36 protein-coding genes and 1 pseudogene are annotated in these 44,838 nt (G+C 51.3%); 28 read left to right on the plus strand and 9 right to left on the minus strand.

Annotated elements, in window-relative coordinates:
• The 9 genes from TJ79_RS27600 to TJ79_RS19060 all read left to right on the plus strand — a co-directional run.
• Window positions 1-505: sensor histidine kinase (locus TJ79_RS27600; RefSeq protein ID WP_040951933.1), on the plus strand; the 505-nt coding region annotated here is incomplete at its 5' end.
• Window positions 502-1,110 carry a response regulator transcription factor gene (locus TJ79_RS19025; RefSeq protein WP_040951934.1) on the plus strand — a complete coding sequence of 203 codons (609 nt, stop codon included), beginning with the start codon at window positions 502-504 and terminating at the stop codon, window positions 1,108-1,110. The genes TJ79_RS27600 and TJ79_RS19025, both read left to right, overlap by 4 nt.
• A gap of 122 nt (window positions 1,111-1,232) precedes the next feature.
• The gene (locus TJ79_RS19030) at window positions 1,233-1,760 is read left to right on the plus strand and encodes a hypothetical protein (protein ID WP_040951935.1); all 528 of its coding nucleotides are present in this window, start codon (window positions 1,233-1,235) and stop codon (window positions 1,758-1,760) included.
• 207 nt (window positions 1,761-1,967) lie between these two features.
• Entirely contained in the window at window positions 1,968-2,168 is a 201-nt protein-coding gene (locus TJ79_RS19035; RefSeq protein WP_040951936.1) for a cold-shock protein, read from the plus strand.
• 496 nt (window positions 2,169-2,664) lie between these two features.
• Window positions 2,665-6,894, plus strand: a complete 4,230-nt coding sequence (locus tag TJ79_RS26150; RefSeq protein ID WP_052339758.1) for a glycosyl hydrolase — start codon at window positions 2,665-2,667, stop codon at window positions 6,892-6,894.
• A 169-nt stretch (window positions 6,895-7,063) separates the two neighbouring features.
• The gene (locus TJ79_RS19045; protein ID WP_040951937.1) at window positions 7,064-7,579 is read left to right on the plus strand and encodes a hypothetical protein; all 516 of its coding nucleotides are present in this window, start codon (window positions 7,064-7,066) and stop codon (window positions 7,577-7,579) included.
• 162 nt (window positions 7,580-7,741) lie between these two features.
• Window positions 7,742-8,965 (plus strand): MFS transporter, encoded by a 1,224-nt coding sequence (locus TJ79_RS19050; protein WP_040951938.1) that lies wholly within the window; start codon window positions 7,742-7,744, stop codon window positions 8,963-8,965.
• A 64-nt stretch (window positions 8,966-9,029) separates the two neighbouring features.
• Entirely contained in the window at window positions 9,030-10,394 is a 1,365-nt protein-coding gene (locus TJ79_RS19055) for a dipeptidase (RefSeq protein WP_040951939.1), read from the plus strand.
• A 213-nt stretch (window positions 10,395-10,607) separates the two neighbouring features.
• Window positions 10,608-11,411: an ABC transporter ATP-binding protein gene (locus tag TJ79_RS19060; RefSeq protein ID WP_040951940.1), complete on the plus strand. Its 804-nt coding sequence runs from the start codon at window positions 10,608-10,610 to the stop codon at window positions 11,409-11,411.
• 89 nt (window positions 11,412-11,500) lie between these two features.
• Here the strand turns inward: TJ79_RS19060 and TJ79_RS19065 are convergent, their stop codons facing one another.
• Window positions 11,501-11,953: a cupin domain-containing protein gene (locus TJ79_RS19065; RefSeq protein WP_040951941.1), complete on the minus strand. Its 453-nt coding sequence runs from the start codon at window positions 11,951-11,953 to the stop codon at window positions 11,501-11,503.
• A gap of 134 nt (window positions 11,954-12,087) precedes the next feature.
• Here TJ79_RS19065 and TJ79_RS19070 point away from each other — a divergent pair, with 134 nt between their 5' ends.
• The 7 genes from TJ79_RS19070 to TJ79_RS28585 all read left to right on the plus strand — a co-directional run bounded on the left by TJ79_RS19070 (window position 12,088) and on the right by TJ79_RS28585 (window position 19,204).
• The gene (locus tag TJ79_RS19070; protein WP_238323072.1) at window positions 12,088-12,780 is read left to right on the plus strand and encodes a TetR/AcrR family transcriptional regulator; all 693 of its coding nucleotides are present in this window, start codon (window positions 12,088-12,090) and stop codon (window positions 12,778-12,780) included.
• Window positions 12,781-12,790: 10 nt separating this feature from the next.
• A complete protein-coding gene (locus TJ79_RS19075; RefSeq protein WP_202903343.1) occupies window positions 12,791-13,681 on the plus strand; it encodes an EFR1 family ferrodoxin in 891 nt (296 codons plus the stop codon).
• Between the two features lie 176 nt (window positions 13,682-13,857).
• Entirely contained in the window at window positions 13,858-14,667 is an 810-nt protein-coding gene (locus tag TJ79_RS19080; protein WP_040951943.1) for a basic amino acid ABC transporter substrate-binding protein, read from the plus strand.
• Window positions 14,668-14,782: 115 nt separating this feature from the next.
• Window positions 14,783-15,430: an amino acid ABC transporter permease gene (locus TJ79_RS19085; protein ID WP_040951963.1), complete on the plus strand. Its 648-nt coding sequence runs from the start codon at window positions 14,783-14,785 to the stop codon at window positions 15,428-15,430.
• 13 nt (window positions 15,431-15,443) lie between these two features.
• Window positions 15,444-16,166, plus strand: coding sequence for an amino acid ABC transporter ATP-binding protein (locus tag TJ79_RS19090; RefSeq protein WP_040951964.1), 723 nt, complete (start codon window positions 15,444-15,446; stop codon window positions 16,164-16,166).
• A gap of 209 nt (window positions 16,167-16,375) precedes the next feature.
• Window positions 16,376-17,140, plus strand: a complete 765-nt coding sequence (locus tag TJ79_RS19095; protein WP_040951965.1) for a sugar phosphate isomerase/epimerase family protein — start codon at window positions 16,376-16,378, stop codon at window positions 17,138-17,140.
• Between the two features lie 357 nt (window positions 17,141-17,497).
• A complete protein-coding gene (locus TJ79_RS28585) occupies window positions 17,498-19,204 on the plus strand; it encodes an endo-1,4-beta-xylanase (RefSeq protein WP_081757011.1) in 1,707 nt (568 codons plus the stop codon).
• Window positions 19,205-19,336: 132 nt separating this feature from the next.
• On the opposite strand, the gene TJ79_RS19105 is transcribed toward TJ79_RS28585, so the two are convergent.
• A complete protein-coding gene (locus tag TJ79_RS19105) occupies window positions 19,337-19,771 on the minus strand; it encodes a hypothetical protein (RefSeq protein WP_040951944.1) in 435 nt (144 codons plus the stop codon).
• Window positions 19,772-20,242: 471 nt separating this feature from the next.
• Between TJ79_RS19105 and TJ79_RS19110 the strand changes: the two are divergent.
• From TJ79_RS19110 to cydC, 4 genes and pseudogenes are all read left to right on the plus strand, one after another.
• A pseudogene (locus TJ79_RS19110) lies at window positions 20,243-21,657 on the plus strand (cytochrome ubiquinol oxidase subunit I).
• Window positions 21,650-22,666: a cytochrome d ubiquinol oxidase subunit II gene (cydB, locus tag TJ79_RS19115; RefSeq protein ID WP_040951945.1), complete on the plus strand. Its 1,017-nt coding sequence runs from the start codon at window positions 21,650-21,652 to the stop codon at window positions 22,664-22,666. Before TJ79_RS19110 ends, cydB begins: the two are co-directional and overlap by 8 nt.
• Window position 22,667: 1 nt before the next feature.
• Window positions 22,668-24,614, plus strand: coding sequence for a thiol reductant ABC exporter subunit CydD (cydD, locus tag TJ79_RS19120; protein WP_052339760.1), 1,947 nt, complete (start codon window positions 22,668-22,670; stop codon window positions 24,612-24,614).
• Window positions 24,614-26,401, plus strand: a complete 1,788-nt coding sequence (gene cydC, locus TJ79_RS19125; RefSeq protein WP_040951946.1) for a thiol reductant ABC exporter subunit CydC — start codon at window positions 24,614-24,616, stop codon at window positions 26,399-26,401. Before cydD ends, cydC begins: the two co-directional genes overlap by 1 nt.
• A gap of 53 nt (window positions 26,402-26,454) precedes the next feature.
• On the opposite strand, the gene TJ79_RS19130 is transcribed toward cydC, so the two are convergent.
• Window positions 26,455-26,793: a hypothetical protein gene (locus tag TJ79_RS19130; RefSeq protein WP_040951947.1), complete on the minus strand. Its 339-nt coding sequence runs from the start codon at window positions 26,791-26,793 to the stop codon at window positions 26,455-26,457.
• Window positions 26,794-27,034: 241 nt separating this feature from the next.
• Here TJ79_RS19130 and TJ79_RS19135 point away from each other — a divergent pair, with 241 nt between their 5' ends.
• The 3 genes from TJ79_RS19135 to TJ79_RS19145 all read left to right on the plus strand — a co-directional run bounded on the left by TJ79_RS19135 (window position 27,035) and on the right by TJ79_RS19145 (window position 29,012).
• Complete coding sequence (locus TJ79_RS19135) at window positions 27,035-28,027, plus strand: aldose 1-epimerase (protein WP_040951948.1); 993 nt, start codon at window positions 27,035-27,037, stop codon at window positions 28,025-28,027.
• 19 nt (window positions 28,028-28,046) lie between these two features.
• The gene (gene yfcE, locus TJ79_RS19140) at window positions 28,047-28,589 is read left to right on the plus strand and encodes a phosphodiesterase (protein WP_040951949.1); all 543 of its coding nucleotides are present in this window, start codon (window positions 28,047-28,049) and stop codon (window positions 28,587-28,589) included.
• Window positions 28,590-28,670: 81 nt separating this feature from the next.
• The gene (locus TJ79_RS19145) at window positions 28,671-29,012 is read left to right on the plus strand and encodes a hypothetical protein (protein WP_155987958.1); all 342 of its coding nucleotides are present in this window, start codon (window positions 28,671-28,673) and stop codon (window positions 29,010-29,012) included.
• A gap of 4 nt (window positions 29,013-29,016) precedes the next feature.
• On the opposite strand, the gene TJ79_RS19150 is transcribed toward TJ79_RS19145, so the two are convergent.
• The 4 genes from TJ79_RS19150 to TJ79_RS19165 form a co-directional block, all read right to left on the minus strand.
• Window positions 29,017-31,338, minus strand: a complete 2,322-nt coding sequence (locus TJ79_RS19150) for a glycoside hydrolase family 65 protein (RefSeq protein ID WP_040951951.1) — start codon at window positions 31,336-31,338, stop codon at window positions 29,017-29,019.
• 68 nt (window positions 31,339-31,406) lie between these two features.
• Window positions 31,407-32,060, minus strand: coding sequence for a beta-phosphoglucomutase (gene pgmB, locus TJ79_RS19155; protein ID WP_040951952.1), 654 nt, complete (start codon window positions 32,058-32,060; stop codon window positions 31,407-31,409).
• 99 nt (window positions 32,061-32,159) lie between these two features.
• Window positions 32,160-33,191: a LacI family DNA-binding transcriptional regulator gene (locus TJ79_RS19160; RefSeq protein ID WP_040951953.1), complete on the minus strand. Its 1,032-nt coding sequence runs from the start codon at window positions 33,189-33,191 to the stop codon at window positions 32,160-32,162.
• Between the two features lie 110 nt (window positions 33,192-33,301).
• Complete coding sequence (locus TJ79_RS19165) at window positions 33,302-35,056, minus strand: alpha-glycosidase (protein WP_040951954.1); 1,755 nt, start codon at window positions 35,054-35,056, stop codon at window positions 33,302-33,304.
• A 538-nt stretch (window positions 35,057-35,594) separates the two neighbouring features.
• Here TJ79_RS19165 and TJ79_RS19170 point away from each other — a divergent pair.
• From TJ79_RS19170 to TJ79_RS19180, 3 genes are all read left to right on the plus strand, one after another.
• Window positions 35,595-36,929 carry a sugar ABC transporter substrate-binding protein gene (locus TJ79_RS19170; RefSeq protein ID WP_040951955.1) on the plus strand — a complete coding sequence of 445 codons (1,335 nt, stop codon included), beginning with the start codon at window positions 35,595-35,597 and terminating at the stop codon, window positions 36,927-36,929.
• Between the two features lie 87 nt (window positions 36,930-37,016).
• On the plus strand, window positions 37,017-38,330 hold the full coding sequence (locus tag TJ79_RS19175) for a carbohydrate ABC transporter permease (RefSeq protein ID WP_040951956.1): 1,314 nt from the start codon (window positions 37,017-37,019) through the stop codon (window positions 38,328-38,330).
• Window positions 38,327-39,172 carry a sugar ABC transporter permease gene (locus TJ79_RS19180; protein WP_040951957.1) on the plus strand — a complete coding sequence of 282 codons (846 nt, stop codon included), beginning with the start codon at window positions 38,327-38,329 and terminating at the stop codon, window positions 39,170-39,172. The genes TJ79_RS19175 and TJ79_RS19180 overlap by 4 nt, the downstream gene beginning before the upstream one ends.
• A gap of 656 nt (window positions 39,173-39,828) precedes the next feature.
• Here TJ79_RS19180 and TJ79_RS19185 read toward each other — a convergent pair.
• Both TJ79_RS19185 and TJ79_RS19190 read right to left on the minus strand, forming a co-directional pair.
• Complete coding sequence (locus tag TJ79_RS19185; protein WP_040951968.1) at window positions 39,829-40,497, minus strand: DUF559 domain-containing protein; 669 nt, start codon at window positions 40,495-40,497, stop codon at window positions 39,829-39,831.
• A 117-nt stretch (window positions 40,498-40,614) separates the two neighbouring features.
• On the minus strand, window positions 40,615-42,996 hold the full coding sequence (locus TJ79_RS19190) for a glycoside hydrolase family 94 protein (RefSeq protein WP_040951958.1): 2,382 nt from the start codon (window positions 42,994-42,996) through the stop codon (window positions 40,615-40,617).
• Window positions 42,997-43,281: 285 nt separating this feature from the next.
• Between TJ79_RS19190 and TJ79_RS19195 the strand changes: the two genes are divergently transcribed.
• Together TJ79_RS19195 and TJ79_RS19200 are read left to right on the plus strand one after the other, a co-directional pair.
• Window positions 43,282-44,340, plus strand: coding sequence for an ABC transporter substrate-binding protein (locus TJ79_RS19195; RefSeq protein WP_040951959.1), 1,059 nt, complete (start codon window positions 43,282-43,284; stop codon window positions 44,338-44,340).
• A gap of 215 nt (window positions 44,341-44,555) precedes the next feature.
• On the plus strand, window positions 44,556-44,838 hold a 283-nt coding region (locus TJ79_RS19200), incomplete at its 3' end, for an ABC transporter permease subunit (RefSeq protein WP_040951960.1).

The raw sequence follows: 44,838 nt of genomic DNA on the forward strand, positions 1-44,838 counted from the left end.
CGATAAAAACCCGGAACGGGTGCGGCAGGAAGTGCAGGAGATTGGCTGTGCGTCCCGTGCAGCTTTAGCTCAGGTGCGGAATTTGGTCACCCAGATGCGGGCGGTAAAAATAGCCGAGGAGCTTCTGGAGGCTGATGCGATTCTGAAAAGCGCAGGAATTCGGCTGACGGTTGAAGGCGACCCGGCTTTGCCTGAGCTTTCCGATTTGAAGCATAACATCGTCAGCATGTGCTTGCGGGAAGCGGTCACCAACATTGTGCGCCACAGTGGGGCAACGGCATGCTGTGTCACCATCGACAACACTGAAACGGGGGTTGAGCTGCGGGTTTGTGACAACGGAGACGGCTTTGACGGCGAATGCTGTCAGGGGAACGGGCTGAAGGGAATGGCGGAGCGGCTCGCTTTTATCGAAGGCTCCATGAGCATCGGGGTGGCGGAGGGAGAAACGGTACTGCAGCTCTTCGTTCCTATAGTGGCAGCAGATAAGGGGGACCGGGAAGCATGAGCATACGGATCGTGATCGCGGAGGACCAGCGGCTCTTGCGGGGAGCGTTGGCTTCCCTTTTGGATCTGGAGGACGATCTGGAGATAGCCGGCCAGGCGAAGGACGGAGATGAGGCATTGAAACTGGCAAAAACGCTTCAGCCGGACGTGTGCCTCCTGGATATTGAAATGCCGCAAAAAAGCGGCTTAGAGGTGGCGGAGCTGATGCATCAGGCGGCTCTGTCCTGCAGGGTGATCATGCTTACGACCTTTGCCCGGCCGGGATATTTTGAGCGGGCCGTGAAAGCCGGGGTACATGGCTATTTGCTGAAGGATGAGCCCATCGACCGTTTGGCCGATGCCATCCGCCGGGTCATGCAGGGCTACCGGGAAGTGTCCCCGGAGCTGATTTTCGGGCGGGGCCGGTGGGATGAGAACCCGCTATCTCCAAGGGAGCGTGAGATGCTGCGTCTCGCCGCTACCGGCATGAACGCTCCGGAAATCGCCGCCGAGCTTTATTTATCCCCTGGCACCGTGCGCAACGTCATCTCGGCCATACTCGACAAGCTGGGAGCAAAGAACCGAATGGAAGCCGTTCGAATGGCCGAAGAGAAGGGATGGCTGTAAACTATCATTCTCAAAGACAGGCGTCCGCTTAGCGACGTATTCAAGGTTATGGAATATATTGAATTGTGGACGAATCAATAAAAACGATAGAATCTTCTATCTATTTAGAAGGGGGGTTACAGGTGGGCAATAGCAAAAATGATGACCCTAAATATTGGATTCTGAACAAATTGCGCAAGCTGAAAAAAGAATTTGTGGAAAAAGCCGTCATCAGCCAGATCAACCCCTTTGGCCTTATTCCGATCACTCCGGCGCAAATAGACGAGTATCAGCTTCTGTTGATGCGGCTGTCAAACGCAACCCATTCTGCGACCTTGAAAAAAGATTCAGCATCGGTGACCCATCTATGGAATGTTTTACTGGATATGTCGAAGTTCATTCAAGCATCGGGATTTGGTGCTTCCGTTGTTGCCCATATGCAGGATGTCCTGGAACGGACGATCAGAATGACGGAAATGGAACCTTTTCCGCTTGTTGGCGCGGTCGCGGCTCTGCTGGATTTACTTGATTATCTGTATGCGCTCAGTTTGATGCTGGAGGTTTTGCCTCAGACGAAGGATTCCATGATTATATGCATTCGCAACCTTGCGGATTTCCTCTCCGAATTGGAATACATATCGGAAAGGCCTGGGTCAAATGCGGGCACCTGAGAGTCACAATGATAGGTGCCTTTTCTGTTTTCTTAAGTTTGCTATTTCCGATTGGATATGTTATGATCAAACTAATCGAAATCTTGACCTGATTCACATATTGCAGAGGGTTATTATTTTGTGTGAATAACCTTGTGTAATATGTGAATTTTTTATTTTCCAAGCAAAATGAAAAGGTCATGTAAATAACATATTGGAGGTATTCTCATGCAAACAGGAACAGTGAAATGGTTTAACGCAGAAAAAGGCTTCGGTTTCATCGAAGTTGAAGGCGGCAACGACGTATTCGTGCACTTCAGTGCAATCGTTGGCGACGGCTTCAAATCGTTGGACGAAGGTCAACGCGTTGAATTCAACGTGGTTCAAGGCAACCGCGGACCGCAAGCTGAAAACGTAGTAAAACTGTAATAAACCAAAAACGGCCCTCACTTGGTTGGGGGCCGTTTTTTTTATAGGCAAAAACACCGATCCGAGGGGTCGGTGTTTTTTTTTTTGTTCGGGAGCCCTGTCTTGTCGTCCTGATTGCTGCGGCTTTCCCGTGAAATTTCCATATAGGCAGCATGGCTTTATGCAAAATGCTAACTTTTCAATAACTTAATATGTCCATTGTTGGCATTAAACGAAGATGAAAACCGGCTTTCTGTCGTATTTTCTCGATTTTTCAGGGAATCAACGCTAGAATTTCATAACATTTTTTCATTTTATCAATGTTATTGCTAATTTTTAGTTTTATATTATTGAAAGTTATTATGAAGTTATGCTACTATTTGGTTGCTTCAACCAATTCCGGTTATTTCGTTCCTGTCGAATCGTCTATCTGAAGGGAGGCCTGAAGAGAGGCATATCATCCTTGATTCCTGGACTATTTGCGTTGACATTTGAATCGTGAGGAGGAAACGATCCTATGGGGAAAGTAAGCAGATGGCTAAGCGCAATCCTTTCTGCCGCCTTAATCATCCCTACGTTAGTTCCCGGTATGGTGCAGGCAGCACCTGCTGCAGGTACAGTTGCGGTTGCAGATTCAGCTGCGGCTGCAGACGTAGCCGGACACTGGGCGAAGAGCAGCATTTTGAGATGGCAAAGGTACAACCTGATTCATGGCTACCCGGATCATACATTCAAGCCCGATCATCCCGTTACAAGAGCTGAATTTGCTTCAATCCTCAATAATCTATTCGGTTTTCAAACCAAATCTGAAACCGCTTTCGCGGATGTCCCGAGTACATCGTGGTATGCGGACATTTTATCGATCGCAAGGCAAGCTGGTTATTTTTCGGGGCTTCCCGGAAATCTGGCGCAGCCGGACAAAACCGTTAGCCGCGAGGATGCGGCGGTTATGTTGGCAAAGGCTTTTGAAATGAGCAAAGAAGAAAGCGGTTCCAGTTCTTTGCCCTTTACCGATGTAAGCCGAATTCATGACTCCGCTCTTTCATCCGTTCGGGCGCTCTCTGCCATCATCAGCGGTTATCCCGATGGCACATTTCGCCCTGACAAGGAAATCTCCCGCGGGGAGCTTCTGACCTTGATCGACAAACTCGTTAAGGCGTACTATCCCGAAGAAGGAACTTTCAAAGGCGGGGACATCCAAGGTAATGCCATAATTAATCATGGGGGCGTCGTTCTAAGCGATGCCGTTATTTCAGGCAATCTCTACCTGGGGCCGGGAATCGGAGACCATGACGTAACGCTCCGAAACGTGACTGTAAAAGGCATGACCTTCATCTCCGGAGGCGGAGAGCATTCCGTTACCCTCGATGCTTCAAACCTGAACGAAGTTCGCGTGAACCGCGTAGGCGGGCGCAGCCAGGTGGCGACCCAAGGGGCAACCCGGATAGAACATCTGCTCGTAAACAGTCCATCTACACTGGAATTCGGCGATGGGACTTCCATTACCGATGCAGAGTTGAACCAGCCTGCCGCTCTTCGTTTATCCGATCATGCGGTGATTGCTTCCCTGGTCATAAACGAAGGAGCCGCGGGAACATCCATTTCAGGAAAAGGAACCGTTACCAAAGCGGTGATCCGGGGGACCGGAGTGACGGTGAACGGGGCGGCAGTTGGCGCCGGAACAGTGAACATAACAGGCGGCGTAGCCAGCAGCTCCGGTTCTTCAAGCGGCGGCACTGGCGGTACCGGCGGCGGTTCAGTCGATACGATCCCAGTTATCGATCTCGTCGATAAAGACGCTACTGACCGGACCAAATCGTTATTCGTCTATTTGAATCAAATTCGCGGCAACCATATTCTGTTCGGGCAGCAGCATGCGACGGACGAAGGGCTGTCGATTACCAAACATGATGGTACGGAATCCGACACGTTTAACGATGTCGGCGCTTACCCGGCCATGTTCGGATGGGATACGTTGAGTCTGGAAGGGTATGAAAAACCGGGGGTCATGGGAGATTTTGCGAAGAGTCGCGATAATCTCATCGATGTCATGAAGAAGGCGTACAAGTACGGGGGTGTCCTTACCCTCAGTTCCCATATGCCGAACTTCGTAACGGGAGATGACTTCAGAATTACCAAGGGCAATGTCGTATCCCATATCCTGCCGGGAGGAGACAAAAACGCGGAATTTAACACTTATCTCGATCACATCGCGGACTTTGCGAACAACTTGAAGGATGATGGCGGCAATTCCATCCCGGTTATCTACCGTCCGTTCCATGAACAAAACGGAAGCTGGTTCTGGTGGGGGGCAGCATTCACCACCTCAGACGAGTACAAAGAGATCTATCGGTATACGGTAGAATATTTGCGAGATAAGAAGGGAGTCCGCAACTTCCTGTATGCTTATTCTCCGGGAGGCGGATTCGGCGAGTCGGAGTCGGAGTATCTGAAGACATATCCAGGGGACGACTACGTCGATATCCTCGGCTTTGACAGCTATTATAATGGGGAAGGTGCTAGCTGGTTCAGCGGAGTCACAACAGAGGCGAAAACGATATCCAAGCTGGCGGATAAAAAAGGAAAAGTCGCCGCGCTGACGGAGTTCGGCTACCAGGAGATGAAGGTAAAGGGAAATGCGACGACGGATTTCTTCACCCGTTTGGCTTCGGCGCTGAAGTCCGATTCCGATGCCAAACGCATGGCTTTTATGCTTACTTGGGCTAATTTTGGTCCGTATGCCTATGTCCCCTATCATACAGGCGATGCGGCAAACGACCATGAAATGCTGCCGGACTTTATCAAGTTCTATCAAGATTCCTATACTCTTTTCAGCGATGGAGTGTATGGCGCGTACAACAAGAAGGCTAGAACGGAAGCGGAGAATGGATTCATGCATATCGTTTCTCCTACTGACCAGGGGACGATCAAAGAGGCAACGACCAAGATTCGGGTTCGCGTTTTGAACGAGACGGTGTCAAAAGTCGTGTACTCGACAGGCGATGCCGGCATCGAAATGCCATTAACTCTGGATTCGAGCAGCGGGTATTATACAGCCGACTGGTCGCCTGCCGCGGCACTTAACGGCAAGTCGACGAAGTTTACCGTAACCGTATACGGACAGAACGATCAAGTGCTGCAGCGGCAGACCAATACGGTATTCGTCAAGATTAACGAAGTGCTGATCAACGCCTATACCTTCGACAGCCATATAGACGGCGTTCAGTATAACGGCGAATATTCGAATTCGTTGGAATCGACGCAGAACGGCAGCATTGCCCACAGCTCGTTCAATGGCGGTTCTTTGCAGATCACAGCCAGCAAGTTGACTTCCGGCGATACATGGCAGGAGATGAAGCTTGAACTTAAAAACGCGGAGACCATGGCGGGTAGTGATCTGACGCAAGTCAAACGCATCAAAATGGACGTATGGGTTCCCGTATCGATAGGCACAGCTAGCGGCGCAAGCCTGCGCGCGGTGGGGCAGCTGCCACCAGACTGGACTACGAAATACGGTATGGATACGACGTATACTTCCTTTGCTGCGCTCCCAACCGTTACCGTCAATGGAGCGGTATACGCTAAGTTCTCGCCCACCATCGACTTTAATGATGCAAAATTGCTCTCTGCGGCGGATGATATTGCACTCTCCATAGTCGGCAGCGGTTTGGATACTGGTTCGGATACGTTCTCCCTTTATGTCGACAACATCCGGATGTACAACACCTATACCGAAGCTTCGGCGGATCCGGCTTTCGTGGACGATTTTGAGGGTTATCTGGGCAGCAATGAGGCTTTGGCGGCGAAGATCGTCCATGCAGGAGGCGATGAAGCAACGGCTTCTTTGGATGACAAGCATAAGAACGGCGGAAGCTATGGTTTGAAATACACGTATACCCTCGCAATCAAAGGGTATACCGGCGTGACCAAGGCGATGGGCGGGGCAGATTGGTCTGGATATAATGCTCTGCAGTTCTGGTATGAGCCGGACGGCAAGGGACAAAAGCTGGTCATACAGATTAATGCCGGCGGGAAGACCTATGAGTATTACCCAGACACAACGACGACAACGGCGGCATTCATCACTGCGCCGTTCAACGCATTTGCTCCAGCAAACGGCGCCACGGGCACGTTGACGAAAAGCTTGCTGAAAAACGTGCAAGCCTTCTCCATTTACACGAATGCGAAGCCGAATGGAACCATGCTGACATCTTCCATGTACTTTGATGACATTCGCGCGGTAAGTAACCCGGATGCCGGAGTGGTGCCGGACGGCAGCAGCGATGACAACGGGCTTCCACTCGGAACGTTATTCGGATTTACTGACTCCATCGACGGTTGGATTCTTAATGCCAATGACATGGGTTTAGCCAACCTTAAGCACACAAGCGATGGAGATAACGGAGTACTCAGCGTAGATCTGCCTGCGGGTACCCCTGTAGACTCAGAAGGAAAGCCTCTAAAAGGCCAAGTCGTTTATCAGCATGATCTGGATTTGAGCAAAGGATCTTCACTGAAGGTAAGGATGAAGGTATCAACCGGAACCGTGAAGGCGAAGTTGTTCGTCCAGACCGGCAGCGGTTGGAAATGGGCGGATTCCGGAGAAATCACACTCACCAGTGATTACCAATGGATTACGCTCAATCTGGGAGGCATCGACAAAAGCGCGATCAAGGCAATCGGCGTTGAGTTTAACTCTCCAAGCGGCGCAGGAACCGTCTATATGGATGATTTGACGCAGGAATAACAAATGAACCACAGTGAACCTCGTACATATTTGTACGGGGTTTTCTGTTGTCCAGTTTGCGTTTTGCAGCGTTTATCCTGTACGGCGGAGGCTGACCATACTTGACCGGCTGGCAAGAAGAGGATAGAGTGGACATGTTGTAAGGTTAATTGGGAAAGGAACGTTTGCCATGGAACTGCGTTTTGTCACGGAAGCCGTTATGCTTGCTGTTTATGGACATTTGCTGGTACCCGAGGAGCCTGTTGAATTTGTCGTCCCCTCCTCCACCATAGACGAACTGTACGAACTGCTGGCAAGCCCTGAATCGATTGTCGATGGGCGCGACGATCAAGAGGTGCGCAGCGCCATTAAGCAACTGACGGATTATCTGGAAACCCCTTTTATCTCCAAAAAATTAGCTGCCACTCAAGTGGCGCCATGGAGTAAAAGCTCCCCGATTCCCATCAGTGAGCGTGCGTCCTTATCGGTGATTTACGGAAGCGAGGCGGAGGAATTCGGGGAGGAATTCGATCCGGTGGAAACGGAGCTGCTGCTTACCGCAATGTATGAAAAAGCGCCGCTTTTGACCGATCAACCCGATCTCATTGAACGGATGGTCGATGCCAACATTCCGGTGATTATCGTCGATGTCGATGATTTTGAATATGCGGTGGAAACCGGTTTGGAGCCTTTCAATTTGGACTAATCCCAAAAGGAACACCCTTGAAAGCCTGCTGAAATGCAGGTTTTTCTTATGTGATGAAAAGAGTGAACCGGCTAATCCCGCCGCTGTTGTGAAAAACAGGCTTTACAGGGTGGAGTATAATAGATAAAAAGAATTTATTAAGAAAAGGAAGTGAGAAAATCCGTGGAAACGTGGAAACGCAATCTGTGGCTTTTATGGGCGGGATGCTTCGTTACGTCGGCCAGTTATTCGATGGTCGTGCCTTTTCTTCCCCTGTTCTTGCCCCAGATCGGCGTACACGAGCATACGGAAACATGGTCGGGCTTGCTGTTTAGTGCTGCCTTTTTTGCTGGAGCGATCTCCTCTCCTTATTGGGGATCGGTTGCGGACAAATATGGTCGAAAGCCAATGATCATTCGTGCTGGGTTTGTGTTAGCCGTGGTGTATACCCTCACTGCTTTTGTGACCAACCCTTACCAACTGCTTGCGCTACGCATAACTCAAGGCTTGCTGTCGGGATTTATTCCCGGCGCCATCGCGCTTGTCGGCACCAATACACCAGAAACCAAGGTGGGTTACGCGCTGTCGATGATGTCCACCTCTACGGCAACGGGTAATATTATGGGGCCGCTCATCGGCGGGATGATCGCCCGGTTCGTGAATAACCGGATGGCTTTTGCCAGTGCCGGGATCATGGTGTTTCTCGTCACATTCATCGTGATTCTCTGGGTCAAGGAGGAGCGGTTCGTACCGGCCAAAACCCGCAGTTCCGTCGTCGATGCCTTGAAAATCGCCGCCGGCAACCGGTCGCTGATGAACGTGCTGCTGCTTACAATGCTTACCTCTTTGTCCATCATGACCATCGAACCCTTGCTCTCCCTGTATGTGGAGGACATGGTCGGCCCATCGAAAAACACATCCATTTTAGCCGGATTGATCTTCTCTTTGTCGGGCTTCGCTGCGATCTTTTTTGCCCCCCGTTGGGGAAAGCGGGCGGACAAGGTCGGCTTCCGCAAAGTGCTGTTGATCGGGCTGATTTTCGGTGGGCTGTGGACGCTGGCGCAGATCCCATTTCCGAATATATGGGGATTTTCCATTTTGCGCTTCGTCTATGGCGCCTTTTTCTGTGCCGTATTTCCGGCGCTGAATGGTCTGGTCGTCCGATCGACGGCGGAGGATTTCCGCGGCCGGGCATTCGGCTTGAACCAGACCGCCAACCAGATCGGAGGGGTACTGGGCCCGATGTTAGGCGGCTATGTCGGCGAAATTGGCTCGATCCACACCGTTTTTTGGGCGACGGGGCTGCTGCTGCTTGCCAGCGCCGGCATGGCTTATTGGAACGGATTGGGCCGGCCCGTTCAGCCGGCGAATGAACCGGTTCAGGCAAAAAAAGCGCTGCATCCATAGAATTGCAGGAATTGTGGTAGAATATGGTTTGAACGCATGCAGATAACCGCAGGGAGGATATATCATGACAACTGTAGATTATGCTGAATATTTTGCTAATAAGAGAGAGGGACAATTAAACGAGCTGCAGGAATGGCTGAGAATCCCAAGTATCTCCGCTTTATCCGAGCATAAAGAGGATGTGAACCGGGCAGCGAAATGGCTGGCCGACACGCTGACCCGCGCCGGTCTGGAGCATGTTGAGATTTTTCCGACAGAGGGTCATCCGGTTGTTTACGCGGATCATTTGCATGCGCCGGGCAAGCCAACGGTTCTCATATACGGCCACTACGACGTGCAGCCCGTTGATCCGCTTCATCTGTGGGAGACGCCGCCTTTCGAACCGGCTATCCGCGATAACAAGCTGTATGCCCGGGGCGCAACCGATGATAAAGGCCAGCTTTTCCTTCATGTGCTGGCTTTGCGGTCCATTTTGGAACAAGAAGGGAAGCTGCCTGTCAACGTTAAGCTCTGCATTGAGGGAGAGGAAGAAATCACGAGTCCGAATTTGCCGGGATTCCTCGACGTTCATAAAGACAAGCTAGCAGCTGATATGGTGCTCATTTCCGACACTGAGCTGATGGGGCCGGATAAACCGGCCATCTGCACCGGCCTTCGCGGACTTTGCTCACTGGACGTTGCGGTCTATACCGCAAAGACGGATATGCACTCGGGAACCTATGGCGGCGGAGTACCCAATGCGCTGCATGCCATCGTCTCCCTGCTCAATACGCTTCACGATGAAAAAGGCAGAGTGAGCGTCGCCGGTTTTTACGACGATGTGCCTGATCTTACCCCGGCCGTGCGGAAAGAACTGGCGAAACGCGTCGTCGACACCGATGAGCTCAAGGAGATGCTCGGTCTGCATGATTTGTTCGGCGAGGAAGGATATACGTACGTCGAGCAGGTGGGAGCAAGGCCGACGCTTGAACTGAACGGAGTGTATGGCGGATTCCAGGGAGAAGGGACTAAGACGGTCATTCCCCGGGAAGCCCACGCCAAGATCACTTGCCGTCTGGTCGGTCAGCAGAAGCCCCAGGATATCCTCGATAAAATCGAGGCGCATCTTCACGCTCATTGCCCGCCGGGATCCAAGCTGGAGATTGTCCAGCGGGAACGGGGTAACCCATTCGATATGAATCCGGATACGCCGATTTTGCAAAAAGCCGCCGACGCCTTCGAACAGGTATATGGCGCGCGCCCGGTATTCACCAAGGACGGCGGTTCCATTCCGATCATCGAGGCGTTGTCTCGCATCGTCTCGGCGCCGGTGGTGCTGATGGGATTTGGCCTGCCCGACGAAAATCTGCATGCGCCTAACGAGCATTTCCATCTGGAGAACTTCGATAAAGGGTTGTTGACCCTCGTTGATTTCCTACACCGGATTTAATGAAGGAAACCAAGTGTGATTTCAAGCAAAAAGGAGAAGAAGCCCGCCGAAAACGACGGGCTTTTTTTGTACCGCGCAAACAGAACACTTTGTGTCTTCTATTGACAAGAAAGCCCGGCTGCGATTATGATAACGATTATCATTATCATAAATTTAAGTGTCCCTTCGCGGCTCATCCAACCGGAAAGGCGTAAGGAAGAGGAGGAAACAACGGTGGCGATACTGGAAACCCGCGATCTTGCCGTGGCATATGGAAATACGGAAATTGTGAAGAAGCTCAATTTGGCCATCCCGGAGGGGAAAGTCACATCGATTATCGGGCCGAACGGCTGCGGGAAGTCGACAGTATTGAAAACGATGGCCCGCCTCATGCGCCCCTCCAAAGGTTCGGTGCTGCTGGACGGCAAAGCGATTCATACGGAATCCACTCGCGATGTTGCCCGTAAATTGGCGATTCTTCCGCAAACCCCCGAAGCCCCTAACGGATTGACCGTGCAGGAACTGGTTACATACGGACGTTTTCCTTACCAGAAAGGTATGGGGAGATTGAAGCCCGAGGATCGGAAAGTGATCGATTGGGCGATTGCCGAAACGGGTATGGACGAATTCCGCGACCGTCCCATCGAAGCGTTGTCCGGCGGACAGAGGCAGCGAGTGTGGATTGCCATGGCTTTGGCCCAGGAAACGGAACTGCTGCTTCTGGATGAACCCACCACTTATCTGGACTTGGCGCACCAGTTGGAGATTCTGCAGCTTCTCACGCGGTTGAACCGCGAACAAAATCGTACGGTAGCCATGGTCCTTCATGATCTTAATCTGGCTGCCCGGTTTTCCGATTACATGGTGGCTGTGCGAGCGGGAGAGGTCATCTGTGCAGGCAGTCCTCAAGAGGTTTTGACTTCTTCCACGTTGAAAAAAGTATTCGAAATCGATGCCGAAATCGTGACCGATCCGCGGAATGGCACTCCGGTCTGCCTGACCTACGACTTGGTAGGTAGGCAGCTTGTCTTGAAATAGCCGCCGATTTCTTCATATGAACAAAACCCTGCGGGGATTGTCCGGTATGCGGACGACCTCGCAGGGTTTTTTGCGTTCAGATTAGCTGATCAGCGCCCCACCAGCTTGAAATCGTCAAAATCAAAACCGGGTGCGACGACGCAGGATACGAGTACCGGCTCGTCACCAACAGCCTCCGCTTTTTGCCAAACCCCGGCGGGAACGAGGGCCTGCGGCTGCTGTCCGTCATGAAGACCCATGCCGAGAATAAACTCCTTCGGTTCTGTAGGAGTATCGCCGGATCCCCCCATGGTAAGAAGCAGCGGGCCGCCGGAGTGCCACAGCCACAGCTCGTCTGAGCGGACCACGTGCCACTCCGAATTTTCCCCCGGATGAAGCAGAAAATAGACGGCGGTGGCGATGGAACGCGGACCGGTATAATCACCGCCAAGGGCGCTTTGAGGAATGGTCAGGGGGGTCCGCCAGTATTCGCGGAACCAACCGCCTTCGATATGAGGCTTAAGAGCAAGCTGCTCAACGAGGGGGGAGAGTTGTTTATTCAATGCTTTCGCTCCTTTGATCGGTGTGTATCTAATCATAGTTGGATTCGGGGCAAAAGAAAAGCGGGAGGAAAGATTGACCCAAATTTTAGTAGTATACTTTTGATAAATTTAGTATACTGTCAGTATACTTGAAGGTGATCTTCATTCAAGCAACAACCAATCGTGAGGGTATAAGGAGAACAGATCGAATGGACAAGTTATCCAGACGGGATAGGGAGAAGTTGGCGCGGGAAGAGGAGATGATCTCGGCTGCAGAACAACTATTTTCGCAAAGAGGCTTTGATAAGGTTTCTATGGACGAAATAGCGAAAGAATCGCAATTTACGAAGAGAACGCTGTATCAATACTTCGAAAGCAAAGAAGAGATCTATTTTGGAGTGGTGGTTCGGGGATTCCAAAAAATCTTTGTCAAACTTGAGGAAGCCAGTAATGAAACTCAGACGGGCTTTATGAGACTCCAACAGTCATGCAGTCATTTGTATCAATTCAATAAAGACCATCCGGAAATATTCCGTATCATTGGCTATACAGGATACGTCAAGAAAAAAGCTGTCGCTGAAAGCAAGAGGTATCGTGAATTTTTGCAGTGGAATAGCCGAGTGTTTGAGATTGTTGCCAAGATGATTGAAGAAGGGAAAAAGGACGGGAGCATCCAGGGCAACCTTGATTCGCAAACGACTTCGTACAGTCTAATCTTTCTGCTGACCGGTTTTTTTAATCAGCTATCCGCCACCGGAGACAGCTTTACGGAGCATTTTTCAACAAACATGGACGATTTCGGCATGGGTACAATCGATTTGCTGATGCAAACCTTTAAGAATAAGTGAGGTTGAGTGGATGATGGGAATTCATGCGGACCGGATACGATCTGTCGGCATCTTTTATTTTTCCGGCACAGGGAACACGGAAATGGTTGCGGATTTGTTGAAAAAGGAGTTTATTCAGCAAGAGCTTCAAGTAGACTTAATCCGAATGGAAGATGGTTTAAAGAACGGCTTGGATATGAACATTGGATATTATGATATAATCGGGCTTGGGAGTCAAATTATCGGATATGGAGTTCCCAAAATTGTGCATGATTTTATCCGGCTTCTTCCCAAAGTGGATGGTAAAGACGTTTTCATTTTCCGAACGGCGGGCGGTGTCGCTCCGGTCAACTACAATGCTTCAAAACCGATGATAAAATGGCTCGGCAAAAAGGGGTATCAGGTATATTATGAAAGGATTTTTTCAATAAGCAGCAACTGGATTGCCAAATTCGACGATGAAGTTACCCGTCAACTCTATAAGGCTACCAAAGAAAAAATCGGACTTATGTGCGGTGAACTGTTGAGAGGCGAAAGACGAATTTATATAACCGGCCTAGGATTGCGATTGAAAATGGGTTCTATAAGAACGATTGCATCGCCTATATTCCAAATTATCGGGAAAGATTATGGCGTGAGCAAAACGTGTGTGCGTTGCGGACTGTGCGTCAAAACATGTCCGTCGGGGAACATCCGCATGAAAAAGGGGACGATCAAATTTGGGTTCAACTGTAATTCCTGCATGAGATGCCTGTACATATGCCCCCAAAAGTCCATCCATTTCAGGCTGTTTAAATTTTTCCGCGTTCCGGGTGAATATAACGTTAAGAAGATCCTTGAGCAGCCTGGCAACGGCGCTCCATGCATAGAAGGGCGCATACCACCGTTTTTTCACAAATATGTTCATGAAAAAGAAATGTAATCCGAATACAGCTTGCCGTGGTTTGATGCCGGCAAGCTGTATTTCGTTACCTCGTCACCATAGTGACGTCAAGTTTTCTTACAAGTTTGCTAAAAAAACATTTGTCCTTTTGCAAATATGCTGATAAAATCACTTTAATGATTTACCGCAATAGTTATTTTTAGGGGGTATTGCCAATGAAAAAAGGTATGATTTTCTTTTTCTGTTTAATGATTGCAGCAGCCCTGACAGCTTGCGGCACAAAAAGCGACAAGGAAACAAGCGCCGGTGCGGGAGATCATGTATACAAAATCGCGACGGACGCCACCTATGCACCCATGGAAAGCATGGACAAGAGCAAAATCGTCGGCTTTGACGTCGATTTTCTCGCTGCGGTGATGAAAGAGGCGAATTTGAAGTACACGCTCTCGAATATCGGCTGGGACGGAATGCTTCAAAGTGTAAAAGCAGGATCGTACGACGCAGGGATCTCCTCCGTATCGATTACCGACGAACGCAAGCAAACCTATGATTTTTCGATGCCTTATTTTGAATCTACAAATATGATTCTCGTAACTGATGGTAGCCCCATTCAAAATGCACTGGACTTGAAGGACAAGAAGGTTGCGGTTCAAGGTCAAACCACAGCAGATACGCTGATGAGCGATATCATGGGAGCGACCAACACCAATCTGAAAAAATTCGAAAGCAACGTACTGGCATTCATGGAGCTGGAAAACCACGGCGTTGACGCGGCTGTGGCGGATATCGCCATCGTGCGGGAATACGTGAAGAACAACCCGAAGAAGAAATTCATCGGCATACTCGACAAGGAAAATTTCCCTTCCGAGTATTACGGCATTCTGCTGCCGAAAAACAGCGAATTGAAGGCGAAGCTGGACCCGGCCATAAAGAATGTAATCAGCAATGGGAAATACGCCGAAATTTATAAGAAATGGTTCGGCGAAGAGCCGAATACCGATACGCTGTTGAGCGCCAAGCCTTAACAAGGGTTTGGTGGAATGAGAAGGAGGCGTGTGCCGCCGCAAGGCGCATGCCTCTTGTTTTCGTTAGGTAACGCCTTTCAGAAAGGACATCCATATGGCAGATTTCACTTTAAACATCGATTTCAGGTTTGACATCATTTGGGAATACTTGCCTCTGCTGCTTAGAGGAACCTTGCTCACCGTGGGATTATCGGTGGCTTCGATTTTGCTCGGCTCGATTCTCGGTCTGGGCGTCGGCTTCGGGAAAATGTCCAAACGTGCGCTTTTGCGCATACCGATGCTTTGTTATGTGAATTTCTTTCGGGGAACACCGCTTTACGTGCAGATTTTGATTGTGCATTTCGGACTGATTCCGGCCATCATCGGTCATACCAATTCCATCGTCTCGGCGATTACGGCCCTATCTCTCAATTCAGCGGCCTATTCTGCGGAAATTTATCGCGCCGGTATCCAATCCATCGATAAAGGCCAGACCGAGGCGGCTTACTCCTTGGGAATGAGCCACATGCAGACGATGCGCCACGTCATTTTGCCTCAGGCGATCAAGCGGATGATTCCGGCTTTCGGCAACGAGTTCATCATGCTGGTCAAGGACTCTTCTCTCATCGCCATTGTGGCTGCGCCAGAAATTATGTACTGGAGCAACGCTATGCGCGGCCAATACATGCGGATCTGGGAGCCTTACCTGACCGCTTCGCTCATCTACTTTATTTTGACGTATTCGCTTAATAAGCTTCTTCTTTACATTGAAAGGAAGGTGTAGCCTCATGGAGTCGATCATCGAGGTAAGCCATCTATATAAAGCCTTTGGCGATAACACGGTGCTGCAGGACGTTTCGGTGAATATCGCTCCCCAGGAAGTGGTGGTTGTCATCGGACCATCCGGATCGGGAAAATCCACTTTTCTGCGTTGCTTGAACCTGTTGGAGAGGCCGGAACGGGGCGACGTTCGCATCGAAGGCCAGTCTCTTATGGATAAGAAAACAGGAATTTCCGAAATCCGCACGGAAGTCGGCATGGTGTTTCAACAGTTCAACCTATTCCCCCATAAAAAAGTCATCGACAACATCACCATGGCGCCGATGCTCGTCCGCAAATGGCCGCAGGAAAAGGCGCGTAAAAAAGCGATGGAGCTGCTCGAAAAGGTAGGATTGGCGGAAAAAGCGGATGCGTATCCGACATCCTTGTCGGGAGGGCAATCCCAGCGGGTAGCCATTGCCCGGGCTTTGGCGATGGAGCCGAAGATCATGCTGTTTGACGAACCGACTTCCGCCCTCGACCCGGAGATGGTAGGCGAAGTACTGGCCGTTATGAAGCAGCTGGCTCGGGAGGGGATGACCATGGTGGTAGTCACCCACGAGATGGGCTTTGCCAGAGAAGTGGGCGACCGGGTGATTTTTATGGAGCAAGGCAGTATCGTGGAAGAAGCTTCACCCCAGGAGCTATTCGGGAATCCAATGCAGGAGCGGACTCGCGAATTTTTATCCAAGGTCCTTTAATTGCATAGTTAGGATACAGTTGGCTGGCATCCCGTTCTTGGGGTACAGCCAATTTCCATGTAGTTCAAAGCGCGCAGACTGGTTGGTTTCGTAGTGTAATGGCAAAAACGCAGAAGAATGTCCCAAAAAGCAGAATGGTTTTTGCTTGTCCGCTCAGTATAATAGGTGATGATAGATCAACTATTAGAACACACGGGATGGTGAGCAAATTGGCAAAACCGATAGTAGGATTGCAGCTCTATACGCTCAGAGATCAAACGGAGAAGGATTTTATCGGAACCATTCGCAAAGTTGCTGATATGGGATATAAGGCAGTGGAATTTGCCGGTTATTATGGAGTGCCTGCGAAAGAACTGAAGTCGCTGTTGGACGAGCTTGGCCTGGAGGCTCCTTCCGCTCACATCGGACTGAATTGGGAAGAACCGGACAAGCTGGAGTCCGATCTGGCCGCGCAAATCGAGTATGCCAAGGAAGTCGGACTTTCCTACATCGTGACGCCTTGGGCGCCGCTGCCGGAAGTTCCAACGATGGAGGATGTGCGCAAGCTGGCTGCCACGCTGGAAAAAGCAGGTAAGATGGTAACGGCGGCTGGACTCGGCTACGGCTACCATAACCATGACTTCGAATTCAAATTCGTGGAAGGCAAAACCATCATGGACCATCTCTTGGAAATCGTGCCGGCTGAGCTGCTCGTCGCGGAATTCGATCTGGGCTGGGTTCACATGGGCGGCCAAGTGCCGGTTGACTACGTTACCCGTTACGCCGGACGCGTGCCGCCGGCTCACTTCAAGGACTTCGGCGTCGGCACACGGGATACGGAAGTCGGCCGCGGCGTCGTCGATCTGAAGAGCGTCCTCGGCGTTGCCGAACAATCCGGCATCAAGTACTTCATCGTCGAGCAGGAAGAATTTACTTCCTCTTCTCTGGAAAGCGCCAAGCTTTGCCTGGATTTCTTCCGGGAGAACGGGTTTTAAGGAAGTTTCTATCGTAATCATGAACGAGAGGGCCTCTTGATCAGCGAGGGGCTTTCTCTTTTTTTTCTTCCAATTGACCTCTTTGATTTATGATCAAATCCACCCTGATCGAATCTCTCTTTGGTAACCACGGCTGGGTAGATTACGAATCTGAATATTCTATATTTTCTCAAGAAAGTCCTATAGATTTCCAAGTGAAATCAATACAAGGGAATTCCTATAATATGGGATGTAAGCGCTATCTAATCTAGTAGCAAAAAGGGAGGTTGAGAGACTCGTTGAACGATTCGAACAGCCGGAATCGGCTCTGGCGTAAGATTCGCAACAAACTATCCAATTTGGCGAGGAGGAAAGATGATGGCAAAGGCAAGGTCAAAGGTAGGGATTCTGTTTCTTGCATTCGTTATGACGGCAAGCTTTTTTTTGTTCGCGCCGCCGCAAAAAGCAAACGCGGGACTGGCGTCCGGTTCCAAGTTTTTGGGCAACGTAATCGGCAGCAGCGTACCTTCCAACTTTGCGACGTACTGGAACCAGGTAACACCGGAGAATGCGACGAAGTGGGGTTCCGTTGAAGGAACCCGCAACACCATGAGTTGGTCGCAGGCGGATACTGCATACAACTACGCGAAAACAAACGGCTTTCCGTTCAAATTTCATACACTCGTATGGGGCAGTCAAGAGCCCAGTTGGATTTCCGGTTTGTCAGCGGCTGATCAGCAAGCGGAAGTGATCCAGTGGATTCAAGCGGCGGGGCAAAGATACGGCGGCTCCGATTTCGTCGATGTTGTGAACGAGCCGCTGCACGCCAAACCATCTTACCGCAATGCTATCGGCGGCGACGGCACGACAGGCTGGGACTGGATCATCTGGTCATTCCAGCAAGCCCGGCAGGCCTTCCCCAATTCCAAATTGCTGATCAACGAATACGGCATTATCGGCGATCCCAGTGCTGCAAGCCAATATGTCGCCATCATTAATCTGCTGAAGAGCAGAGGCTTGATAGATGGCATTGGCATCCAGTGCCATTATTTCAATATGGATAGCGTGACGGTCAGCACGATGAACAGTGTGCTCACCACCCTATCCGCCACTGGCCTGCCGATCTATGTCTCGGAATTGGACATGACAGGCGACGATGCTACCCAGCTTTCGAGATATCAACAAAAATTCCCGGTGCTGTGGGAAAACGCAAACGTGAAAGGAATTACGTTGTGGGGCTATATTCAGGGCCAAACCTGGGTGGATGGTTCGTACTTGGTTACCAGCTCCGGAACGGAACGTCCCGCCATGACTTGGCTGAAGCAATATCTTGGCGGCGGCGGAACACAGATTCCGGCTGCGCCTGCGGGCCTTACGGTGACGGCGGGCAACGCTCAAGTTGCGCTCAGTTGGACGGCTTCGAGCGGTGCGGCAAGCTATACGGTAAAGCGGGCGACGACAAGCGGCGGAACCTATACGAATGTGGCGACAAACGTCACCGCAACAAGTTACACGGATACCGGACTGACCAACGGCACGACGTATTATTATGTAGTTAGTGCATCCAACAGCGCGGGAACAAGCGCCGATTCCGCGCAGGTGAGCGCAACGCCGAGCGCCGGCAGCGGAGGAACGAGCGGGCTTGTGGCGCAGTACAAGGTGACCAACACCAATGCCACCGATAATTCCATAGGCGCGACCTTCAACATCAAGAACACAGGCTCGACCGCCGTCAGCTTGAGCGGAGTGAAGCTTCGCTATTACTTCACGAAGGATACGTCAGCCGGGTTAAATGTCTATGTGGACTACGCGCAATTGGGTTCTTCCAACATCAGCGGCGCCTTCACAAGCGCGACGGGCACGAACACCGATACGTACCTGGAGCTGTCGTTCGCATCCGGGGCGGGGACGCTCGCGGCGGGCGGACAAACTGGTGAGATCCAAATCCGCATTGCCAAGTCCGATTGGTCGAACTTTAACGAAACCAATGACTATTCCTACGACGGAACGAAGACGGCTCTCGCCGACTGGAATAAGATCACGCTGCTGCAAAGCGGTACGGTTGTATGGGGTGTCGCTCCTTAACCATTTCGTCCAGCCGGAATGCAGAGACTAGGTTCATTCCTGCTTTCACAAAAGAAAAGCCGTTCCCATTGTCAGAAGGGAATGGCTTTTCTGCGTATTACGATTATTATGGCGGCAAAATCCTCGTGCCCGCTATAGGGTCATCTTCGTATGTACGCTATTTGCGATGATGCCCGGCAGTTCCGCCAGTTGCGCTTGATAGACTTCCGGGGTGAGACTTCCGCTGGCAAGTCGAGCGTCCAACTGCTGGGTAAGCTCGTTCAATTGCATATCAATCAACTGATCCACATTCCCTGTGGGGGTCGCCATTTCGGCTAATGATTTGCCGTCGTACAAGGCGGCGTACATCTCTTCATCGGAGGATACGCCGAGAATGCTATGAAGCTTGTCTTGAGATTGATGAGTTGCGGATTTTTGAACGGTCGACTTTTCCTCGGCCTCGCTGCCTGTACCGATACTGGCCGTGCGAATGGAAAGGGCTGCCGGTGGTTGAGAAGCGGATACCACTCCACTGAAGCTTATGGCTATAAACATCGTGCCGGCAATGAGGTAATATTTTGGACTCATTAACGCGACCTCTTTTCTGATTTCTGAGTAGATTTGGGTGAGATAAGGCATATTACGTATGGGCGATCTTTCGGTTTCATAAAAAATCCATAAGATTTTGTGTTGTATTTCACGTTCGTCTGAGGTATAGCTACATTTTACAATGGATACATATGGGAAAAATATCCTGATAAGACATCATGGCAATTGAATTGTTCTTGAAAAAAAGTAGAGTTTCCGTGTGCGAAAAGTCGCTCAAGTTGGCGAAAAATCTGAATATTTTCGGAGATTTTGCCGCGATATCCAGAGGTCATAAAAGTTTTGTCAGAGCCTGATCTGTAAAATTAGATACATTCTCCAATTCCAATTGTGACCAACTATCGAAATTTCGCATATTAGCCACGTGTGTGAAAAACATCACTAATTTTACGGTCTCTTCTTTCTTATAATAATTATAGTTTGGTTTAGAAGTATGCTGAAGGGGATGAAATTTTGGATAACCTGGATCTTGCAAGATTGCAATTCGGCGTCACAACCGTGTATCACTTCCTGTTTGTGCCGCTGACGATTGGCCTGGTCTTTCTGATCGCGATTTTAAACACGATCTATGTTGTCAAAAAGGACGACAACTACAAGGTAATGGCACAATTTTGGGGAAAGCTGTTCCTGCTTAATTTTGCTGTTGGGGTTGTGACTGGGATTATGCAGGAGTTCCAGTTCGGCATGAACTGGTCGAATTACTCCCGATTTGTAGGAGATATCTTTGGCGGACCGCTGGCGGTGGAAGCGCTGGTGGCATTCTTCATGGAGTCGACCTTCCTCGGCGTGTGGATATTCGGTTGGGATAAGCTTTCGAAAAAATCCATCTTGCCTCCATCTGGTTGGTCGCCGTAGGAACGATGATCTCCGCATTATGGATCCTTACGGCCAACTCTTTTATGCAAGAGCCGGTTGGGTATGCCCTTCGCAATGGACGAGCCGAGATGGTAGACTTCTTTGCTCTTCTAGGCAATCCGCAGTTGTGGTATGAATTCCCTCACGTCCTGTTCGGCGCTCTGCTGACCGGTTCATTTTTTGTAGCTGGAATCAGCGCCTTCAAGCTGCTGCGCAAGCAGCAAGTGCATCTCTTTAAATCCTCCTTTCAGATTGCGATAGTCGTTGGCTTGGTCTCCAGCATCCTGGTTGCCCTTGCGGGCCATAGTCAAGCGCAGCATCTGATGGAAACGCAGCCGATGAAGATGGCCGCTTCCGAAGCCCAATGGGAGACTTCTGGGGAAAGCGCGCCGTGGACGCTGTTCGCCGTCATCGATACGGATGAACATAAAAATTCCGGAGCGCTGGAAATTCCCCATTTGTTCAGTATTCTCGCGTACAACAAAATCAACGGTGTCGTTCCCGGCATCCACCAGCTTCAAGCCGAGTATGAGGCGAAATACGGACCCGGCAATTACATACCTCCTGTAAAAACGACCTTCTGGAGCTTCCGCATCATGGTGTTCGCAGGCGGAATCATGATTCTGATGGCGCTTTACGGAACGATCATGACGATGCGCAACAAGCTGGAAGGACGCCGCATTTTCCTGAAGATGATGCCTTGGGCAATCGCACTGCCCTATATCGCCAACACGACCGGTTGGATCATGACCGAGGTTGGCCGCCAACCCTGGATCGTCTTCGGTTTGCAAAAGACGCCGGACGGTGTGTCACCAACAGTATCCACCGGCATGGTGTGGTCATCGTTCCTCGGATTTACGCTGGTTTATGGCATTTTGGCCATTGTGCTAGTCTATCTGTTCATTATCTCGATCCGTAAAGGTCCGGATATGGGCGGACATGGGGATTCTTCAGCCCGTGAACCTATGCTTTACGATAATCAAGACGGCAAGGGGGCTGAGGTCCATGCTTGATCTGCAAACCCTATGGTTTATTCTCATCACAGTATTGTTTGTCGGGTTTTTCTTCCTCGAAGGCTTTGATTTCGGGGTCGGCATGCTTGTGCCTTTTCTAGGTAAAACCGATCAAGAGCGCCGTGTCACCATCAACACCATCGGCCCGGTCTGGGATGGTAATGAAGTATGGTTTATTACGGCTGGCGGCGCAATGTTTGCGGCTTTCCCCAACTGGTATGCCACGTTGTTCAGCGGTTTTTATATCGCGCTGTTTGTACTCTTGCTGGCGCTTATCGGCCGCGGCGTCGCTTTTGAATTCCGCAGCAAGTTGGAAAATCCCCGTTGGCGCGCCACCTGGGATTGGATCATTTTCGTCGGAAGCCTGCTTCCTCCGCTTCTGTGGGGTGTTGCTCTTGCCAATCTGATGGCCGGTGTGCCTATCGACGAAACGATGAATTTTGTCGGAAACTTTTGGGATTTGATCAGCTTTTATTCCATTACAGCCGGCGTAGCCATGACCTTGTTGTTCCTGCTGCATGGCGCTCTTTATTTGGCGCTCAAAACCGAGGGCGTGCTGAAAGAAAGAGCCTATGCCGTAGCCAACGGGGTTGGACCTTGGACGACGGCAGTGCTGGTGCTGTTCATTATTCTCAGTTATTTTGAAACCGATATGTTTACCCGCCATGGCATCAACCCCGGCGCGGTTCCGGTTCTGGCCGGCTTTGCGCTCTTCTCGGTGCAGTATTTCCTGCGGGCGAAGCGGGAAGGTTGGGCGTTCATTATGACGGGCATAACGATTGTTCTCTCTACGATTACGGTGTTTAACTCGCTGTATCCGCGGGTGATGATCAGTTCTTTGAATCCGAAATGGTCCCTTACCATACACAACGCCTCTTCCAGCGAATATACGCTGAAGGTGATGTCCATCGTCGCCCTGTGCGCTGTACCGATCGTGCTGGTTTACCAAATTTGGACGTATTGGGTATTCCGTAAGCGGGTCAGTACTTCGGACCACCTGGATTATTGATATGATGAAAAGGCTGCTGCAAGCCGCTCCCGCGGCCCGGATGCTGCTGATTGCCAGCATCTGTTTAGGGCTTGCGGGAGGCGTGCTGATTATACTTGAAGCGTCATGGCTGGCGCGCATTACGGACCGGGCTTTCCTCAGAGGAGAGACCCTTGCCGCGCTGCTTCCCGCCATGGGCGTACTGCTTACTTGGATCGTGCTGCGGGTTTTGGTGCAAATTGTCAGCGACCTGGCTTCTCTGAGGTTTGCGGCGGACGTAAAAAACGACTTGCGTAAGATGGTCGTCCGCAAGCTGGCGGAGTTGGGTCCGGCTTATGCGAAGAAAGAACGGAGCGGAGAGATCCTTTCCACTCTATACGAAGGCATCGAGCAGCTGGAGACGTATTTGGCCCGCTATTTGCCGACGATGGCGCTCAGTACCCTGCTGCCGGTTGCCGTTTTATGCGCCGTTGCTCGCTTGGACTGGACGACGACCATCGTGCTCGCCATCACTTTCCCCTTTTTGATCTTGTTCATGATCCTCATCGGCAAGACCGCCCAAGCCAAAACCGAGCGCCAATATAAGGCGCTCGGCTTGTTAAGCGGACACTTTTTCGATGTGCTGCGGGGGCTTCCTACCCTTAAAATCTTTAACCGCAGCCGCGAGCAGTTGGCCGTGATCGAACGAATCAGCGAGCGGCACCGGAAAACGACCATGGGCACGTTAAGATTGGCGTTTTTGTCCGCGTTGGTCATGGAGCTGTTTTCCACCTTGGGAACCGCCGTGGTTGCCGTTTTTCTGGGACTCCGGCTCGTATCCGGGGATATTGCCTTTTATAATGCGTATGCCGCGCTGCTTTTGACGCCGGAGTTTTATTTGCCGGTGCGGGCATTAGGAACGCAATTTCATTCCGGCATGAACGGCCGGATCGCGGCGGAACGGATTTTGGGCATCCTTGAGGCTGAGCCTCCGGGCTGGACGGAACGGGATGGGGCGATTACGCTGCCGAAGCCGGTTGCGACTGAAGCCGGCGGAGCAGGCAGCTATTCGATTGCTTTTGACCGGGTAGGATTTCGTTATCCGGATGTGGCGGCGGATGCGCTGGAGGACGTAACCTTCACGGTGGAAGCCGGCAAGCGGATTGCCGTTATCGGCCATACTGGAGCCGGGAAAAGCACGCTGCTGGATTTGCTGCAAGGTTTTATCAAGCCGACGGAAGGCAGCATATGCATCGACGGGGCGGATATCAGTCAGCTGTCCATAAATTGGTGGAGAAAACAAACGGCCATTGTCGCCCAGCAGGTGCATCTTTTTCAAGGTACGGTGCTGGATAACTTGCGGCTGGGCAAACCGGATGCTTCTATGGAGGAAATCGTCGCGGCGGCCAGACGGGCGCAAGCCGACGAATTTATCAACCAATTGCCTGGGGGGTATGCGACGCGAATCGGCGAAGCGGTACGCTTTAGCGGCGGCCAGATGCAGCGGATCGCCATTGCCCGGGCAATTTTGAAGGATGCGCCAGTATTGTTGCTGGACGAACCAACAGCTCGGCTGGATATGGAAAACGAAGCGAAGGTCCAGGCGGCTTGGGATGAAGTATGCAGGGGCCGTACAGTGATAATGGCGGCTCACCGTTTGGATACGGTGCGTTCCGCCGATTATATGATCGTTTTGGAAAGCGGCCGGATTATCGAGGCGGGCAAACCGGAGGAACTGTTGGAACAAGACGGCGTTTATGCCGCTATGATGCGAGCCTATGAAGAAGCGGCGGCTGCACCGGAGGATCTGGGAACGGGTGCTGTTGAAGGAGCTGACCGCTCTGCATGGCAAACAATAGCTGAAGAAGAAACCGCCGCAGTCGAGCCGATGTCCGCAAGTGATCGGAGAGCTGTGGAGAAGGATCAAGATAGCGTCAGCCGGAAGCCCGGAGAAGGAGTTTTGGCGCAGCTAGAGGAGGTGAAGGGCTGATGGACACGTTTCGCAAGTCAGTGAGTTTTGTCCGTTACTATAAAGGTAGAACGATTCTGGCCGTGCTTATCGGCTTTCTCACAGTTGCGGCCAATATCGGCCTCATGGCCACCTCCGGCTACTTGATCGCCAAGGCGGCTCTTCGCCCTGAAACAGTGCTGCTCCTTTGGGTACCTATTGTCGGCGTGCGTTTCTTTGGGATTTCTCGGGGAGTGCTGCGTTATTTGGAACGTCTCGTTTCCCATGACTTAACCTTTCGCGTGTTGTCCCGGATTCGGGTATGGCTGTACGCCCGATTGGAGCCGCAAGGCACGTCTTTGCTGGAGACTCGCCGCAGCGGCGATGTTCTCAGCTCCGTGATCAGCGATGTGGAAGAGATGCAAAATTTATATTTGCGGGTGCTTGCGCCGCCAATGATTGCAGGATTATCGATTGTGCTCAGCGTCAGCATCCTCTCGGTCTATCACGTCTCCTTTGGGCTGATTCTTCTAGTCATGCTGTTGTTGGCTGGTTTGGCGGTTCCCCTCGTCAGCCATTTTATCGGGCGCAAACACGGCGCGGCGATGGTTGCCGATCGGGCGGATTTATATGCAGATACCGCCGATTTGATCATGGGGATGCCGGAGCTTTTGGCATACGGCCAAATGGATGCGGCCATCGAGAAGCTGGAACAGACACAAGGCCGGATGAATGCCGGTCAGATTAGTCAAAACCGGTTGACGGCCGCCACCGGCGGCATTATAACAGCGTGTTCCCACATCGCGATGTGGATGATCATGCTGGCGGCGATTCCTTTTGTCGCCAGCGGGCGTATGAGCGGCGTTTATTTGCCGGTGGTGGCCATGGTGGCCTTAGCCAGCTTCGAGGCCATCGGGCCGATCCCTCAGGCGTTCCAGCACTTTGGCCGCACCATGGCGGCGGCTCGCCGCCTGTTTGCGCTGGCGGGCGATGCCCCGCCGCGTGCAGCGGCGGCTGCGCCCGCGTCTGCGGCAGCGGCTTCGCTGCCGCAGAGCGGCCATGCCGGCGGGCTCGCCGCCGGCGGCTTCGAGATCCGCATGCGCGACATCATCTTCCGCTATGCGGAAAATGATGCCGACGCTCTCGCGGATCTCACGCTCACGCTTCCCCCAGGCCGCCATGTGGCGGTGGTGGGGGAAAGCGGAGCGGGCAAAAGCTCCCTCATCCAGGTGCTGCTGAAGCTTCGCCCGTATCAACGGGGAACCGTTGAAATGGGCGGCATCGATCTTCAGCAGCTGGATGAGGGGGAAGTGCGCGAGCGCTTCGCGGTGGTCTCGCAAAACGTGCAGCTGTTTAACGCCTCGGTGGAGGAAAATCTGCGTCTGGCGAAGCCATCCGCCACCGCCGAGGAGCTGGAGAAGGCCGCCCGGCAGGCGCAAATTCACGAGACGATCATGCAGCTGCCCGATGGCTATCAGACACTGATCGGCGAATGGGGAGCCAAGCTCTCCGGCGGCGAGCGCCAGCGGCTGGCTTTGGCTCGGGCGCTGGTAAAGGATGCGCCGGTTGTGTTGTTTGACGAGCCGACTACGGGGCTTGATGCCGTTACGGAACGGGCGTTCCTGCAGCAGATGGATTCGGTGCTCAAAGGAAAAACGGTGCTGTGGATCACCCACAGACTTACCGGACTCGAAGCCATGGACGAGATTATCGTTCTTGGCCGCGGACGGGAGCAGGAGCGTGGCACTCACCGGGAGCTGCTGGCTCGGGATGGTGCTTATAAGCGGCTCATTCGTCTGCAGCAGGAGAAGAAGCTGTTGGCGGATTAACTCTTTTGCAGCAAAAAAAAGAAACAGCTCCGCCGCGATGGCTGGAGCTGTTTTTACTTTTCATGCGGCGGGATGAGATGGCCCTTCCCTAGTGTTCTGTACATGTCGATCACGGTTTTTCTGTCGTACAACTTAAGACGGAATTCCTGCGTCGATTGCAAGGTGATTTTGAGTCCGTCGGGAATAAGGAAGAAGCTCGAATACGGCGTGATTTGCGCGATATCCTCGTGAAGGATTTCGATATTGGTGGATGCGGACTGGTACTTTTTTGGCTGGAAAACGGTTCTTTGACTCAGAATGATCAAATCGCCGACGACTTGCTCACGCAAGTTGTAAAGCGTTGCTTGTCTTTTCAGCAATACGGTATCCGGGTTGAACCGATCTATGCCCATGCGCTTCCATCCCCGCTTCGTTGATCGTACGTTTGTCCTGTCATCCATTCTATTCGGTTTTTTTCTGCAAATTCCTTGCTGACTAATCAGCAGTTGGCCGGGGGATAACATACAACGATCACAAAGAGAATGTGGACAAAAGCCGGTACCGATGGCACTATTAACAGTATGGGCGTTCGTTTTTGGCAGGAGATCGGCTGGAAGCGCACGCGAGCGAGATCAACTGATAAGGAGATTGAAGATGAATAAAGAGCAAGCTTTTCTGGGAACGTTTCACGGAGAAAAAGCCGTCTGGCTGAAGGCCGGAAAATACGAAGCAGCCCTCTTGCCGGAAATCGGCGGCAACCTTATCGCCTTCCGCGATACGGAAAACGGATACCCCTTCCTGCGGGAGCCGGGCGAAGACGAAATGGAAGCATTCAAGGCAAATCCGGGGGTTCACGGAATCCCGGTGCTGTTCCCGCCAAACCGCTATGTTGACGGCAAGTTTCCTTGGGAAGGCAAAGTGTATCAGTTCCCGGTCAATGAAGTGAATACCGGCAACCACCTGCACGGCTTCCTGCACACCACCCCTTGGACAGTAGAAGAGTTCGGCACAGGGGCAGGCAGCAGCTTTGTGACCGTATCCGTAACGGTGACTGAACAGCATGAGATCTATACATACATGCCGTTCCTATTCACAGTAAAACTCCGCTATACGCTGTCATCTGACGGCTTAGAGCAGCATCTGTTCGTGAAAAACAACGGCCAAGCCAAGCTGCCTTGTCTGCTTGCCTTCCATACGGCGATCAATGCGCCTTTTGCGCCTGGAAGCTCCGCAGAAGACTGCCAGATCAAGCTGACCATCGGTGAGCGCTGGGAGCTGGACGGCCGGATGCTGCCGACAGGCAAATTCCAAGAGCTAACGCCGGATGAAGCTGCCTTGCGCGACGGTGGCGTGAATCCGTACTTTGCCGCTATGGACAACCACTATACCGCCGTTCCGCAAAACGGCCGCAACCGGATGGAACTGACCGACAAGAAGCTGGGTCGCACCTTCGTCTACGATGTGGGCACATCCTACAAACAGTGGATGATTTGGAACAACGGCGCATGCGGCAAATTTTTCTGCCCGGAACCTCAGATTAATCTGGTCAACGCTCCCAGCGTGGATCTGCCTGCCGATCAAATCGGCTTGTTCGGTCTGGAAGCCGGCGAGATTTGGGAAGAAACCGCTCGCTTTTATTTGAAGTAGGCGAATGGAGGAGCGCGGGATGAAACTGTTCTTTATGTCCGACATTCACGGATCGCTGCGCGGTTTGAATCAAGGGCTCGCTGCCTTCGAACGGGAGAATGCGGATCAAATCGTCATTTTAGGCGATCTGCTCTATCACGGACCGCGGAATCCTTTGCCGGAGGAATACAACCCAAAGGAAGTAGCTGCCCGGCTCAATGCCTATAAGCGGAAAATCATTTCCGTACGGGGAAACTGCGACGCCGAAGTGGATCAGATGCTGATTGAGTTTCCGGTTCTGTCGGATACCGCCATCTTGTTCTATGAAGGCCGGCGGATTTATGCCACCCATGGACATCATCATCACATGGACAATCTCCCTGGATTGTCAGAGGGAGATGTGTTTATTCAGGGGCACACCCATGTGCCGGTTGCGGAAAAGCGGGACGGCATTACACTGCTTAACCCCGGCTCCGTCTCCCTGCCCAAGGAAAATTTTCCGCCTTCTTATGGGATATTGGAGGGTACGGTATTCCAGATTAAAGATTTCGACGGAAACGTTCTGAAGCAAATCGAACTATAACGGTAAAAGCATCCCGGAAGCGCGGCTGCCTCGCAGCTAGCGAATTCTGGGATGCTTCTTTTTGCTGCGGGTAGATGGCTGATGGCACGCAACGAACAAAATACCTGCAAAAGTGCAGGTATTTTATGCCGTTCACCGGCTCAGCAGATGAAGCCGGCAAAAGTGCAGGTATTTTTCCCGATAATTAGTGAAAAACAAAATATGGGATCAAACACCTGCATTTTTGCAGGTAATTCTACCGATTGGCGTGAAAAACCCGGAAAAGCCTGCACTTTTGCAGGTAATCCGGGTTTTAGTGTTTTGCAGGTATCCCGAGGGGATGTTCTTCGGTTTACAGGCTTCTTGGGTTACAGGTGCTTCTCGGGTATGGGTTTTGCAGACATTCCGAGGCTTTTACAAGTTTCCCAATTCCACAAGAATTAGTGACTTAGCCCTGCGCGGCACCGCTTGGTGCCAATGCTTGAGCGCTGCCATCCAAGTTCATTTCTTGCCCGTGAATCCGTACCTTTACGGGTGTCTCCGTTTCATTGACGACTTTGATTTCCTTGTCCTGTACCGTTACCTTCAAACGCGCTCCACGGAACATCACCTTGAACGAGAAGGTGGTCCACTGCGCCGGAACGAAAGGATTCAGCTCTAGCGCACCGTCCCGTACGCGGAGACCGCCGAAGCCATAGACCACGGACATCCAGGTCCCGGCCATGCTGGTAATATGGCAGCCGTCTTCGGTGTCGTTGTTGTAATTGTCCAAATCCAATCGCGAGGTGCGCAGGTACATTTCATATGCCTTTTCTTGATAGCCCAGCTCGCAAGCGAGAATGGAGTGGACGCAAGGGGAAAGGGACGACTCGTGAACTGTCAGCGGCTCATAGAAGTCGAAGTTGCGCTTTTTCGTGTCCAGATCGTACCGATCCCCTAGGAAAAACAGCCCTTGCAACACGTCGGCTTGTTTGATGTAGCAGGAACGGAGAATCCGGTCCCAGGACCATTTCTGGTTCAGCGGCAGATGCCGGGGGTCCAGCTCTTTTACCGGGATCAGCTCTTTATCGAGGTAACCGTCCTGTTGGAGGAAAACTCCCCGTTCTTCGTCCACCGGATAGTACATTTTCGCGACAATATCCGCCCATTTTGCCGTTTCCTCCGATGCCAACTCCAGCTTATCAACAAGCTCGGCGTAACGGGATGGATTACCGGACTTCAGATCATCCAACACTTCCAGCGTATATTCCATTGTCCAGGCGGCGATCCGGTTAGTGTACCAGTTGTTGTTGACGTTGTTTTCGTACTCGTTTGGTCCGGTGACGCCCAGCATGACATATTTGTCCTTGGCGGCTACATAATGTACGCGCTCCTCCCAGAAGCGGGAGATTTCCGCCAGCACTTCCAGCCCGTATTGAGCCAGATAATCCTGGTCGCCGGTATAATTCACATAATTATAGATGGCGTAAGCGATGGCGCCGTTACGGTGCAGCTCTTCGAAGGTGATTTCCCATTCGTTGTGGCATTCTTCCCCGTTCATGGTGACCATGGGATAGAGAGCACCCTTGGAAAAGCCCAGCTTGGCGGCATTTTCCTTCGCTTTATCCAGGTGTTTGTAGCGGTAGATGAGCAAATTGCGGGCGATGGACGAGTCGGCTGTGCTCAAGTAGAAGGGCAGGCAGTAAGCTTCGGTATCCCAGTAGGTGCTGCCGCCGTATTTTTCGCCGGTGAAGCCTTTCGGTCCGATGTTCAGACGGTCGTCTTCGCCGGTATAGGTTTGATTCATTTGAAAAATATTGAAGCGGATCGCCTGCTGCGCAGCCGGATCTCCCTCGATGACGATGTCGCTTTCTTTCCATTTGACCGCCCAGGCTTCTGCCTGTTCTTGCAGCAGTGCCGCGAATCCGGCTTCACGCGCCGCCTTGAGTGCTTCAGCCGCAGCGTCCGCCAGTTGGCCCAACCCGTAATCCCGAGAAGTCACGTTGGCCGCGTACTTGGTAAGCGTGACGGTTTTGCCGGTTTCAGCCGGTACGCAGAAGGCGTTCGCCACGTATTTCTCTTTTTCGATCAACTGAAGGTTTTCCGGGACAGCTTTTTGTCCGTCAACATAAACGTCATAGGACATGGCCGAGGTAACATGAAAGTCCAGTTTCTTTGTTTTCACAGTCAAAAAGGAAATATCGGCGGCTGCGGTTTTATCGACTTCCAGCCAAAATTTCTCGTCGTAGTTGGAGTCCTTGTTTTTGATGTCCCCATCCAGATAAGGGGTCAAGGTAAGTGTTCCGGTAAAATTCACCGGCGTCACCGAGTAGCGGATGGCTCCGATCTCCCGACGGGCTATGCTTACGAAGCGAACAGCTTCCACCCGCACCTGCTTGCCGCTGGCGAGCTCCGCCGTAAAGCTGCGGGATAAATAGTCTTCCTTCATGTTCAATTCGCGGCGGAACTCTTTTACGGCAGCCGTCGCCAGATCCAGCGGCTCTCCGTCGATCTCGACGCTGATGCCGATCCAATTGGTGCTGTTCAGCACCTTGGCGAAGTACTCGGGGTAGCCGTTTTTCCACCAGCCTACTCGAGTTTTGTCGGGATAATAGACACCCGCCATGTAGCTGCCCTGCAAAGTGGCGCCGCTATAAGCTTCCTCGAAGTTTGCCCGCTGGCCCATGTAGCCGTTGCCAATGCTGAACACACTTTCGGATATCTCATGGTTCAGAGGATTGAACTCTTCTTCGATAATGGACCACTCATCCACCTTCAGGTATTGTTTCACTTGAACTAGCTCCTTTTGCTTATGGATTATGAACCTGCAATTTATAAAGTGATGATTCAACCGCCCGCTTACAGCTCGCTCAGACGGCTAATGCTCATTTCCGCAAGTGAGGGAATAACCCGGTTAGCCTGCTTCAAAATGTCCGGTGAACCGATGCCGACACTAGCCATACCCGCTCTGACAGCGGCTTCGATGCCGGCTTCCGCATCCTCGAACACGACGCAATCTTCGGGAAGTACGTTGAGATTTTCCGCCGCCAAGAGGAACACTTCGGGATCGGGCTTAGCGCGGCTTGTTTTCGTTCCGTCGATGATCGCATCGAAATAAGGGGCGAGACCGGTGCCATTCAAGATAGTCATGGCATTTTTGCTGGCCGAACCCAAGGCGGTTTTAATCCCTGCCAAGCGGCATTCCGTCAAAAATTCAAGAGCTCCCGGCAGAATTTCCTGGCTGTTCATTTTGAGGATGGATTCCACGTACCATGTATTTTTACGCTCCGCTAACCGTAGTTTTTCCTCCTGCGGCAGCGTCAAACCACCGATTTCCAGCAAAATCTCCAAAGAGGCGTCCCGGCTTACGCCCTTCAGTCTTTCATTGTCCTTTTCCGTAAAGGTGAAGCCCAGTTCCTGAGCCAGACGGCTCCAGGCTAAATAATGGTATCGCGCGGTGTCCACCAGGACGCCGTCCAAATCAAACAGACAGGCGCGTATCTTTTGCTGCATATAGTCCCTCTCTTTCCTGACATGAAGTAGCGCAAACGTTTGAACAACTACGAAAAAAGAAAAGAAGCAGATGTGCTTCTTTCTTTGTCCCGCCAGAGGTTACTTCTTAGGCATGGCGTACATGGACGATTCGCGTACGCGCAGGTGATGCGGAATGATGTACCGGTTTTGATGCATTGCTTCGCCGGTTTGAATCGACTGGATCAAGATTTGCGATGCGGTATAGCCCAAGTGGTAAATGCCGATATCGACGCTGCTTAAGGGAGGATCGGAAAGCTCGGACAACGGAATGTTGTTGAAACTGACCATACAGATATCCTCGGGAACCTTGAAGTTCGATTCGCGCAAGCCCCGTAGGACGCCAAATGCGACGATATCGTCGACGACGACCAACGCCGTCGGCCGGTTAGGCAGGTTCATGAAGAAAGACATGGCTCGGTATCCGCTTTCCTGAAGGAAATCGCCTTCCACGATCCATTCCGACCGCATCTCCAGATTCGCATCCTGCATCGCTTTTTGGTAACCGGAAAGCCGGTCCTGAGAGAGGATGAGGTTTTGCGGACCGTTGACGAAGCCGATTCGTTCATGGCCCATGGAAATCAGGTGGCGGGTAGCGTCATAGGCGGCTTTCACGTTGTCCGTATCCACTGACAGCAGATCGGGGTACTTCTCGCTTCTGCCTACCAACACGAAGGGATGGCCATTTTCCTGCAAAAAATCGATGACTGGATCATCCTTGCGCGAATACAGCAGAATGGCGCCATCTACGCGACGCCCGTTGAAAAGGCGGGATACGGCGCTCACTTCTTCTTTCTCATTGCCTCCGGATGTAATCATCACGTCGAAGCAGGCACGGTTGGCCTGAGTGACAATCCCCCGAATCAACTCCATAAAAAACAGGTTGGAAAACAACTCTTCAGCCGATTTCGGCAAAATGATGCAGATGCTGTTGGTGGTTTTCGAAACAAGGCTTTTGGCCATCAAATTCGGATGATAGCCCATTTCTTCCATAATGGCCCTGATTTTTTTGGAAGTCTCTTTACTGATTCTCGGATGGTTGGATATAACCCGGGAGACGGTGGAAGGAGAGACCCCCGCTATCTTGGCCACATCCTTGATCGTTACGGACATGAGGACCTCCTAGTGAAAACGTTTGCTCTACAGGTATCTTAATCCAACAATCCGAGATTGTAAATAGATTTGCTTATGATGTAAAGGTGGATTTTTGTAAAATAATGGGGTTATTTCCCCTTGATGCTCGTTTTCAGAAGGGCAAAACCAAGCGGAGGCAAGTTGATTTCGAGATTTCCGCCAGCGGCTGAAACGGATTTTCCTGTCCAAAGATCAAGCCAATGGGACTCGGTGACAGGAAGCCGAAAATTTTGTTCGATCATACTGCTGTTCAGCAGCACAACGGTCTTGTCACCCTCATGGTTCCGTTCGTATGCGAGTCTTGCTTCGCCCGGCTCGGCCTCCAAAAAGGTGATGGCCCCGCGCCTCAGTTCGGGATTCGCTTTGCGCACGCTGATGAGCTTGCGGTAGAACGCATGCAAGTCCTTGTCTTGCTTGGCCGGATTCCATTCCATACATTTGCGGCAATCGGGATCGTCGCCGCCTTCCATGCCGACTTCGTCTCCATAATAGATGCAGGGTGCGCCCATAAACGTGAATTGGACGATGGCCGTCAGCTTCATTTTTTTCTTATCCCCATTGCAGTGGGTGAGCAGCCGCGGCGTATCGTGGCTGTCCAGAAGATTGAAGGTGACTTCACTTGCTTGCAGCGGATAGCGAGAAAGCTGCTTGCCGATGGCATTCGCAAACTGTTCCGCATCGGTTCTTTCTCGCACGAAAAAGTCGAGGACCGCTTCGGTAAAAGGATAGTTCATTACAGCGTCAAATTGATCGCCGGCAAGCCACGGCGAAGATTCATGCCAGATTTCCCCAAGAATGTAGGCTTCGGGGTTGGCGGCTTTGACGGTTTTGCGGAAATCCCTCCAGAACGAGTGGTCGACTTCATTGGCTACGTCCAGCCGCCAGCCGTCGATGCCGATTTCCTCGATCCAGTACCGCGCAACGTTTAGCAGATAATCTTTCACTTCCGGGTTTTCCGTATTCAGCTTCGGCATCATCGGTTCAAAGGCGAAGGTATCGTAACCGGCGTAGTCGCCGTCGACGGCGATGGGGAATTTACGTACATGGAACCAGTCCTTGTAGCGGGAAGCGGCGCCGTTTTTGAGTACGTCGACGAAGGGGCCGAAGGTGCGGCCGGAATGGTTGAAGACGGCGTCCAGCACCACGCGGATACCCCGGCTGTGGCAGGCGGCTACCAGCTTTTTGACGGTTTCCGCGTCGCCGAACTGGGGATCGACCTGCATGTAATCTTCGGTATCGTATTTATGATTGGTTGTGGCTTGGAAAATCGGCGTGAAGTAAATGGCGTTTACGCCCAGTCCGGCAATGTGGTCCAAATGATCGATCACGCCCTGCAAGTCGCCACCGAAAAAATTCCCCCGCTCCGGCTTGCCGCCCCAAGGCTCAGTTCCTTCCGGGTCATTGCTTGTATCGCCATTGGCAAACCGCTCCGGAAAGATTTGATAGAAAATCGCATCCTTTGCCCATTCCGGCGGAGAAAAGATATCGACAGCGTTGAGAAACGGAAACTCGAACAGACGCTTTTGATTTTCCGGACGGGTTGCCAGGAAATCGTCCTCCGTCATCCATATCTCTTCGGAGTCTTTGCGCAAGAGAAAGCCGTAGGTCAACCGGCGGTAAGGCGGGCGGACGGCGCATTCCCAATAATCGAACATCCCGTCGGATGTGAATATCTTCATCGGCACAAGTTCACTTGTCGCCTCCCAGGCGTACTTGTCGCCGACGAGGGCAAAGACCTCCGTTAAATCGTCCTTCTTTGCCCGCAGGCGAAGATGGATGGTTTCGGGATCGTAGGCAAAAGACCAGGTTTGTTTCGGACGATGATAAACAGCTTCGAGCAACATGTGATTACCTCCCAGTAAATAGTGTGAGCTTTAAAAAAAGAAGATACACCCGAAAAAAACGACTCGAGGATGTATCTTCCTGATAACAGTGCCTTAAGGATTTCACAGAACGAAAGGAATCCGGTCCCGCGCTCTTACGGGTGGAATCTTGAGGAAATTATAGCAAGGCGAATGGAGCTGTGCAACACCTATGGCAATTTATTTATGCAAATTTCGGAGGATAAGCACTGTTTTATTAGTAGTGGAAATATATCCAATTATAAGAAATACTGCGAAAATCAATGGAATCTTAAGGAAATGAGAGATATAAAGATGAATGTTCGGCAATTTAGTTTGTGCAAACGTTTTTCCATATTGTCGGCATGGTGTATGATTATGGCAGCAATAAAGCGCTTTCCAACCAGTGAAACGATAATGGGAGAAGCATATTCCACCGAATTAGGTGGTGGGGTATTGCTAAAAACGCAAACGTTTGCGCTGGTGGAATGGCGCCAAAGAAGGCTTAAAGGTCTATATCATGAGGAGGGGTTTATCCATTATGAAGGCAACAAAAGCTGTCGCAGGATTGACTGTACTGACAATGGCTCTGTCTCTTGCCGCTTGCGGCGGAAGCGGAAGCAAAAATGACGCAACCGAATCGAAAGCGCCTACAACGGCACCGACGAAAGCTGCTGAAGGCACCGCTGCTCCGGCAACCACTGCACCGGACACGGGCATTCAACCTGAAGCAGGTGCAAGCCTGGTCATTTGGGAAAGCAAGGACGAAATGGCGTTCACCACTGAAATGGCTAAGCGGTTTACGGAGAAGTTCAATGTGCCGGTAAAGGTTGAAGAAGTTCCTCCTCCAAACCAGGCGCAAAAATTGATTCAAGACGGACCATCCGGTTTGGGTGCCGATGTTATCGTTATTCCTCATGATAATATGCCGCAATTGGCGCTTGCTAATCTCATCCTGCCGAACGAAGTGTTTGCCGATGCGACCAGAGCGGACAATACCGAAGCATCTGTCATCGGTTCCTCCTATAACGGGCAATTGCTTGGTTATCCCCGGGCAGCGGAAACCTATGTATTGTACTACAACAAGGATCTGGTCAAAGATGCTCCATTGAAAACTTGGGATGACGTCATCGCCTTCGCTAAAACCTTTACAAACAAGAGCAAGAACAAATACGGCATCATGTGGGAAGTCGGCAATTTTTACTTCAACTATCCGTTTATTGCCTCCACCGGCGGATACCTCTTTGGTAAAGACGGTACAGACCCGAAAGACATGGGGCTTGCCAGTGATGGCGCTCTTGAAGGGTTGAAGGTTTTCAGCAGCGTGAAAGAAGTTCTTCCCGTTAAAAGCGCGGACATTACTCCCGATATCAAACGCGGTCTGTTTACTTCCGGCGATGTCGCTATCGATATGAATGGTCCGTGGGAACTGGCCGGTTACAAAAAAGCCCTTGGGGATAAGTTGGGTGTGGCTACTATCCCGACTGTTGCCGGTAAAACTGCCATTTCCTTTTCGGGCATCAAATCTTGGTATGTTAATGCTTATTCCAAATATCCAAACGCCGCCCAGCTATTCGCACATTTCTCCTCCTCAAAAGAAGCCCAGCTTCTGCTGAACGAGAAAGTTGGCGCGATCCCGACGAATCTGGCAGCGCTGGAAGATCCGCAAGTCAAGAGTGATCCGATCATCTCGGTCTTCGCTGAACAAGCTAAAAATTCTCAACCTATGCCGACTATTCCTGAAATAAGCAACGTTTGGGCTCCAGCCAACGCAGCTTTCCCGGAAATTTGGGATAAAGGCTCCGATGCCAAGACCGTTATGGAAAATGCCATTAAGCAAATTCAAGATTTGAACAATGGCGGCGGCAAGAAGTAAAGTTCCATTCAAATGGTGGTAACGAATTGCCCGCCGCTTCCCGCGGCGGGTGATTCCTTGATTTGTTTTAAGGGGGACAGGAGGAACATGGGACAGCATCGGAAAAACGCTACGATTCTATCGGTCATATTCATGGGGCTAGGACAGCTATATAACCGTCAATTTGTGAAGGGCGTACTGCTTGCGGCGATAGAGGCGGCGGCTCTCAGTTATTTCATCCCTAACATCAAGCATGTTATATGGGCAATCACAACACTGGGTGAGAAAGGCAGCCATTTTGAAAAGGTCAAGGGCGTCTCCAGATTGGTTGCGGGTGACCACTCGATCTTTTTGCTGGTGCAGAGTCTCATTGCGCTCATTGCGCTTGCCGTCGTTATTTTCGCTTATGTGCTGACTGTGAAAGACGCCTTTAACGTCGGAAAATTAAGAGACGAAGGGGTAAAGCCGAGAAATTTTGCCCAATCCGTCCGTTTCTTTTCAGAACATAAATTCGCCCAGTCCTTTCTGGCTATTCCTGGATTAGGCATTCTGTTCTTTACCATTATGCCCATCATCTTCATGGTCTTGATCGCGTTCACCAACTATTCGTCGCCGGATCATACGCCCCCCGCCAAACTGGTGGATTGGGTCGGCTTCGATAGCTTTCGCCAATTGCTCGCTCTGAAAACATGGAGTCATACTTTCTATGGCGTACTTACGTGGACCATTATTTGGGCAGTCCTTTCCACGGTAACAACGTTCTTCGGCGGTTTTTTGGTCGCCCTTCTCATTCAACAGCAGGGCATTCGCTTTAAAGGCTTTTGGAGGACGATCTTGATTCTTCCTTATGCCATCCCGCAGCTTGTCTCGCTATTGATCATGAAAAACCTGTTCAACGGCCAGTTCGGACCGATCAACCAATACCTGCGTTACTTCGGTTTTGGCGGCCTGCCTTGGTTATCCGATCCCTTCTGGGCGAAAGTGACGGTCATTATCGTTAACATGTGGGTCGGGATACCGGTTTCCATGCTGCTTATTATGGGGATTTTGACTTCGATTCCAAGGGATATGTACGAAGCGGCTGAGGTGGATGGAGCCAGTGCTTTTCAAAAATTCCGTATTATCACCCTGCCCATGGTCATGTTCAGTACCACTCCCATCCTGATTGCCCAGTTTGCCGGCAATATCAATAACTTTAACGCTATCTTCCTGCTGACCGGCGGATCTCCTCCCGTGGGGAAATATCAATATGCCGGCGCAACCGATCTTTTGGTTACCTGGCTGTATAAGCTGACCTTGAGTCAAAATAAATACAATATGGCATCCGCTATAGGCATTATCATCTTCCTGATTGTAGCGTCGTTCAGCATCTGGAACTACCGCCGCAGTCGTTCCTACAAAGAGGAGGATATGATCCAATGAGACAGCGCAAAAAGAAAGGTATTCTCCGTTTAACCCTTAGTTATATCACTTTGGTGATCATTTCGATCTGCTGCCTGTACCCTGCCCTGTGGGTGGTTTTCGGCACCTTCCGCCCCGGAAGATCCCTTTATAGTAAAAGCTTTATTCCGAAAAAGTTCACCTTGGTGCATTATAAGGAACTGTTTCATTCCGATACGTTCCTCTTTGCCCATTGGTACATGAACACGTTTAAAATTGCTTTTTTCACCATGCTATTGGGTACTTCGCTGATCCTCCTGACAAGTTATGCTCTTTCCAGATTTCGTTTCCGTTGGCGGAAGCAGGCGCTCTCAACATTACTCATCCTGGGGATGTTTCCGGGCTTCATGAGCATGATCGCCATCTTCCTGCTGCTGAAGGAACTGAACATGCTGGATACCCACATTGCCCTGATTCTCGTTTATTCCGCGGGGGCACCCTTGGCTGGAACCTTCGTCGCCAAAGGTTTCTTCGATACAATCCCGCGAAGTTTGGATGAAGCAGCGCGGATTGATGGGGCATCCAACTGGCATGTTTTCACCCGGATTATTTTGCCTCTGTCAAGACCGATGCTGACTTATATCGCTTTGCTGCAGTTTGTCGGTCCTTGGGTGGATTATATCTTCGCACGTCTTATTTTGCGGACGAAAGAACAGTGGACCCTTGCCGTCGGTCTGTGGGATCTGCTGGACTCCCGCCAAAACAGCGACTTTGCAATGTTTGCCACTGCGACCGTGTTGATCGCCGTGCCGATCACGATCCTGTTTATGCTTCTGCAGCGCCTGCTGGTTGAAGGCTTGACCTCCGGTGCAAGCAAAGGGTAAGATATCGGATATTTTGTTTGACTCGCAGCCGCCTCTCTTCGGAAAGGCGGTTTTTCGCTGTCGTTTGGCTACTGCTGTTGCAGGTAAATCTGGTGCCTGGTCGTCTGGCTGGCAGACCGTAAGCTGCAGGTTTTAAAGTCGGAAGCCACTCAAAGGGCGGAATAGCTGTAAAACTGCAGTTATTAAAGTCGGAAGCCGCTCAAAGGGCGGAATAGCTGTAAAACTGCAGTTATTGAAAGCCGAAAGCCGCTCAAAGGGTGGAATAGCTGCAAAACTGCAGTTATTGAAGTCGAAAGCCGCTCAAAGGGTGGAATAGCTGCAAAACTGTAGTTATTGAAAGCCGATAATCGCTCATATGGGGGAATACCTGCAAAACTGCAGTTATTGAAAGCTGAAAGCCGTTCATAAGGGGGAATACCTGTAAAACTGCAGTTATTAAAAGTAGAAAGCCGCTCAAAGGGTGGAATAGCTGTAAAACTGCAGTTATTGAAAGCCGAAAGCCGCTCAAAGGGCGGAATAGCTGTAAAACTGCAGTTATTGAAAGCCAGTATGTCCCGTTCATGCCTCGACGAAGAAAATAGCTGCACTATCGCAGGTATTTTCTTCAATCGGTCCTTTTCTCTCGAAATACCTGCGCATTTGCAGGTATTTCTTTTTTATATATGTTGAAAGGCTTCCTGCTGAAGCTCATACCGCACGACACGCTTGCCGTCTTCTCCGGTAACAGGAGATAGTAACTTTTTTTCGCATAGGGAATGAAGAGTTCGGACAGCAGTGCGATGGTTCATGCTTAAATGTGACTCTACGTCGATAGGGCGGAGCGGGCGGGCGAGCATGCAGGCAAGCCGTATGATTTCCCTTTCCGCTACACTTTTTTTCGGGACCGGTGAGGCTACCGGGGAAAATCGCGTAAGCGCCATACGCAACAAGGTCGAACACAATTCTGGACGATGGGCGACATCATCATAAGCAAACGAGATGACTTGATAACCCATAACCGTCAAGAAAGTCTCCCGATTCAGCTCGTTGCAGTATTTGTTTCGGTCCATGTCCTGCACATGTGGCCCGAAGCCCTTAACCTCGATTATCAGCTTCACGTACGGCGTGATATAAGCAAAATCGCAAAAATAGGAAAGCCCCCGCCAATCGAGGACTTCATATTCCGGATGCAGGCTATCAAAATTCCCGCTAACCGGCCACCACACGTTGCGGCAAAATGTTTTTTCAGGCTCCCGGTGACCACGTTCCAAACGACCTCTCCGTTCACCTGATCTTCTCTTCAAATGATACTGAATAAATGCTTCATGTGCGGACTCGAATCCAATCATCATAATCCCCCTTAAAATAAAAACGTCCCGCAACCATTCATGGAGAATGGGCAGGACGTTCTTCGTCTTGGCTATAGTATAGATTGCTTACGGGTTTATTGTACAGATGAGGCCTTAACCCATCACAACCAGCACTTCGTTCTCTTGCTTCATTTTCGAAACGGGGATGACGTTGCCTGCGATCTCCTCGCCGTTGATGACGATTTTCACAACGCCTTTTTCCACACCGTTCTTGTTTTCCACCTGAATGTTAAGGTGCTTGCCGCGGAACTCCCGGTACATGGAGAAGCCGTCCCACTCCGCCGGGATGCAAGGATCGATGCGCAGTCCTTCGAATTGCGGCTGCACGCCGAGGATGCCCTCAGCCAGGGATACCATGACAGTGGAAGCCGTGCCGGTCAGCCAGTGAACGTGCGCTCGGCCGAAGTGCGGGCTGTCGATACTTTCGACGAACTGGCCGTGCACGTACGGCTCGATTTTGCGGATTTCCGCTTTTTCGTTCATGGTGGCGGGGCTGCAATTCAGGAAGTATTCCATGGCGCGGTTGCCGTTGCCTGCCATGGTTTCCGCCAGAATCAGCCAACCTTGGGGCTGGGAGAAGATGCCGCCGTTTTCCTTCGTCGATCCATTGAATAGATTCATCAAAGCGAAGGAGCGCTTTTCTTTGCGGAAAGGAGGATAGGTCAGCATCGCGCCGTATTCCGTACTGAGCTGCGCGTATACGCTGTCCAGAGCGAGTTTGACCTGCTCGGGACGAGCAGCTTGGCTCAACACCGCCCAGGCTTGCGGCTCAAGCCAGATACTGGCTTCCTCGTTATTGCGGGAGCCGACGACATCGTTATCTTCCGTATAGCCACGGACGAAACGGTCAACTTCCCAGCCGTATTTCTGGATATTGGCATCAAGCTCCGCGCAGAGTCCCTGCGCCCAACGGACATCCTCTGTCCGTCCCTTGTGTTCCGCGATTTCGCTGAATACGACGAATCCCATGTAAAGCTGGAACGCGACGAACAGCGACTCGCCCTTAGCGCCTAGCCGCAAGCAGTCGTTCCAGTCGGCGTGCAGCCCTGCGGGAAATCCGTGGGCACCCATGCGGTCGAGGCTGAATTGGATGGCGCGGCGTAGATGCTCGTATACCGTCGCTTCTCCTTTATCCGAGTAGGGAATGACTTCGTCGACGAAGCCCCAGTTTCCGCTTTCCTTCAAATATTTGATGACCGTGGGGAACAGCCATAGCGCATCATCGGCACGGTAGGACGGATGACCGGTTTCCTGCACGTATGCTGGATCGTCCGGGGTGCCTTCATGTCCAGGGTTATGGTTAAACTTAACCAGGGGCAAGCCGCCGCCGTTGGAAACCTGAGCGGACAGCATCAGCCACAGCCGTTCCAGCGCCTGCTCATGATCCAAATGGATGATACCCTGAATGTCTTGCACCGTGTCCCGGTAACCCAAGCCGTTGCGCAGCCCGCAATATTGGAAGGAAGCCGCCCGCGACCAGACGAAGGTAATGAAGCACTGGTAGGCGTTCCATACATTGACCATCTGATTCAGATTGTCATTTGGCGTACGGACTTGGAATCGGTTCAATTTTTCGTGCCAATATTTGGTGAGTTCTTCATATTCCGCTTCTACCGCGGACAGGTCGGCGTAACGGCCCATAATGTCTCCGGCTTCTTGCTCGCCACCCGGGCTGAGTATGTAGATCAACTCTTTTTCCTCGCCGGGTTGAAGCGTTACATCGCACTGCAAAGCGCCGCAGGAATTGCCATTGTAGTTCAGGGAATTGGAGCAGGCCCCGTTCACGACTGATGCGGGGTTGCCGTAGCCACGGTAATCGCCGACGAAAACATCCCGGTCTCCGTCATAGGAAGCGACATCGGCACCGACTACACCGAAAAACCGCCATTCATTGTCGAGGTTCTCGTTGATCGCTTGAAGAATCGCATTGTTTTTAAAATGAGTGCGGGTGATGAACAAGGTGTACTGTAAATTGACGCCATCTTGCTCGTAATTTCCGCTGTTGGTCAGTTCCACATAGCCGAATACGGCCAGATTGCGGGGGGTGGAACCGGTGTTGCGTACCTTCAGACGCCAAACCTCGTAGGTCTTATTGAGGGGTACATAATACAGGGTCTCGGTCTCGATCCCTTCGTAACGGGAGCTCAAGATGGAATAACCTGTGCCATGGCGGCAGGTGGAGTCGTAACGTTCCAAATCCTTGGCGACCGGCTGCCATGATGCGGACCAATAATCGCGGCTGTCTTTGTCGTGGACGTAAATGTAGCGTCCGGGCTGATCGGATGGAGTGCTGTTGAAACGGTAACGGATCAATCTTCCGTTGGCGCCGGACTTCACGAAGCTGTAGCCTCCGGCATTGTTAGAGATGATCGCTCCGTATTCCGGAGAACCGAGATAGTTGGCCCAGGGTGCGGGGGTATCGGGTTTGGTGATGACGTACTCCTTCTTTTCCTCGTCGAAATAACCGTATTGCAAGCGGATCCCTCCTATAAAAGTTAACGGTAACCTAACCTATTGATCATATCAATCGTTTCTATGTAATGCTAGCAAAAGCTTTGTGAAATGCAGGGAAAGGAGCTTTGCGATTGAAGATGATTTCCATATGAGTGCTACGATGGAAAATAAAATATTATTAATTGACGATTGGCAGGAAGGGATTTAATATTAACGGTATATTTGCATTGTCGCTTTCTCGCATAAAAGCGGCAAAACTTTTAAGCGTTGCTATTACTTTTAGGCACAGAAAAGAGGGGCTTATTCATGAAAAAAGGCTTTATTCTTGGATTAATGGCCATCATGTTAGTCATCATTGCAGCCGGTTGCGGCTCGAAGTCATCGAACAGCAGCGCGTCGACGGCGCCAAGCGGTACAAGCGCTCCGGCAGGGACAGCGGCTGCTTCGGACAAGACATACTCCGTAGCGATTTCGCAAATCGTAGAGCATCCTTCGCTGGATGCGACTCGTGAAGGCTTCCTTGCCGCCCTTAAGGATGCGGGGATCGAAGAAGGCAAGAACCTGAAACTGGATTACAACAACGCTCAAGGCGATGCTACGAACAACCTGTCCATCGCACAGAAGTTCGCTGCAAACAAGTACGATCTTGTGTTGGGAATCGCCACATCGCCAGCTCAAGCTCTTGTTCAACAAGTGAAGAATTCCCCGATTCTGTTCGCCGCCGTTACTGATCCTTTAGGCGCCAAGCTGGTAAGCAATCTCGATAAACCGGGCGGCAACGTAACGGGAGCCTCGGATACGAACCCGGAAGCCGTCAAGCAACTGATGGATTTCATCGCCGCTAACTTCCCGAATGTCAAAAGTGTAGGTCTCGTCATCAACGAAGGCGAACCGAATGCCGTCGTAATGGCTGATAATGCCAAGAACGCTTTGGACGCCCACGGCATCAAGCTGGTCAAAGCGGCGATTACGAATACGTCCGAAGTGAAGCAAGCGGTTGACTCCTTGACCGGTAAAGTGGACGCCCTCTTCGTTACGTTGGACAACGCCGTTGTCAGCGGCGTCGACGTCATTATCGACGCAGCCAATAAGAACCACATTCCGTTTTTCGCTAGCGACCGGGATACTGTTGAAAAAGGCGCCTTCGCCACCGTCGGTTTCAAATATTACGACCACGGCTACCAAGCCGGTCAAATGGCGGTCGACATCTTGAAAAACGGCAAGAAGCCGGGGGATATGAAGGTAAGCTTCCCGGACAAGCTGGATTTGATTCTTAACCTGAAGGCAGCCGCAGCCCAAGGGATCACCGTTACGGACGCCATGAAGCAAGGTGTCAAGGACCCGACGAACGACATTATCCAATAAACGGGTAAGCTCGAACGACGACTTGCAACCCTAATGACAAGTAAAAAAGATACGGAATGAACCCTTATGCGTTCATTCCGTTTTCTGTCCTTTCATAGCCCTCACCAATTATTGGTTATGTGAAGGCCGAAATGCCAATTTTCCCCATTCGCTGGCTCCGTGCAAGCGGCATGAGGATCATCGCACGGAGATCACGTTTTTGAGGAGGAAACAGCATGTTAAATTCTTTGCCTGGAGCCCTTGAGTTGGGGCTGTTGTATGCTTTCATGGCTCTGGGTGTTTATATCACCTACCGGATACTCGATTTTCCCGATTTGACGGTGGACGGCAGCTTTACGACAGGCGCAGGGATCGCCGCCGTTTTAATCACTCACGGCTGGAACCCGTGGCTGGCGACGCTTGTTGCCTTCATCGGCGGTATGCTTGCCGGCGTTTGTACCGGCCTGCTCCACACCAAGGGGAAAATCAACGGACTCCTGTCCGGGATTCTCATGATGA

This window comes from Gorillibacterium massiliense, assembly GCF_000455485.1.
Taxonomy (GTDB): Bacteria; Bacillota; Bacilli; order Paenibacillales; family NBRC-103111; genus Gorillibacterium; species Gorillibacterium massiliense.

Bases quoted from the DNA above. Each gene is read 5' to 3' on its own strand.
- TJ79_RS19025 (WP_040951934.1), top strand. From the start codon at position 502: ATGAGCATACGGATCGTGATCGCGGAGGACCAGCGGCTCTTGCGGGGA.
- TJ79_RS19035 (WP_040951936.1), top strand. From the start codon at position 1,968: ATGCAAACAGGAACAGTGAAATGGTTTAACGCAGAAAAAGGCTTCGGT.
- TJ79_RS26150 (WP_052339758.1), top strand. From the start codon at position 2,665: ATGGGGAAAGTAAGCAGATGGCTAAGCGCAATCCTTTCTGCCGCCTTA.
- TJ79_RS19045 (WP_040951937.1), top strand. From the start codon at position 7,064: ATGGAACTGCGTTTTGTCACGGAAGCCGTTATGCTTGCTGTTTATGGA.
- TJ79_RS19055 (WP_040951939.1), top strand. From the start codon at position 9,030: ATGACAACTGTAGATTATGCTGAATATTTTGCTAATAAGAGAGAGGGA.
- TJ79_RS19075 (WP_202903343.1), top strand. From the start codon at position 12,791: ATGATGGGAATTCATGCGGACCGGATACGATCTGTCGGCATCTTTTAT.
- TJ79_RS19080 (WP_040951943.1), top strand. From the start codon at position 13,858: ATGAAAAAAGGTATGATTTTCTTTTTCTGTTTAATGATTGCAGCAGCC.
- TJ79_RS28585 (WP_081757011.1), top strand. From the start codon at position 17,498: ATGGCAAAGGCAAGGTCAAAGGTAGGGATTCTGTTTCTTGCATTCGTT.
- TJ79_RS19105 (WP_040951944.1), bottom strand. From the start codon at position 19,771: ATGAGTCCAAAATATTACCTCATTGCCGGCACGATGTTTATAGCCATA.
- cydB (WP_040951945.1), top strand. From the start codon at position 21,650: ATGCTTGATCTGCAAACCCTATGGTTTATTCTCATCACAGTATTGTTT.
- cydD (WP_052339760.1), top strand. From the start codon at position 22,668: ATGATGAAAAGGCTGCTGCAAGCCGCTCCCGCGGCCCGGATGCTGCTG.
- cydC (WP_040951946.1), top strand. From the start codon at position 24,614: ATGGACACGTTTCGCAAGTCAGTGAGTTTTGTCCGTTACTATAAAGGT.
- TJ79_RS19130 (WP_040951947.1), bottom strand. From the start codon at position 26,793: ATGGGCATAGATCGGTTCAACCCGGATACCGTATTGCTGAAAAGACAA.
- TJ79_RS19135 (WP_040951948.1), top strand. From the start codon at position 27,035: ATGAATAAAGAGCAAGCTTTTCTGGGAACGTTTCACGGAGAAAAAGCC.
- yfcE (WP_040951949.1), top strand. From the start codon at position 28,047: ATGAAACTGTTCTTTATGTCCGACATTCACGGATCGCTGCGCGGTTTG.
- TJ79_RS19145 (WP_155987958.1), top strand. From the start codon at position 28,671: ATGGCACGCAACGAACAAAATACCTGCAAAAGTGCAGGTATTTTATGC.
- pgmB (WP_040951952.1), bottom strand. From the start codon at position 32,060: ATGCAGCAAAAGATACGCGCCTGTCTGTTTGATTTGGACGGCGTCCTG.
- TJ79_RS19160 (WP_040951953.1), bottom strand. From the start codon at position 33,191: ATGTCCGTAACGATCAAGGATGTGGCCAAGATAGCGGGGGTCTCTCCT.
- TJ79_RS19165 (WP_040951954.1), bottom strand. From the start codon at position 35,056: ATGTTGCTCGAAGCTGTTTATCATCGTCCGAAACAAACCTGGTCTTTT.
- TJ79_RS19170 (WP_040951955.1), top strand. From the start codon at position 35,595: ATGAAGGCAACAAAAGCTGTCGCAGGATTGACTGTACTGACAATGGCT.
- TJ79_RS19175 (WP_040951956.1), top strand. From the start codon at position 37,017: ATGGGACAGCATCGGAAAAACGCTACGATTCTATCGGTCATATTCATG.
- TJ79_RS19180 (WP_040951957.1), top strand. From the start codon at position 38,327: ATGAGACAGCGCAAAAAGAAAGGTATTCTCCGTTTAACCCTTAGTTAT.
- TJ79_RS19195 (WP_040951959.1), top strand. From the start codon at position 43,282: ATGAAAAAAGGCTTTATTCTTGGATTAATGGCCATCATGTTAGTCATC.